The 57,671-nt window shown below is 58.4% G+C and carries 54 protein-coding genes and 2 pseudogenes; 17 read left to right on the top strand and 39 right to left on the bottom strand.

Going from position 1 to position 57,671, the window contains the following annotated elements; genetic code table 11:
- Nucleotides 1-1,401: 1,401 nt before the first annotated feature.
- Nucleotides 1,402-1,794 (top strand): adenosylmethionine decarboxylase, encoded by a 393-nt coding sequence (gene speD, locus SO156_RS25800; RefSeq protein WP_498536701.1) that lies wholly within the window; start codon nt 1,402-1,404, stop codon nt 1,792-1,794.
- A gap of 712 nt (nt 1,795-2,506) precedes the next feature.
- A complete protein-coding gene (locus SO156_RS25795; protein WP_498536700.1) occupies nt 2,507-2,989 on the top strand; it encodes a MarR family winged helix-turn-helix transcriptional regulator in 483 nt (160 codons plus the stop codon).
- Nucleotides 2,990-3,395: 406 nt separating this feature from the next.
- Here the strand turns inward: SO156_RS25795 and SO156_RS25790 are convergent, their stop codons facing one another.
- From SO156_RS25790 to SO156_RS25770, 5 genes are all read right to left on the bottom strand, one after another.
- A complete protein-coding gene (locus tag SO156_RS25790; protein WP_498536699.1) occupies nt 3,396-4,448 on the bottom strand; it encodes an alpha/beta hydrolase family protein in 1,053 nt (350 codons plus the stop codon).
- 469 nt (nt 4,449-4,917) lie between these two features.
- Nucleotides 4,918-5,244 (bottom strand): helix-turn-helix domain-containing protein, encoded by a 327-nt coding sequence (locus tag SO156_RS25785; protein ID WP_498536698.1) that lies wholly within the window; start codon nt 5,242-5,244, stop codon nt 4,918-4,920.
- A 5-nt stretch (nt 5,245-5,249) separates the two neighbouring features.
- Entirely contained in the window at nt 5,250-5,408 is a 159-nt protein-coding gene (locus SO156_RS25780) for a hypothetical protein (protein ID WP_498536697.1), read from the bottom strand.
- A gap of 1,252 nt (nt 5,409-6,660) precedes the next feature.
- Nucleotides 6,661-6,867 (bottom strand): cold-shock protein, encoded by a 207-nt coding sequence (locus SO156_RS25775; protein ID WP_498536696.1) that lies wholly within the window; start codon nt 6,865-6,867, stop codon nt 6,661-6,663.
- A gap of 221 nt (nt 6,868-7,088) precedes the next feature.
- The gene (locus SO156_RS25770) at nt 7,089-7,295 is read right to left on the bottom strand and encodes a hypothetical protein (RefSeq protein ID WP_498536695.1); all 207 of its coding nucleotides are present in this window, start codon (nt 7,293-7,295) and stop codon (nt 7,089-7,091) included.
- Nucleotides 7,296-7,563: 268 nt separating this feature from the next.
- On the opposite strand from SO156_RS25770, the gene SO156_RS25765 reads away from it, so the two are divergent.
- Nucleotides 7,564-8,760 carry a diaminopropionate ammonia-lyase gene (locus SO156_RS25765; protein WP_498536694.1) on the top strand — a complete coding sequence of 399 codons (1,197 nt, stop codon included), beginning with the start codon at nt 7,564-7,566 and terminating at the stop codon, nt 8,758-8,760.
- A 294-nt stretch (nt 8,761-9,054) separates the two neighbouring features.
- Here SO156_RS25765 and SO156_RS25760 read toward each other — a convergent pair whose 3' ends face one another.
- The 17 genes and pseudogenes from SO156_RS25760 to SO156_RS25680 all read right to left on the bottom strand — a co-directional run.
- Entirely contained in the window at nt 9,055-10,296 is a 1,242-nt protein-coding gene (locus SO156_RS25760) for an SfnB family sulfur acquisition oxidoreductase (RefSeq protein ID WP_498536693.1), read from the bottom strand.
- Nucleotides 10,297-10,419: 123 nt separating this feature from the next.
- Nucleotides 10,420-11,616 (bottom strand): acyl-CoA dehydrogenase family protein, encoded by a 1,197-nt coding sequence (locus tag SO156_RS25755; RefSeq protein WP_498536692.1) that lies wholly within the window; start codon nt 11,614-11,616, stop codon nt 10,420-10,422.
- A 28-nt stretch (nt 11,617-11,644) separates the two neighbouring features.
- Entirely contained in the window at nt 11,645-12,433 is a 789-nt protein-coding gene (locus SO156_RS25750) for an ABC transporter ATP-binding protein (protein ID WP_498536724.1), read from the bottom strand.
- Between the two features lie 75 nt (nt 12,434-12,508).
- Nucleotides 12,509-13,840: an ABC transporter substrate-binding protein gene (locus tag SO156_RS25745; protein WP_498536691.1), complete on the bottom strand. Its 1,332-nt coding sequence runs from the start codon at nt 13,838-13,840 to the stop codon at nt 12,509-12,511.
- Between the two features lie 27 nt (nt 13,841-13,867).
- Nucleotides 13,868-14,869 carry a branched-chain amino acid ABC transporter permease gene (locus tag SO156_RS25740; protein WP_498536723.1) on the bottom strand — a complete coding sequence of 334 codons (1,002 nt, stop codon included), beginning with the start codon at nt 14,867-14,869 and terminating at the stop codon, nt 13,868-13,870.
- 45 nt (nt 14,870-14,914) lie between these two features.
- Nucleotides 14,915-15,805 carry a branched-chain amino acid ABC transporter permease gene (locus SO156_RS25735; RefSeq protein WP_498536690.1) on the bottom strand — a complete coding sequence of 297 codons (891 nt, stop codon included), beginning with the start codon at nt 15,803-15,805 and terminating at the stop codon, nt 14,915-14,917.
- Nucleotides 15,805-16,626 (bottom strand): ABC transporter ATP-binding protein, encoded by an 822-nt coding sequence (locus SO156_RS25730; RefSeq protein WP_498536722.1) that lies wholly within the window; start codon nt 16,624-16,626, stop codon nt 15,805-15,807. Before SO156_RS25730 ends, SO156_RS25735 begins: the two co-directional genes overlap by 1 nt.
- A gap of 120 nt (nt 16,627-16,746) precedes the next feature.
- Nucleotides 16,747-17,853: a dimethylsulfone monooxygenase SfnG gene (gene sfnG, locus SO156_RS25725; protein ID WP_498536689.1), complete on the bottom strand. Its 1,107-nt coding sequence runs from the start codon at nt 17,851-17,853 to the stop codon at nt 16,747-16,749.
- 1,367 nt (nt 17,854-19,220) lie between these two features.
- Nucleotides 19,221-19,784, bottom strand: a complete 564-nt coding sequence (locus tag SO156_RS25720) for a hypothetical protein (protein WP_498536688.1) — start codon at nt 19,782-19,784, stop codon at nt 19,221-19,223.
- A gap of 7 nt (nt 19,785-19,791) precedes the next feature.
- Nucleotides 19,792-20,055: a hypothetical protein gene (locus SO156_RS25715; protein ID WP_498536687.1), complete on the bottom strand. Its 264-nt coding sequence runs from the start codon at nt 20,053-20,055 to the stop codon at nt 19,792-19,794.
- 553 nt (nt 20,056-20,608) lie between these two features.
- On the bottom strand, nt 20,609-20,782 hold the full coding sequence (locus SO156_RS25710) for a hypothetical protein (RefSeq protein ID WP_498536686.1): 174 nt from the start codon (nt 20,780-20,782) through the stop codon (nt 20,609-20,611).
- A gap of 315 nt (nt 20,783-21,097) precedes the next feature.
- Nucleotides 21,098-21,658, bottom strand: a complete 561-nt coding sequence (locus tag SO156_RS25705; RefSeq protein WP_498536685.1) for a hypothetical protein — start codon at nt 21,656-21,658, stop codon at nt 21,098-21,100.
- A 99-nt stretch (nt 21,659-21,757) separates the two neighbouring features.
- Nucleotides 21,758-22,018, bottom strand: a complete 261-nt coding sequence (locus SO156_RS25700) for a helix-turn-helix domain-containing protein (RefSeq protein ID WP_498536684.1) — start codon at nt 22,016-22,018, stop codon at nt 21,758-21,760.
- Nucleotides 22,019-22,569: 551 nt separating this feature from the next.
- Complete coding sequence (locus SO156_RS25695) at nt 22,570-22,761, bottom strand: hypothetical protein (RefSeq protein ID WP_498536683.1); 192 nt, start codon at nt 22,759-22,761, stop codon at nt 22,570-22,572.
- Nucleotides 22,762-23,265, bottom strand: coding sequence for a nucleotidyl transferase AbiEii/AbiGii toxin family protein (locus tag SO156_RS25690; RefSeq protein ID WP_498536682.1), 504 nt, complete (start codon nt 23,263-23,265; stop codon nt 22,762-22,764).
- A gap of 94 nt (nt 23,266-23,359) precedes the next feature.
- A complete protein-coding gene (locus SO156_RS25685) occupies nt 23,360-24,004 on the bottom strand; it encodes a type IV toxin-antitoxin system AbiEi family antitoxin domain-containing protein (protein WP_498536681.1) in 645 nt (214 codons plus the stop codon).
- A 706-nt stretch (nt 24,005-24,710) separates the two neighbouring features.
- A pseudogene (locus tag SO156_RS25680) lies at nt 24,711-26,018 on the bottom strand (IS701 family transposase); the annotation flags it as partial.
- A gap of 294 nt (nt 26,019-26,312) precedes the next feature.
- On the opposite strand from SO156_RS25680, the gene SO156_RS25675 reads away from it, so the two are divergent.
- The 4 genes from SO156_RS25675 (at nt 26,313) to SO156_RS25660 (ending at nt 27,724) form a co-directional block, all read left to right on the top strand.
- Nucleotides 26,313-26,660 (top strand): type II toxin-antitoxin system RelE/ParE family toxin, encoded by a 348-nt coding sequence (locus tag SO156_RS25675; protein ID WP_498536680.1) that lies wholly within the window; start codon nt 26,313-26,315, stop codon nt 26,658-26,660.
- A 13-nt stretch (nt 26,661-26,673) separates the two neighbouring features.
- Nucleotides 26,674-26,970: a helix-turn-helix domain-containing protein gene (locus SO156_RS25670; protein WP_498536679.1), complete on the top strand. Its 297-nt coding sequence runs from the start codon at nt 26,674-26,676 to the stop codon at nt 26,968-26,970.
- Nucleotides 26,970-27,482 (top strand): hypothetical protein, encoded by a 513-nt coding sequence (locus tag SO156_RS25665; protein ID WP_498536678.1) that lies wholly within the window; start codon nt 26,970-26,972, stop codon nt 27,480-27,482. Before SO156_RS25670 ends, SO156_RS25665 begins: the two co-directional genes overlap by 1 nt.
- Nucleotides 27,483-27,568: 86 nt before the next feature.
- Nucleotides 27,569-27,724: a hypothetical protein gene (locus SO156_RS25660; protein WP_498536677.1), complete on the top strand. Its 156-nt coding sequence runs from the start codon at nt 27,569-27,571 to the stop codon at nt 27,722-27,724.
- Here the strand turns inward: SO156_RS25660 and SO156_RS25655 are convergent.
- Nucleotides 27,718-28,875: a hypothetical protein gene (locus SO156_RS25655; protein WP_498536676.1), complete on the bottom strand. Its 1,158-nt coding sequence runs from the start codon at nt 28,873-28,875 to the stop codon at nt 27,718-27,720. The genes SO156_RS25660 and SO156_RS25655 overlap by 7 nt on opposite strands.
- 194 nt (nt 28,876-29,069) lie before the next feature.
- Between SO156_RS25655 and SO156_RS25650 the strand changes: the two genes are divergently transcribed.
- Complete coding sequence (locus SO156_RS25650; protein WP_498536675.1) at nt 29,070-29,360, top strand: type II toxin-antitoxin system TacA family antitoxin; 291 nt, start codon at nt 29,070-29,072, stop codon at nt 29,358-29,360.
- Nucleotides 29,357-29,863 carry a GNAT family N-acetyltransferase gene (locus SO156_RS25645; RefSeq protein ID WP_498536674.1) on the top strand — a complete coding sequence of 169 codons (507 nt, stop codon included), beginning with the start codon at nt 29,357-29,359 and terminating at the stop codon, nt 29,861-29,863. The genes SO156_RS25650 and SO156_RS25645 overlap by 4 nt, the downstream gene beginning before the upstream one ends.
- A 122-nt stretch (nt 29,864-29,985) precedes the next feature.
- Here the strand turns inward: SO156_RS25645 and SO156_RS25640 are convergent, their stop codons facing one another.
- Nucleotides 29,986-30,447 carry a hypothetical protein gene (locus SO156_RS25640; protein WP_498536673.1) on the bottom strand — a complete coding sequence of 154 codons (462 nt, stop codon included), beginning with the start codon at nt 30,445-30,447 and terminating at the stop codon, nt 29,986-29,988.
- A gap of 138 nt (nt 30,448-30,585) precedes the next feature.
- Between SO156_RS25640 and SO156_RS25635 the strand changes: the two genes are divergently transcribed.
- Nucleotides 30,586-30,780 carry a hypothetical protein gene (locus tag SO156_RS25635; protein WP_498536672.1) on the top strand — a complete coding sequence of 65 codons (195 nt, stop codon included), beginning with the start codon at nt 30,586-30,588 and terminating at the stop codon, nt 30,778-30,780.
- Here SO156_RS25635 and SO156_RS25630 read toward each other — a convergent pair.
- From SO156_RS25630 to SO156_RS25615, 4 genes and pseudogenes are all read right to left on the bottom strand, one after another.
- Nucleotides 30,744-31,904, bottom strand: a complete 1,161-nt coding sequence (locus SO156_RS25630; protein WP_498536671.1) for a tyrosine-type recombinase/integrase — start codon at nt 31,902-31,904, stop codon at nt 30,744-30,746. The genes SO156_RS25635 and SO156_RS25630 overlap by 37 nt on opposite strands.
- Nucleotides 31,905-31,981: 77 nt before the next feature.
- Nucleotides 31,982-33,076: an alpha/beta hydrolase gene (locus tag SO156_RS25625; protein WP_498536670.1), complete on the bottom strand. Its 1,095-nt coding sequence runs from the start codon at nt 33,074-33,076 to the stop codon at nt 31,982-31,984.
- On the bottom strand, nt 33,049-33,579 hold the full coding sequence (locus tag SO156_RS25620) for a hypothetical protein (RefSeq protein WP_498536721.1): 531 nt from the start codon (nt 33,577-33,579) through the stop codon (nt 33,049-33,051). The genes SO156_RS25625 and SO156_RS25620 overlap by 28 nt, the downstream gene beginning before the upstream one ends.
- A gap of 66 nt (nt 33,580-33,645) precedes the next feature.
- Nucleotides 33,646-34,621: pseudogene (locus tag SO156_RS25615) on the bottom strand (FAD-dependent monooxygenase); the annotation flags it as partial.
- Between the two features lie 98 nt (nt 34,622-34,719).
- Here SO156_RS25615 and SO156_RS25610 point away from each other — a divergent pair.
- On the top strand, nt 34,720-35,628 hold the full coding sequence (locus SO156_RS25610) for a LysR family transcriptional regulator (RefSeq protein ID WP_498536669.1): 909 nt from the start codon (nt 34,720-34,722) through the stop codon (nt 35,626-35,628).
- Here the strand turns inward: SO156_RS25610 and SO156_RS25605 are convergent.
- The 6 genes from SO156_RS25605 to SO156_RS25580 all read right to left on the bottom strand — a co-directional run bounded on the left by SO156_RS25605 (nt 35,602) and on the right by SO156_RS25580 (nt 43,936).
- Nucleotides 35,602-35,931, bottom strand: coding sequence for a hypothetical protein (locus SO156_RS25605; protein ID WP_498536668.1), 330 nt, complete (start codon nt 35,929-35,931; stop codon nt 35,602-35,604). The genes SO156_RS25610 and SO156_RS25605 overlap by 27 nt on opposite strands.
- A gap of 192 nt (nt 35,932-36,123) precedes the next feature.
- Nucleotides 36,124-39,180: an efflux RND transporter permease subunit gene (locus tag SO156_RS25600; protein WP_498536667.1), complete on the bottom strand. Its 3,057-nt coding sequence runs from the start codon at nt 39,178-39,180 to the stop codon at nt 36,124-36,126.
- Nucleotides 39,181-39,209: 29 nt separating this feature from the next.
- Entirely contained in the window at nt 39,210-40,325 is a 1,116-nt protein-coding gene (locus tag SO156_RS25595) for an efflux RND transporter periplasmic adaptor subunit (protein WP_498536666.1), read from the bottom strand.
- Complete coding sequence (locus SO156_RS25590) at nt 40,322-41,800, bottom strand: efflux transporter outer membrane subunit (RefSeq protein ID WP_498536665.1); 1,479 nt, start codon at nt 41,798-41,800, stop codon at nt 40,322-40,324. The genes SO156_RS25595 and SO156_RS25590 overlap by 4 nt, the downstream gene beginning before the upstream one ends.
- Before the next feature lie 486 nt (nt 41,801-42,286).
- The gene (locus SO156_RS25585; protein ID WP_498536664.1) at nt 42,287-42,976 is read right to left on the bottom strand and encodes a TetR/AcrR family transcriptional regulator; all 690 of its coding nucleotides are present in this window, start codon (nt 42,974-42,976) and stop codon (nt 42,287-42,289) included.
- A gap of 282 nt (nt 42,977-43,258) precedes the next feature.
- On the bottom strand, nt 43,259-43,936 hold the full coding sequence (locus tag SO156_RS25580; protein ID WP_498536663.1) for a lytic polysaccharide monooxygenase: 678 nt from the start codon (nt 43,934-43,936) through the stop codon (nt 43,259-43,261).
- 482 nt (nt 43,937-44,418) lie between these two features.
- Here SO156_RS25580 and SO156_RS25575 point away from each other — a divergent pair, with 482 nt between their 5' ends.
- The 4 genes from SO156_RS25575 to SO156_RS25560 all read left to right on the top strand — a co-directional run bounded on the left by SO156_RS25575 (nt 44,419) and on the right by SO156_RS25560 (nt 48,596).
- Nucleotides 44,419-45,456, top strand: coding sequence for a cytochrome-c peroxidase (locus SO156_RS25575; protein ID WP_498536662.1), 1,038 nt, complete (start codon nt 44,419-44,421; stop codon nt 45,454-45,456).
- A 223-nt stretch (nt 45,457-45,679) separates the two neighbouring features.
- Nucleotides 45,680-45,841, top strand: coding sequence for a hypothetical protein (locus SO156_RS25570; protein WP_498536661.1), 162 nt, complete (start codon nt 45,680-45,682; stop codon nt 45,839-45,841).
- 725 nt (nt 45,842-46,566) lie between these two features.
- Nucleotides 46,567-46,947, top strand: a complete 381-nt coding sequence (locus SO156_RS25565; protein ID WP_498536660.1) for a Nif11-like leader peptide family natural product precursor — start codon at nt 46,567-46,569, stop codon at nt 46,945-46,947.
- A gap of 83 nt (nt 46,948-47,030) precedes the next feature.
- Nucleotides 47,031-48,596: a radical SAM family RiPP maturation amino acid epimerase gene (locus SO156_RS25560; RefSeq protein WP_498536659.1), complete on the top strand. Its 1,566-nt coding sequence runs from the start codon at nt 47,031-47,033 to the stop codon at nt 48,594-48,596.
- 523 nt (nt 48,597-49,119) lie between these two features.
- Here the strand turns inward: SO156_RS25560 and SO156_RS25555 are convergent.
- From SO156_RS25555 to SO156_RS25535, 5 genes are all read right to left on the bottom strand, one after another.
- Entirely contained in the window at nt 49,120-49,323 is a 204-nt protein-coding gene (locus tag SO156_RS25555) for a hypothetical protein (protein WP_498536658.1), read from the bottom strand.
- Nucleotides 49,324-49,806: 483 nt separating this feature from the next.
- Nucleotides 49,807-50,742, bottom strand: coding sequence for a S1/P1 nuclease (locus SO156_RS25550; protein ID WP_498536657.1), 936 nt, complete (start codon nt 50,740-50,742; stop codon nt 49,807-49,809).
- Between the two features lie 1,753 nt (nt 50,743-52,495).
- Nucleotides 52,496-53,344, bottom strand: a complete 849-nt coding sequence (gene panC, locus SO156_RS25545) for a pantoate--beta-alanine ligase (protein ID WP_498536656.1) — start codon at nt 53,342-53,344, stop codon at nt 52,496-52,498.
- 14 nt (nt 53,345-53,358) lie between these two features.
- Nucleotides 53,359-54,231, bottom strand: coding sequence for a 3-methyl-2-oxobutanoate hydroxymethyltransferase (gene panB, locus SO156_RS25540; protein WP_498536655.1), 873 nt, complete (start codon nt 54,229-54,231; stop codon nt 53,359-53,361).
- A 324-nt stretch (nt 54,232-54,555) separates the two neighbouring features.
- Nucleotides 54,556-55,065, bottom strand: a complete 510-nt coding sequence (locus SO156_RS25535) for a Mov34/MPN/PAD-1 family protein (protein ID WP_498536654.1) — start codon at nt 55,063-55,065, stop codon at nt 54,556-54,558.
- A 1,047-nt stretch (nt 55,066-56,112) separates the two neighbouring features.
- On the opposite strand from SO156_RS25535, the gene SO156_RS25530 reads away from it, so the two are divergent.
- Nucleotides 56,113-56,820: a hypothetical protein gene (locus tag SO156_RS25530; RefSeq protein WP_498536653.1), complete on the top strand. Its 708-nt coding sequence runs from the start codon at nt 56,113-56,115 to the stop codon at nt 56,818-56,820.
- Between the two features lie 67 nt (nt 56,821-56,887).
- Nucleotides 56,888-57,671 (top strand): hypothetical protein (locus SO156_RS25525; RefSeq protein WP_498536652.1); only part of this gene is annotated, 784 nt, incomplete at its 3' end.

Below are 57,671 nucleotides of genomic sequence, written 5' to 3'. Positions count from 1 at the left end.
GGAGGCAGTTGCGTAGCCGCTGAGGGGCAGTTGTTAGGTGCTCGAGCATTTTGACGCTTTTGGCTTTGTAGGATTCTGCTGTAGGACGGGAGGCTGAAACTTGCTTTGACGCGCTGAAAGGAATTGTCGAGCACTCTCGCGGCGGCCAAGCGGCACTACACACGCTTCAATTCCAGTTCGGAAGCGTATTGGATCGCCCTTTCGGGTACTCTAGAGCTTGCCCTCCGCGACCAGAGTTGACGTTTCAGCAAAGTAACGCGTGCAGAACCAGCCACCGCGAGGTCCTTAATCTGCCGATGTTCGCAGCCGCTTAGCACCACAGCGAAGCCGGAGCGGCGTGTTAAAGGTATTCGCGATAAGCTGGAAGACGCTGATGGCGAGCCTTTCCCGCCGTGCCAGCGTTGCCTGACCGATCGCTCGTGACGATTTCCCGCGAGCCGGACTTCTATCACCCAGCGCTGTTGGTGCGCTGTTCGGGCGGATGGGTCCAGCGTCCAGGCCGGCTCCGCTCGTCGGTAAGAACCAGTGGATTATATCGGTTCGCATCGGCCTCGATAGGTGAGATCGAAATTCTGTCGGAACCAACAAAAGGCTCCTTCTACTCTGCAGCGAGGGAGGCGGCTTCCTCCCGCGCAGCATAGTGTCGGTACGTACAGAGCGATTGTCAGCTTTAGGACAATTGTCCACAACCTGACGCATGCACCCGGTACGACGCAACTCGAGACTCCTCAATTTCCAAGCGGCACGCTGCTTGCTTCATTCACGGCGCCATCACCGATGCAAGCTCGAAAGTGCTCGGTTGTCGATAGAAGCAGCGCCGCGGAGTGTTTGATGCGATCTGGAGTTCGTTCTGGGGGACCGACAACGATTGCGCTGGTCGCAAGCGGCGTAGCCTGTTCGGCGAATCTTGAGCCAGCAGTATGTCTGTCATCGGCTCCGTGGAGCCTGGTCGGAGGATATATTGGCGGACACGTCCGCGGTGATTGCGGCCAAAAATGCTTCACTAATCCCGACATTCCGTCTGTCTATGATGGTGGCATAGATACCCATGTGTTCCTTGCAGACGACAAGGCCGGCTACAACTCCCAGAAAAGCAGTTCGGTGTTTGGCCTCAAACGTGAGGCCGATCTCTTGCGGACCACCAATTCAATCGAGAGCGTGTTCGCCAGGGCACGACTCGACCACGGGATGCCAACCGCCCCAGGGCAATGGTGTTCGAGCTGGTGATCGCAAAATAAAGGTCTGGCGGTGGCTTAAGGCACAAAGAGGTGCCGAAGGTCGCAGTTGTCAGATTCAATGACGGTATTCACCCAATCAAGGTGCCGAGCGGGCCTGATCACCTCGTCACCTAATCCCGAATAGCTCAGCTTAATGGGCCCACAATTCAATGGAGATTTCTGAGTGACTATTGATAGCGAGAAGGAAACCCCGCCGTCTCTGTCCTCCGGTGCGACGCATATGCTGATCGACTTATGGGGAGCGAAGAAACTTGACGATCCAGTCATTGCCGAAGACGCAATCCGAAAAGCCGTCCGGGCGGCGAGTGCGACATTGCTCCATCTTCATGTTCATAAGTTTTGTCCGGGTCACGGCGTCTCCGCAATAGCCTTGTTGGCTGAATCGCACATCACCTTACACACCTGGCCTGAGAGGTCCTACGCGGCCGCCGATGTTTTCGTATGTGGCAACAGCGATCCTGAGAGCGCCGTCCCAATTCTAGTTGAGGCGTTTCAGCCCGAACACTCTGACGTTCGCCGCTTCCGCAGAGGCGAGTCAATCAAGCCAACGCGTTGAAGCAGCTGTCGATCTCCTTGGATTGGCCGCGGAGGCTGCTTCGCTCGCGCACGCGTTGCGCCAGCAGTATTGCGAAAGCCGATTTGGGGCCCCACCCTCCACAATCTTGCGGACGATGGCGGCGATGACAACGACCTGAGCAGCTTGGGTGCTCGATATCCTCACTTGAGCCTTGTCGACGAATGAGGCACCATTCAATCTTTATTATCTTGAAGCCGTAGCATGTCGCAACGATGACGACGGCGGCGCTGTTGCCAATGCGTGTCTGCTCGAAGAATTGAAGAAAGTTCTATCGAATAGAGTTCTTCCATTTTGCTCGTAGTCGCTAGCCAGTGCAGATACAGCCGTTTTGCATACAGCTTGCCGAGTGGCTTCTTACGGCTTTGATAGAGCGCCGGATCGTAACCAACGCTCTATGGGAGCAACAATATTCTATCGCAAGACAATTTCGTGGACGAAGTCAGTTTGACGGATAACCATCTGCAGAAAGGACAAGCGGCGCCTTGGATTGCGAGTAGACGCAAAAATGACATCTGCTTGACGGCGAACGTCAATACACACCAAAATCAATTGCAACTCTCAATTGTTTTTGATCCACTGTGTCGGCTGCGCACTTTTTTCGATCACACAAGAAGGGTACTTACACTTCCGCCGAAGTGAACACCAGCTGTGCGCGTATCGGCGACACCCTAGAACTGCCGGGAACAGCAACATGCAAGTGAAAGAACAACTCGATAGAGCCGTTAGCGATTTCATCTGGAACATCGTTGAGGTCCATTCCCAACTCGAGGAAATACACAAGAGTTGGGCTCAGCTACTAGGCATAACCGAAGCGCAGTGGTTGATCCTCATGGCCATCGACGAACTCGATGAAGGTCGAGGCGTCTCGGGAACAGCGGTTGCGAACAAGCTGCGAATCCACCCCGCATTTGTCACCAATCAAACAAAGAGACTTGAACAATTGGAGTTTCTTGCTCGCGTCACCTCGCCTGATGATGCGAGATACCTGCAGATTTCGCTGACTCAAAAGGCGCAGGCCGAAATCAGAAAGTTATCAATCAAAAGGCAAGCGCTCAACTCCACGATTCTTGATGGGCTCGATGAGGAGTCCCTTCACTACATCAACAAGCGGCTAATCTTGATTGCTAAAAACAGCCGATTGGCATCTCAAAAGCTGAGTATCGGAATATTGTAGATCTAAATGACAAAGTGCTGAGCTAGCATCAGAGCCTGCTCGCTCGGCACCACGACTTGAACCGCGGCACCTTTCTCCGGGCTAACCAAACATAATCCTGCAGCGGTTCGAGATGTTCCGCGAGCATGGGCACGGCAGCGCATGAGATTGGAAGGCTTGAGCTGCCTAGTTGCTCAGATTGTGCTCCACAGAGCAGGCACTCTGGGATTGTGCGGGGGTCATCAGCGCCTATGCATGTCGGGCCCAGCTTGGACGTCCGCCGTACATTCGTTTGTAAGAATGCCATGGCCACGCTTATGGCGCCTCCGGATGTCACCTGAGGTGAGAGAAATTATGTTGAAGACACCGCCTGTGGCATGAACGGAATACAGCAGCGCAAGCGGCGAGGTTTCCGCTGCCGTCCAACTCAACAATGAATAGAGAGCGAACTCAGCACAAGCTTTTGCTCTAGCCATCCGAAGATTCGATCGTCGGAGGTCACGAAATTTTCGACCTCCCCTCCGTCGGTCGTTATCGTCCGTGGTATGGCCAACTGCAGATCAATGGGTGTGGCCGCGCCGTCACGTAGCAGCTTCATCGCTTCCGACGCGCTGACGATGCCCCGCCCGCCTGCTACTACGAGAACAGGACATCTCAGCCGCCGGAGCATCCGCAAGCGACGGGCCGAGATCACTTCCTCGTCCGGCACATCTGTGGTTCCGGCAACCCAGTCGACAGACGCCAGCATCCGAGCCAAATTCCAGAGGCCACCGTCACAGACCGCTGCGGCAACGCGGCTATCGGATGCAGCGAAATCGGATGCCATGGCAGCGGATAACCCGTCTCCATAGATGCCTATGCGAGCAGCATCAATGTCTGACCGGGCTGCTAAATAATCCACACAGCATGACAAGTACATGTCCGACTGACCGCGCCGGGCATTTGAGACGTCCTCGTGAGCGACAACAAGGACGGACATGCCTCGATCCATCACAACGGGCAAGAGTCTTCCGAGCAGCGTCGTTGCCGGCTCCTCTTCCGTGCTGATGCAAATAATTGCTGGGGCGCTAGAACTGCGACCATCTGCGGGCAAGTAGTGGGCGACAATCTCACCTTGATCGCAGCACTCGATTTGCACTCGCTCGATCTTCTGTTCCAAGGCTCCGAATTTTTGAACGACAGCGTTGATTTTGGCCGGAACGCCTGCGCTATCTGAAGCGTCTTCACAAGCCAGACGCCTCGCAACTTCAAAGGCGGTTAGCGCGCATAGCCAATCTTGCGCCGCCTCATCAAGGTATCCCTTTTCCCGATTGGTATCACCAAGGACCCGATGGGCATCTGCGATGTTTATCCATCTAATGACCCATTCAGTTCGGCTAATACTTGTGCAGGCGGCTTCGAGATTGTTGAGGAACGCCGCAGCGCCCCATCGCGTGGATGAAAGATTGCCCCTCACCTGGGGCCACGCAGCGCCGTCCATCCCATTTGTCCCTTGTGCGGATCTGAAGAGATAGCCGGTTCTACAGCCAGCTTAGCTCCACGTGTCGCGGAGACAGTAGCTGACATCGCAGGAGAAACTTCCCAGTATTAAGCCATGCAGCGATGTAATTCTGCCTTTGGCGTGAGGGTACGCAGTTTTTCATCCGCCTGCGTTCCGCTGCACCAGACGATGCGCGACTCAGTAAACTTGGGCGCGAACCGCAAAGCCCTTGGAATAAGAGCTATAAACTGCCAGCAGTGCGCGCCGAAAGGGCGATGCTGGAGATTGCCTTGCTGGAAGAGCCCGATTTTGAGACTCGTGACGGGCCGCCAGAAATCCTGGGACCGGACATAATGTTCTGTGCGATGGATCGGGCGGGCTGATGAGTTGGAGACTACCTGGAGCACCCTATCAGCAGACCGGTGCCGTCCTTCGAAACGTTCGCACGACCATGAACAGCTCCGAGGGCTCAGGAAGTCGGTTCGGAATCAGAGGATGGCACTGCGCCCGTTGTTCTTGAAGATGTGATCGGCACGAAGCCGATCTGAAAGCCGAACGCACGACCGATTTTTTGAAGGGTTTCGGAAGTCGGGTTGGCCACCCCGCGCTCGATTTCGCCGGCCTGACGTGTCGTAAGTTTGAAAAGTTTCGCGAACTCGGGTTGCGAAAGCCCGAGCGCGAGACGCATCTCTGCGACAGCATGCGGAAGCCGTAGCTCGGCTGCCCGCGCCTTCGCCGCAACGGCGGCGCGGCGCTCTCGAATCTCGACTTTGGTCGGTTTGCGCCATCTCGGCATGTCGATCACCTGTTAGGAGGAACGTTCCGCAATTTCGCGACGCCGTCCGCCATTTCCTTGTCCCTGATGATTGCATTCTGCACGACGGCGTCGGGTATCTCGTGCTGGCGCGCGAGGTCAGGCAAAGCGCGCAACAGATTCTCCTTCGCGGCCAAGCGCTCCATCAGACGATCGGCAGGAACTCCGGGAGCAGCGACCGCTTCGCAAGACTTCGCGCCAATCGGGGGTCTTATCCCGGTTCTGTAGTCGCATGCATTCCCAGGTCGTGGACCTAGGAATGGCCGAAGCACGACTGCGTGGATATTCAACCCTTACAGTGGGTTGAAACCCACAAAAACCGGAAACTATCTGGCCATTATGATGGGTTGATTGACGAATCGGAACCGCGCGGACTTGCAGGGTTGGAAAAGGTGTTGTTCGGGCGGCGACCCTAGTTTGCCCCACCGTGGGATCGGGAAGGATCCTGCCCTTCCCGCCTCGGAAAGAATAGCTTGCGGATCGACAGATGATCTCTCGGCATGATGCCGAGCTGGCGACCGTTCCCATGGATCGCCTACCGCATTAGGAGGGACTAGGTCTTCACCTCAGTCAAGGACTGTTTCCTGAAGTTCGGCGACTTTCCATCGGCTTGGCCTCATTGGCTGCGGCTGACGGATCTCAGCTATCCCATATTCGGAAGACGGAGCACTGACTTGGCGGCATTAACGTCGGATGCCTTCTCGCGAAAAGCCCGCTTGCGTTCGACTGTTACCGGGTTCGGTCTGAGGGCACGAACGATATCCGGCGAATGAAGAACGGCCTCACCCGCTCCAGGTCAGCGGCCTTCCAGTTCAGCAGCGAACAGAGCTGCGGTCGACCAGATTGAATTTGACTTCTCGCTCTTACCAGATGAAGCCATATCCGAGCAACTGATAGGCAGCCCGGCGAAACACGTTCCAGTCGAAGCTAACTCTTTCCGTTTGGAAGGTCTCGTCGGTCATGGTGATGGCGGACACCGTAGGTGATGTAGTCCTCTCCGCTTACAGGCACGTATGGGACGAGATCGTCGAGCGTCTCTGGATCGTCGGTCGTCAATTCGACCGACAACAAAAAGCGCGTCGCCGACTGTGTCCCAGTGCCGAGCTTTCATGCCGAAGGCCGATTCGCTTAGTGCGGAGGGGGAGGCGCATATTCGCGCGTCCATCGGAATGAGCAAATGCTGTGGAGCGCGAATCGAGATTCTTGCGCCGCGGTCGCAGAATCTCGTCAATTGGCTCCCGTGCTCAGGGAGCGAGAAATCACACGCGTGGACTTAAGGAAACGGCCCCAGCGGCTCCGGGGGGATATGCTGAGGCCGTACCTTCGCCTCGCGGACAGGTCGGAGGCGGAGCCAGAATGATGAATGGCTAGATTGCTTATTTGTTCGCGGGAATATGGTTATTCAAGTCGGAGATTTTCGGCGGACATCTTGCCAGCGCGTCCGACCCTTATCTCATAGCTGATCTTTGCCCCCTCTGCCAACTCGGTATAACCGGACTTTTCAACGGCGCGAATATGGACGAAGACATCGGGGCCGCCATCATCCGGCTTGATGAAGCCGTACCCCTTGGTCGAGCTGAACCATTTCACAGTACCGATTGCCACCACAATAACTCCAAATTGAACCCATATCGAAATGGGAGCCCGCCCTCCTGGAGCGCGGCATCAGCGCGGATGCCTGTCTCGTGCTTGGGATGTTCTCGCAAATCTCATCCAGGATGGATCGCTCAGCGAGCGCAAGCGACGGTCCGGGCGATGTACGGGCGGTCGGTCCGCTTGGTTGCAGCCGTGAGAAAGATTTGTTTGGCACCTCTGATGAGGTCGATTCAGCTGGTGACGGATTCGGCTGCATCGTGTCGGTGCCGGACTGGGTGGTCCACCGCGCCGGGCCGGGTCTTGGCTCGTGCTAGTTCGCTGGCGAGCTGCATCAGGTTGTACTGCAGCCAAAGCCGTTGCTGCAGGTCGCGCTGACTGCGCCGAAACAACGTCTCGGCATACGTGCCCATACGGAGTCGGTAGAAATGGTTGGCCATGTCCTTCTCCTATGCTGCGCCGAATTGGGCCCAACCGGGGCTTGTCCTTTATCGCCCCCAAACATGTGCGTAGCCCTGCAAAGTAGGGCGTTATTGATATTGATTAACGCAATGATTCGGGCATCGACGCACAAATTCGTCGCACGAACGGTCTTTTTGACGGATTCCACCACTCGATTGTCGGCTTCTGCTGCTAATGCGGCCAATCACTTTGCCATCGCGAATGAAATGCTCCATACAGCGGCCAACGAGGCAAGAAAGCTCACTCATGTTTCTCCTCAACTCGCACCCCGATCACCGCGCTCCGCTTGATGATTCCGACGCCGACACGCTGAGCGTCGAATCCGCGCAAAAGGTCGAGCGTTTTATAAGGGCTCGCGATGGTCACAAGGAAACTCCCCTTATTTCTTTAGCGGGCCTTGCTCGTGAGATCGGAATTGGTTCGATCCATCTAAAGGATGAGGGCTATCGCCTCGGTCTTGGTAGTTTTAAAGCGCTGGGCGGTTCTTATGCTGTGATTCGCCTGGTGCTCGAGGAAGCCACTCGGCGGCTCGGTCGCGATGTTGAGCTGAGCGAATTGCACACATCTGAAGTTCAGTCCGTCGCGCGGGGCATGACGGTCTCTTGCGCCACGGATGGCAATCACGGCAGATCCGTTGCTTTTGGCGCCCAGCTTGTTGGGGCGAAATGCGCCATTTTTGTTCACTCAGGCGTGAGCAACGAACGCATATTCGCCATTGCTCGCTTTGGCGCGCAGATGATCCGCGTCGATGGCAACTATGACGATGCGGTTGCTGAGGCATCCCGAGTTGCGGCGAGAAGCGGTTGGATCACTGTATCTGACACGTCTTGGCCTGGTTATGAGCGGATCCCAGGACTGGTGATGGAAGGATATACCGCCCTACTGAGTGAGGCTCTGCGTCAATTGCGCGAACCCCCGACTCACGTGTTCATTCAGGCTGGCGTGGGTGGCCTCGCCGGCGCGATTTCCGGACATTTCTCAGTCCTGTTCGGCAACGACCGCCCGTTCTTCACTGTTGTCGATCCCTCGCGAGCGGCGTGCCTCCTTGAAAGCGCGCGGGCCGGGCGCCCTATAAAGGTAGATCACCGGCAATCCACCGTGATGGCCATGCTCGAATGCTACGAGCCCTCGCTCGTCGCCTGGCGCATCCTCTCGCGCGCAGCGGACGCTTTTATGACGGTCGACGACGAGGACGCAATCGGCGTGATGAAGCGCCTGGCAAATCCGAGGGATGGCGATCCGGCAGTTGTTGCCGGCGAAAGCGGTGGTGTTGGTCTCGCAGCGTTACTGAAAGCTGCTTCTGACCCGACCTTGCGGGCCAAGCTTGGTCTTGGACCGAATGCACGGGTTTTCCTGGTCAACACCGAGGGTGCGACCGATCCTTCCCTTTATGAAGAGCTGGTCGGCACGACGCCTTCGCACGTGACCGAGAAAAACGGATAAGCCTGCCAAAAGTCCGTCGACAGACGCTGCGAGCTAGCCTTTTGGGATCTGAATGTTTGGGCATTCAAGCTGGCCGATGTTGATTCCGGCGTTGGCCGCCTTCTTCATCTCGAATCGTCCCAAGTTGTCCCTTTGCAGCGTGGACCACCTGCGCAAGCGGCTCGCAAAGACGTTGCCCAAGCCGTCAGGTCCGGTCAACGGATAAACTCCCATCGATCAAACAATACGCCCGCTAGAACGCCTCGACCCAATCTCAAGATCGATTGAATCGATTGTCGTGATCACAACGGAACTTCAATTCCAGGGATGGCGCGGCGGACGTACTCCGTTCAGCACGTAGTTCCCGATATGGAAGTACTTCCAGCGCACCGGGTCGTGCAGCGTGTGGGTGCGCGCATTGCGCCAATGACGATCAAGATTGTACTGTGCAAGCGTCGATCGCGTTCCGCCAAGCTCGTGCAGTTTGTTCGCTGCCAAAATCGCGATCTCCGTCGTCGCTACCTTGGCGATTGCCACAGCGATTGAGGCCTCGTCCACCGTTTTCTCGTTTGGCTCCGCGACGGCAAAATCCAAAGCGTGCCCGGCTCGCTCGAGCAGGGCTTCGGCCGCATGCAGTTTGATGCTGAGATCTCCAATTTGGGCGATAGTGAACTGGTCCTCATAACCATGGTTCTGACCGCTATCGATCCATGGCCGTGCATACTGGCGCACGAAAGCAACCGTGTCGGCAAGAGCGCCCTTGGCGATGCCCGCGTCGATCGCGGCATGGACGAGCTGGGCAAACGGTCCGTTCGCAGTTGGGGCGTTATATACCGCATGCGCTGGCAATACCGCCAATTTGGGTACCCGAAGTTTGCGGATGACGACGCTGCCGCTGGCAGTCGTCCTCTGGCCGAAGCTGGACCAATCATCAATGATGCTCAATCCGTCCGCATCGCGGGGCGCGATCGCGATATGCGCTCTTCCGTTGTCGTCAGTTGCTGCAATGGCGATATAATGAGCAAAAAGCGCCCCGGTCGCATAGAACTTCTGACCATTGATGAGATAGGTATCTCCATCAGGGGTTATCGTGGTCTCGAAAATGCCGGTGTGCTTGCTTTTGGCTTCGGAGACCGCATTGCCAAAGCGATTGCCTTGCAGGACCTTGCCAAACCAAAAGCGCTTCTGCTCGTCCGAGCCGGTCAGTCGCAATAGGTCCAGGACTCTCAGATGACTTTGTGGAATTTGTCCAAGTGAGGGATCGGCGGCCGAGATGATCTTGACCATTTCTGCGACCGTCGCGAAGGAGACGCCGGCTCCGCCATGAGCCTTCGGTACGGTGATGCCCCAAAGACCGCTTGACGAAAAGCGATCGAGCTCGGCTACCGGCAGACGCCGTTCGCGATCACGCGCTGCAGCATCGATCGCAAGTTCGGCGGCCATTTTATGCGCGATGTCGATGGCCTCCGCGTCAGAACTAAGGACCTGCGCCTTTGGTACGACGTTGAACTCCGATCCAGCCTCGGGTCGGTCGGCACGTTCTATTATTGTGGTCATGAAAAACTCCGAAGGCCTGGCGGCCCGCCCCGGCTGGCTGGCACCATGAGGTGCCGTTCGCTACCTTGAGCCAAATCGCCGCATCTTTCGCGGCATAGACTCGTTTCCGATACGGCGCTCGAACTACTCTCCACCTTCGTAGAAGAGCTCAAGCGGCAAGCCCACCAGAGATTTGCCGATCCAGTCCCGAGCGATGATGTTCGACGGGCCCATTGCGATAGCGGCACGCGCGTCGCGGAAGGAACGTTCAATCGGCCCCCGGTGATAGCCGTAACCTCCGGTGACTGTTAGTGCAGCCGCGGCGACCTTGTTAGCGACCTCGGCCGCATGCACCTTGAACTCGGTCAGCGGAATCAGGATTTCGCTCTGCGGCTTGCCGGCGCGCCAGAGTTCGTCCAGCCTTGCTGCAAGCTCGAGGCGCCAGGGCCGCAACGATTCAACGAGCACCTTGGCCGCACCGAGTTCCTGCCGGACCGCCTGATAATCCGCAACTCTCTTGTTTCGATCCTTGTGTACGAAACTTGCAGTGTGCTTGACGGCGGCATTCAACACACCCCGGGCGAGGCCTTCCCAGACGGCCCCGAGCCCGATCAGATAGACGGGCGAGACACCGTTGTAGATGATTTCCTTCCCCTGCCCCTCAGCGCCCAGCCGATCCCGTTGCGGCACTCGCACGCTCGTGTAGTGAATAGGCCCCGAGTGATTGGCGCGCACGCCGAGGGCGTTCCAAGGTTTTGATTCGATTCCGGCAGACTTGCCGTCCACGATGAAGAAAACAATGTCGGTTTGGTCCTTGGCACCGGGCGTGCGTGTCTGCACCACATAGAAGTCGGCCTGACCGGAGCTCGTTGTGAATGATTTCTTGGCATCAAGCAGATAGTTGTCGCCATCGCGTGACGCCTCCGACAGATTGTACCACCAGTGTCCGCCGGTGGCGCGTTCGCTCGTAGAATATGTACCCAGCAGCGCACCGTTCTTCGCCTTGAGCCAGCGCTCCTTCTGGTCGTCGCTACCATATAGATTGATGGTCTGAGCCGCGCCGACATGCATGACGTAAACAAGGCCCGTCGATGCATCAACTTGGCCAATACGATAGGCAGCTTCGGCAAAATCGATATGGGCAAGGCCAAGGCCGCCAAACCGGGTTTCAGTCAGGACGCCGGTCCAGCCGGCTTCCGCCAAGGCCGTCAAATTCTCTCGCGGAAAGCGGCTTTCGAGATCATTGCGATCGGCGTTGACCCTTACGGTCGCATCAATGGCAGCATCCAGCCGGGAATAGAGCTCTTCGTCGAAATTGTGTGCCAGCTTGGCTGCGGCCATGGTTAGTCTCTCCTTGTTTTTCACGAGTTCAAGCAACGGCGTGCGTCAGCACTTTCTGTGTGGAGCAGGTTTGCGGTGAGCCGCCGAGGTAGACCGCTTTGATCTCGTCGCGACTGCGCAAGGCCGCCGATGTACCGGAAAGGACGCTATGGCCGTTCTCAAGGGCGACCGCGTGGTCGGAAAAGCGTAGCGCGACCGTCGAATTTTGTTCAGCTACCAGGATAGAGAGGCCCTGCTCTCGGTTGAGCTGCTTCAGCGCTCGGAAGATACTTTCAACGACAAGCGGGGCAAGCCCCATCGACGGCTCGTCGAGCACCAACAACCGTGGCCGCGACATCAGTGCACGGCCAATCGCAGTCATCTGCTGCTCGCCGCCCGACGTTAGTCCCGAGATGGACCTGCGATGATGCTTAAGTCGCGGGAACAGCTCGTAGATCTCATCCAGGCCAGCGCGGATCACGCGGGACTTGGCGTCTCGGCCAATGGCGCCCGTAATAAGGTTCTCTTCCACTGTCAGCGAGCGGAAGCAATGCCGGCCCTCAAGCACGGGAACGATCCCGGAGCGAACCAATTTGACGGGCGACGCCGACACGATGTCGCGACCGTCAAAATTGATCCGTCCGGCGGTCACCTGGCCGCGCCGCGCCGGCAGGAGCCCTGAGATCGCCTGAAGTGTTGTGGACTTGCCCGCACCGTTGGCGCCCAGCACGGCGACAATCTCGCCCCGCCGGACCGCGAATGATACGTCGTTCACGGCCCGGACGGCATGATTGTAGGTCGCGGCCACCCCCTCGAGCGAAAGCAGAATGTCACTCATGCCCGGATACATCCTTCCTCAGGCGAGATCTTTCGGGAGCTGACGCTTTCCGAAAGATACCGCGCAACTCTTGCATTACTGGCTCACCGGATCATCGCCGGAGATACGGGTCTTGATGCCATGCTCCTTGGCATAGGCCGTCGACGACGTCTCGATGATCGGCCGGAGGAACGCCCAATCAGGCGCGATCCAATCCGAGACGACCTTCCACTTGCTCCCGTCCCATTGCTGAAACGTGACACGGCCGTCGCCCTCGTGATTGTCCCAAGTGACGTTGATCGAGTGGAATAGCCCTTTTGCGCCCAGCGCCTCGACCCGCGCCGGATCGAGCTGGAGGTGCTCAAAGCCCCAGCGAACCTCGTCGCCCGTCAGGGTGCGCTTGCCGAACTTAGCCTGCGCGATCCGGACCGCTTCGACATTGAGGATACCGTTTACAATCCCAAGATTGTGATAGACGCTACCGATCCGCTTCTTGTCGTCGAGATTGCCCTTGTTAGCGCCGTAGACGGTCTTGATCACCTCCTGCAGCACCGGATATTCGGCGCCGGACGCCTGGGTCGTAATCGCGATATAGCCCTTGGCCGCCTCTCCCGCCGGAATGACGTCTTCCTCGGAATTGGACCAGACATTGCCGATGATGTGGTCCGCTGGGAAGCCGACCTTTTGTGCGCTCTTCAAGGCCACTGGATTCATCACGCCCCAGCCGCGCAGGACCACATAGTCCGGCTTTGCCCGGCGGATCGATAGCCACTGCGATTGCTGCTCATTGCCCGGATGCGGGACCTCGATCTGCTCAAGGCCAAAGCCGTATTTGTCCGCGAGCAGCTTATAGATCGGGATCGTCTCCTTGCCGTAGGGCGAGCCATGATAGAGCACGACGATCCTCTTGCCCTTTAGCTTGTCCGGGCCCCCTTCTCTCGAGGCAATGTAGTTTACGATTCCGGAGGTCTCGCTGTAGGGATTGAGCAGCAGCGGAAAGACGTAAGGAAACACCCGGCCATCGGTCGAATCGGTACGACCATGGTTGATGGTGATCAGCGGCACTCTATCCTTTGTGATGCGGTCGATCATGGCATAGGCGATCCCGACCGACAGCGGATTCCAGGCAGCGATGCCGGGACGGTTCTTCAACCGCTCATAGACCTCTACGCCGCGCTCGACCTCGTACTGGGTCTCGCCTTCATCCCAGGTCAATTTTACGCCGTTGACGCCACCATCACGGATGTTGATGAGATTGAGGTAATCGATGAATCCGCCAAAAAAGCCGGTGCCCCCGGCGGCATAAGGACCGACGCGATAGCTTTGCAATGGAAAGAACTGTTCGTCGGCGTGTGCCACCAGCGTACTGGCAAGGCCGGTGGCGAGTAGCGCCCCCAGCGTCATTTTCAAGCGTCTCAGCATGCTCATTGCAAGGTCCTTTGAGTTGTCAAGAGATCAAGTCGGCGCTGCCGTGCGCCGTGCAGACCGAAGGGTAGACCAGGTGCGGTCCCACAAGGCGATCAGACCGCGTGGTTCGGCGATGACAAATACAATGATGAGCGCACCGATCACGATACGTTGGCTCATCTCCAGAACGCCGGAATCAAACACGCTACCAAGCAGGGCTGCGCCGAGGCGTGACAGCAGAAGCGGGAAGACGACGATGAAGGCCGCTCCGATGAAGGAGCCGCGCAGCGAGCCGAGACCACCGATGATGATCATAAACAGGATCTGAAATGAGCGATCGAGATTGAAGCCGGCCGGCTCGACAGTGCGCAAATACGCAAAGGCCCAGAGAACGCCGGCAACGCCGATGAGGAACGACGAGATACCGAAGGCGAGCAACTTGGTTCGAAGCAGCGGCACGCCGATCACTTTAGCCGCGATCTCATGGTCGCGCACTGCGATGAAGTTGCGGCCCGACTGGGATCGTAGCAATCGCAGTGTTAGCAAGGTCGAGATGACCACGATTGTTAGAGAAAAAACATAGCGCTCGGCAGCGTTCGTGAACGAAATGCCCGCAACGCTCAGAACGGGTGCATCGATCACACCGGACGGATTGTCGTTAGAGAACCAGCCGAATTTGGTGAGCGCCCATTGTACGAAGAATTGTGCGGCGAGAGTCGATACCGCAAGATAGAACCCCCGCAACCGTAGGCTGGGCAATCCGAACACGATCCCAACGGCAGCAGCGATGCCGCCTGCCAGCACCAGATCAATCAGCAGCGGCAAGCTCGGGATGCGAAGATGAAGGTTGTAGGCCGCATACGCGCCGACCGCGAGAAAGGCGGCCGAGCCGAGCGAGACCTGTCCAGTGTATCCGGTGAGCACATTGAGCCCCACGGCAGCGAGCGCCAGGGCCAGGAACGGCGTCAGCACCGCATCGAGCAGATAATCCGATCCGGCGAACGGAACAACGCCGTAGGCGAGCGCGACGACAATCCCGGCCCACAGGATCTCGGCCGACGGACGGCCCGATTTGCTGAAGGGAATCGCCACTGCCTATGCCCTCTCCACCAACTTCTGTCCGAACAGGCCAGATGGCCGGATCAAGAGCAGCGCAAGTGCCACGACATAGGCGACCCAAGTCTCGATGCCGCCTCCAATGAAGGGCCCGACATAGACTTCAGCCAATTTCTCGACTGCTCCAATCAGAAGCCCGCCGACGATCGCGCCTAGGATGGAATCGAAACCGCCGAGCACCAGCACCGGCAGCGCCTTCAACACGACGAGCGAAAGCGAGAACTGCACGCCGAGGCGCGCGCCCCACAATAGCCCACCGACCAGGGCGACGATGCCGGCTACTGTCCAAACTGCGGCCCAAACACGCGGCAGCCGCAGGCCGATTGCAAGCGCTGCAAACTGATCGTCGGCGACTGCACGGAACGACAGTCCGGTGCGGGTGTAGCGGAAGAACAGCGCAAACACCAAAACCAGGCTGCCCGCAACCGCGGCCGCGAACAGATCGAACCCGCTGATCAGCACGCCGGCGACTTCGAATGGGGTGTCATTGATCCCGATGTCGAGCCCATGGACTTGCGTGCCCCATAGGAGCTGTGCGGCGCCTTCGATCACATAGGAGAGCCCGAGCGTCGCCATGAACAATGTGATCGGGGGCTGGTTGACCAGCGGCCGCAGCACCATGCGCTCGACGGCGATGCCCAGTGCGATCATGATGGCCAGCGTTGCCACGAGCGCCGCGGGAAACGACGTACCGCGCTCAACCAGACTGACAAAGGTCAGCGCAGCGAAAAGCAGCATCGCGCCTTGGGCGAAGTTAAGTACGCCGGAGGTCTTGTAGATCAGCACAAAACCGATCGCGACCAGGGAGTACATCACCCCTGACAGGAGGCCTCCAATCAGCACCTCAATGAAGAACTGATAGTCGAACATCAAATTGCAAGCTCCGCATGATTTTCGTGGTCGACGCCGAGATAGGCATCGATCACGGCAGGATCAGCTCGGACCTCCTCAGGCGTGCCGTCGGCTATCTTCCGCCCGTGGTCGAGCACGGCCACGCGATCGGACAGCCCCATCACGAGGCCGACGTCATGCTCGATCAGAACAACCGTGGCGGCGAAGTTGTCGCGGGCGTTGCGCACGTGGTGCGACAACTCCTGCTTTTCGGTCAGGGTCATACCGGCGAATGGCTCGTCCAGGAGCAGGAGCCTTGGCCGGCCCACCAGCGCCCGCGCAAGCTCGACGCGCTTCTGCACACCATAAGGCAGCGTTCCGGCAATACTGTCCTGAACGTGGTCAAGGTGCAGAAAGCCGATGATCTCCTTTGCCGCCGAACGGCTCTCCGCCTCGGTGCGCCGCGCCAGCGGCGAGCCGACGATCTGCCGCAGAAAGCCGGGCCGCACCCGGTGCGCGAGTCCCATGAGCACATTGTCGAAGACCGAAAGTGCCTTGAACAGCGCGAGATTTTGAAATGTCCGCGCCACGCCATGGGCGGCGAGCTTCGACGTTGGCACATCACGGAACGAATGCTCGCCGAACCATACTTCGCCTTGACCAGGCCGGTAGAGTCCGCTGACGACATTGAGCAGCGAGCTCTTGCCGGCGCCGTTCGGCCCAATGATCGCCCGGATTTCACCCCGCGCGACCTGTAAATCAACATCGCGCAGTGCCGCAAGACCGCCGAAGCTCAGCGAGATGTTTGTAAGTCCGAGAACCGGACGTGCGAGCGCAACAGGCTCGCCGTGGCTCAGAATCGCGTTGCCGCGCTCTTGCCTCGCGTGAGCGACATGTTCGTCGGAAGAACCGTCCTCCAGACAAAGCGCAGCCCCTCCTGTCGCAATCCCCGCCACTTGCCCCTCCCCCAACGAACTCGATTATTCGGCAGCCTGCGCCTGCACGGGCGCGCTCGCCTCGAGTTTTCGAACGAGCGGGATCACATGCTTGCCGAAATATTCGACCTCTTCTTGGAAATGGAGGAAACCGAGCAAGATAAGATCGGCACCAGCGCCCTTGAGTTCGATAATGCGTTCGGCGACCTGTTGCGGGGTTCCGATCAAATTTGACCGGAAGCCATCATTGTATTGAACGAGGTCCTGGAAGGTGGATTTGGCCCAATTGCCCTCGCGCTCGGGGCTGGCATTGCCGGCATTCTGGACCTCGTGGTGGAAACCACGAACCGCATCTGGGATCGCCTTATCGATGATCTCCTGCAAGACGCCCCTAGCTTCGTCTTCTGTTTGCCGGACGATACCGAAGGCATTGATGCCAATCTTGGTACGCCAGCTCTTGCCGAAAGCCTTTTCCTTGGTCCTGATGTCCTCGACCTGGGCCTTAAGGCCCTCCGGCGTATTGCCATTGGTGAAATACCAGTCGGACACACGGGCAGCCATGTCGCGGGCTGCCCGCGAGGAGCCGCCTTGAAAGATCTCTGGCAGCGGATCGAGCGGCTTTGGCTTGAGCGAATAGTCGTTGAATCGATAGAAGTCGCCCTTGAGGGTGAAATTCTCCTCGGTCCAGATCCCGCGCAGCGCGTTGATGAATTCCTCCGAGCGGCGGTAACGCTCGTCATGGTCCAGCCAAGGCTCGCCGATTGCATGGAATTCGCCGCGGAACCAGCCCGAGACGATGTTGACCGCGACACGTGCATTGGTAAGCTGGTTGATCGTCGCAATCTGCTTTGCGGCTAGCGCCGGATTCCAAGGCCCGGGAAGGAGAGCGGCAATCACCTTGAGTTTTTCAGTCGCGGCAAGGAGCGCGTGAGAGAAGCTGACGGACTCGTGCTGCTTGTCGGCACCATAACCTGCCGTGAATCGGATCTGGCTCAAGGCATAATCGAAACCAGACTTCTCGGCGATCTGGGCAAGTTTGCGATTGTAATCGATATCCCAGCTGGTGCGCTGCTCGATCGAAGAAATCACGAGGCCACCGGATACGTTCGGCACCCAGTAAGCGAATTTGATCGGATTGTTGCTCACAGTCATCCTGTTTGTCCCTCAAGAATTAAGCTTTGCGTGAAGAAGAGCGACGATCTCAGGCAGGCAGCATCGTGCTGTCCCGCCCGTCGAGACGGGCGCGGCACGCGCTGTTCGTAGTCGTCGTTTAAGCTATTGAGTCAGAAGCGCTGCAGTCGTCTCGGACACGATCCGAGCGTGTGGATTTCAGCTGCACCAACGCACGTTCGCACAAAAGCATCGACAAGCCGTGGGCTTGGTCAAATCACTCACCCCGTCGACGTTGTTGTTGCGCATCATGAGCGTCCTTGGCTGGCACCGTTGCATGATCATCGTCTCAAAGAACTTGCGACGGCGCGAGTCGAAGACGAACTATTTTTCCTGCACTTACGGTAATCAATTTTTGTAATTTTTCATCAGACGCGATTTCTATTGCGCGAACGAGGACACCCACTGAATGAATGCGTACAAACTTGTCGCAAAGCTCACGATCGTCAGCCGACGTGTGTCTTATTCGTTGAAAGGCCTTCGGCTGTTTTTCAACAGTCAGGCCCAGTCTTTCTTATCGTCCCATAAGTTCCTCTAAATTCCTCGACATGCCGCTATCGAGGCAACGCACTTACCCGCTACGATGAACCTGCAGTTCGGAGGCAAAGAATTCGGAGGCTTGCGTCGCAAAAAGCCATCACGAAGGCGGGACTTCGGACAATATCCACATGGTCATTCATGAGGTACCGAGCGATGGACCGGATGCCGCTCACAGCGACGTCACGCATCGGATTTGATTCCACTGAGGGCAATCGTTTTTGTCGCTTCAATCGCTAGAATGAGTCCAAGACATCCGCGTCTTTTGCACCTAATACGATGCGTTCCGCTAAATTTTGGCTCATGCGGTCTCAAAAAAAGTTCCCTTTATTTCCCCAGCCTCGGCGCTCTTCTCCACGACCGACGGAAGCACCCTCGACGCTAGCTAAACGCATCGGCACCAGTGGTCGCCCGCATGCCGAGTTGCGACTGCTGCTCCGTGCCCTCGACATCTTGGGCGTCCGCTGGATGCAAGCAGAACAGGGCCATCGGGCAGGCAGTTTGCTCCTCTGACTGTGGCTTGCCCCCGAGGCTTGGAGATTCTCTGGTTAACGCTATTGAGCGCGGGCTTCGAGCCCGGGCTTTGCCACATCAATTCGGGAAGGTGGCTAGGATTTCGGGAGCTTCGGCCGTAACTGCTTGAGCCGCCGAGCGACAGCGATTTCGCTTCTCTCGAGAAGGATGGAAATCCGTTTCGGTACCTCGTTTTTTGAGGCGAGTTCGAGCAGGCGTTTGTCCTCTTCCTTGCTCCATCGCCGAGACCCATTCCTAGGCATGCTTCACTCTGGCTATCTGTTCCACGAGTGGCGGCCTTAGGATGAAACTCTCTGGATCACGACCACGTCGTACATTCTTACACCGAACCTTGTATCCTTGTGGGGCATTACCCTGTATTCGTCATTAGCGTATGCGATCGCAAATAGCGCGACACGTTGAAATCGGCCTGCTGCATCCACGCTCTTGTCGATGGGCATAATGCTGAACGACTCGGTACTGTTGTTTCGAACGTTATGAAGAGGCGACCCTTTTCTCAGCTCACAAAAGAAGTCCATTGACGGCTCGCGTTGCGCTTCGGGATTCAGTTCTAGACAAGGTCCCGACCCGAAGATGTCGCGCAGCTTGGCCTTTTCGGCGAGTTCTGAATCTGTCGCTGGTGTCGAACTGTCACGGTTCCAGATTTCTATCGCTTTATGTGGCGAGCCACACGGTTTGGTCGCGATTATGATTCCGTACGTCTGGCACGCCTCGCAGAGAAGGCACCAGGTGCCGGTGTTGTCCTGGACGAGAAATGGACGGCCACAACAAACCGGGCAATCGAGCACGTCTGGGTCGAGAATCTCGACCTTGATCGACCTCGCGCCGATACCATCAACCATCGTTCGTTTACCTTCGCTGTGGCGGCCCCATCGGATCAGCAGCGACGCCAGTAGAACCGCCGTCTAAGCACCCCAATCCGCGCCGTGAAGAAGTCATCTTGCGATGAGCCCGTTTGATGAAAACGCGCTCGACGCAAAAGCCGGCACCGAATGATGCGACAAGCGCAAGCGTGCAGGCGAGATAGGTATTTACAAACTCCCAAGTGATTTGTGCGGCGACGACTGCCACGAACGCTCCTACCATGGCGGCATTGCGAACACTCTTCATCATTCTGGTTCCCGGCTAAGCGGTGCAAGTCTATATCATACAACCATGGCGATAATGAGCATAGTTGAACGCCACGCGCCGTCTTTCTGCTCGATAGGCCTTGGGCTCAGTTTCGCGCGATCATTTGGCATGCTCAGACTTCGTTCTCGACTGCTGCGCGCTATTTTGTCACGTAGTGCTGCCGACGCGGAGCGCGCCGGTTTTCCACGATTACCCGTTCCCTAGGCCGCTCGCCGCGCCGCCGATCGCAGGGAAACGGGTCCGTAATTTCGGGATCGGCAGCGAGTCCCTCGCGTGGTCTCCGCCTTCATGCGAGCGCGTTTCGGGCTCGCCCTGTGCACGCGTTAAGAGATCACCGTGCCTGGCCACGACCGCCGGACGCTGACAACAGCTCATCGCTGACCCGCCGAGCCGGCTCAACGGAGCCCCTTTCACCCGTTATTACTTCGATATGACAACAGCTTGTATCGACGGTCAGGCGCCGATCAAAAGATCGAGTACAGGTTGAAAATCGGAACTATTATTCAGTTATTTCAGTTGAGCGAATGGAAGCTTGCTATGACGCCTGCACAAACGAAAGGTCGAAAGGATTGGCCAGGCGGCTCGACGAGACGCCGAGGCCGTAGCGCGGCAGCTTGGCAAATTTGCTCGCAAGCAATCCGCTGATCTGAAGGCCGACGGCGTGATGCTCAAAGTGCTGCGCCAGCTTACTGAGCTGACCTTGAAGCATTCTGGAGTTGCCATATTTGCGATCGACAGAGAGCTCTCGCCAGCGGACGCGGGTAAGATTTTGGGCATTTCGTCCCCGTGGTGGTCCGTAAGATGCAGGCCGGAGAGCTTCCCTTCCGCTACGAGGGTAAGCATCGCCGATGCAAGCTCGAAGACGTGCTCAACATAAAAGCGTCCAAAGAAATGGGCCATTCGGTGCGACAATCGATTCCTGACTGAGAGGTGGACGAATTGGTTCTAAGCACGACCAATGCGCCTTACAAGAAAGTCATATCGGCGACTCGACTCGCAAAGCACCTTGCGTCAAGGCTCCCGGTCATGGCATGTCCATGTAGCGACGTTCTTTACGGACGTTCGACCCGAGCTTATTTTGAAATTTGCCGCGATACACGGAGTTTCCCAGTCGGACCTTGTGAAGACCTATCGAGCAGTGAAGGCTGCGACTGGCGAGGCAAACCCACGTCTCGAGGCGATTCTTAAGCAACTGGCGCCAGCTGCTTAGTCGGACCATCGCCTCAGCAAGGACATCGGTGCATTTATCGACGATCCGCAATGACGCCGCCTCTCGCGTTGCGGCTTCGATAAAGTCCGGCGCCCCGTCGAACAAACCAACCAGAAACTCGTCGGGCGACAACACTCGAATGCCGAGTCGCGCGAGCTCGCTTGCATCGAAGTCATCGAGGTTATTTGTGATCAGCACGCATGGCGCTACCGCGACGGCGGCACTAGCCACATGCCAGTCTTTAGGATCCGTATTTGCGATAGCTTGGTTGGCGTCGAAATCGCGAATGATCGCATCCTGGAAGTGCTTGCGAATGAGCGGCAGAGTTCGCTGAAAACACGATCCCTCGTCCGATCCTCGAGATTGCGGAGCCACTCGTCTTCGATGAGACCCGTCCAACGGGCCTCGAATGCGTCATTTAACGCAAGCTGAAGCAGGAGATTGCGAAGTGCGTTCGAGTATAGGACATTGGCATCAAGGAGTGCGGTTACCCGGCTCGACATAGTTTGCCTCGAGCTCCTCGGTATCGGCCGCTATTTCCGCCGCAGCCTTCTGGCGCTGCTCCTCATACTGCTTGAGGCGCGCGACATCTGCGACCCGGATTCGTCGATGGGTGCCTACCTGCCGGAACGGCAGTTTCCCCGCGTCCATGCGCTTGTACACGATAGGACGAGAGATACCCAGCATCTCGGCTGCCGTATCGGGGGAGACCTCATACTCCGCTTTGAGGACCAAGGTTTCGCCCGGCTGCGAGATGGCCTCGAGAAAATCGTGTAGTGCCCGCAGGAGCGCAAGACGATTTGGCTGCGTCAGGCTACGGCAGTGTTTACGCGCACCTGATGGAAATGCAGCGGCGGCGCAATGAGTTCGTGCACGGTAATGCCGAGGCTATAGATGACGGTCTTGTGTTTGCGACTGTCGAAAGGTTGCACGAGGTACAGGAGGCTTAGGTAGCACTCTACAACAAGCGCTGCACAGGCAATGCGAAGGCACCCCCTGTGTGGAAAGAAAGCTCGCCGCCCTAGGCGTAGAAGTCTTCAAGAGGTGGCTGCGTTCCCGTGTCGTTCAGCCATTTCACGCTCGTTGATTTAGAAGTGACTATAGCAGCCATCCGTCTGCCAGACCGGTGGCCTGACGGGTCGGTTCTGCCAATCAACCGCCACCTCGCCATTCGGCCGTCGCGTGGTGGCAAGCGCCCAGCTAAGTCTTCGTTGCCCCGTCTTTCAGGGTGCGAGCTTCCTTTGCGCGCGGCATCAGGAACTCCGCGAGCGTCTTTGTCACATCCATCAGCGGCCCGGGTCGACCGCGACCTGCTTAGTGAACGCCGCCCACTGATCCTTCTTGCCGCCGTCCTCGGTGAAGGCCGCGGTGAACGCGTCCGGCAGTGCGGTCGGAATCTCGGTCTTGCGGCGTGCGAACGTCGCCTTGATGGCACGGGCCAGGGTGTCGCCCTCAAACTTGTAGGACCGGATCAACACTTAGATGTCGTAGAAGTCTTTCAGGCGTGTGTTGGCAAGGCCGAGCGCGACCATCGCCTGGAATTTTTCGGCGACGACGGTCTCGCGCGGATAGAAGCGCAGCTTGGGCGCTGGAAAATCCAACAGCACCGGGAGGTCGGTTTCCTGCACGCCTGGCTCAATGGCGTCGCCGAATGCGATATCGATCACGACGCGAACGCGGGCGTTGTCGACCGTGGCATTGCCCTTAATCCGGACGCCGCCGCATTCGTTTTCGTCGCGGATGCGGTCGACAGTGAAGCTTGCCGGATCGAAGGCGACGCCGTCGTCGGCGTCGACGGCGGCGATCTCCTTGAATATCGCCAGGAGCGCGTCGGGGTTCGGATTGCCCGAGCCGAGAAGGTCGAGGTCGCGCGTCGGCCGGAACTGGTTATCGACCCAGGTCGCGAGCAGCATCGCGCCCTTGAGAACGAAGCGGTTGCGATAGTCTGTCGATCCGAGGCGGTAAAGGAGCCGCTCCAGCAACTAGCGGGTGAGGAGAAGCTCAAAGGGCTGATTGCGCTCCTTGGAGAGCGTGAGCAATCGCGCGCGGACAGAGGCGGCAACATTCTTGGGTGGGCTAGCCATTGGCGGTCATAGCGTCCATATAAGGTTGCATGGCCTTCCAAACCCCGGCTTTGCGCGCGAAATCCGCAATCTCCGAAGGGGTGGCCTTGCGCGTTCGCAGGGCCTCCCGCAGGCCTTCCAGCGCGAGATTGAGGCCGGTGCTGTGACGATAGCGGGTCCCGGCGCTTCGCCGGTAGCGAAAAAGGTCAACGACGGTCTTGGCGGGGCTGAAGATCTTGACCTGGCACCCCTCGACAGTATGGGTCTCCACGCCCTCCTGAAGCCGCTCCTGGCTGAAGCGAACGAACTGCATGGGCAGATTGGTCGAGAGGGGCTGCCGGTCTTTGGGACCGATGGCGAGCCAGACCATCGAGGGAATAGTGTCTGTCAGGTCGTGGAAAGCGAGCGCCGAGATCAGCGCGACGACCCCTTTGGGCACGCGCTTGGCAGCTTCGGCAAGGGAATGGTGCGTGTCGATAGGCGTGTCGGGCAGTTGGTAGAGGCCGCGCCCGAGTTGGAAAACGAGACCCTTTTTCTTCATGCGGGCGATGGTCGCCGCCGTGACGCCTGCCTTGGCAAACTCAGACGGGCGCGCGATGCCGCGCTCCTTGAGGAGTTCGATGGCACGGTCCTGTTGTGTCGAAATCGACTTGGCCATGGCTTTTGATTTTATTTGTCGGATATAACGGCTTTATATCCTACATTTCGTATCATACCTACTAACAAAAGGTAAACCCAGCCAACAAACCGATCGATAGGTATGCATTCCTACGGAATCGAGCCCCACTCACTTCCAATTCCACCCGAAGCGCTCCACGCGGCGCAAGAACGGACTGGCTGGCCAGCGGTTCGATGCCGATCTCCCGCGGAGGCTAGTTGCGCGCCTGCGTCGCAGGTGCGTTCGTCGCAAATGTCGGTACTATGGGATCGAGTTCTTCCTGCTCCAACATCCTAGCGGCTTCGCTCCGGAGCCAGCGCAAGTTGGCCGATTTCGCCAGAGCGTACTGAGAGCCTCTCAAGCCCATTCTTCGACTGCAGCGGTGATCCAAACGCCAGGGCCAGTTCCGCATTCATCTGATGCAATCGAATACGCGTTTCAAACGCGTCCTCGAGGTACGCGGCGATCCTCAAACCAACCAGCATCAATATCCCCCCAATGATAGACCGGCGTATCAGGCGCCAAGCGCAGAGCCTGGCGCGCGAAATGCACCATTCATGGTCGCCGGTCGGCGGCGAGCGCCTTTTTCAACAGCCTGCTTGCGGAATGGACGAACTTGATTGCACAAAAAGGACATCTCGACAGCGTTCGGACGAGCCCTTGTTCGAGTCGCCGTCGCATCGTCGTGATCGAATCTGGAATGTGACGTTGGGTCCGTAGCGGCAGAACCGCGGGGTCTGTAATCTGCGGGAACGCGAGCGAGCGGGATCGGCCGGGCGCGCCGAGCGCCTGAGGGGGGAATCGTCTCCCGCTCGGAGATCAGGAATCCAAAGGCTGCAATGCACATCGTTGCGTGATGATGAAAGCCGCGCCAGCCGCGTCCCTCGAAGTGGCCAAGCCCGACCTCCTGCTTGAGTTCCTGATAGTCGCGTTCGATGCGCCAGCGCAATTTAGCCGTCTCAACGAGAGTCCGGAATGCCACAGCCTCCGGCAATGTCGAGAGCCAGTATTTGGTAGGCTGGTCCTCGCCTTTCGGCCATTCGATCAGCAACCATTCCTCCAATCGCTGGGTGGTTTGCCAATAATCACGGTGCGCGGCACGGACCCGCACGCGGGCAAAGCGCGAGCTCAGCTTTTCGTTCGTTCCTTGCCGCCACGTGATGGTGCGCCAAGCTTTGGCCGGCAGGCCGATCGCGAGCGTTTTGACGGCGGCCGGCCGATGCTGACGGTTGCGGCGCATCAGTTTCGGGGGACGGCCGCGGCCCGACCATGGCTTCGGCGGCAAGGGACCGGTGCCGGGCGCCCATACCGTTGTGCTCGACAGAAGACCCGCCACATAGGTCAATCCCAGCGCCGTGATCTCCGTGCGCAGATCGCTGTTGTTGCCATAGCCCGCGTCCATCAGCACGACACCGCGCGGAAGGCCGGTCGCACAGGCCCACTGCAACTGCTCCAGCGCGATCTCCGGCTTGGTCCGGAAGCCGACTTCGGCAGGAATGCCCACCTTGCGCCGCCGATCGCAATCCTCAGTCCATTCCTTCGGAAGATATAGGCGATAGGCGACAGGCAGGCTGGCGTGGTGGTTGGCAATCGACAGTGACACCGCCACCTGGCAACTATCCTGCTTGCCGAGCTGCCCGCAATATTGCCGTGCAACTCCAACCGAATGTCGCCCCTGCTTGGGAAAGCCGGTGTCATCGATGATCCAAGCTTCGATCGGGCCCTGGCGTTCAATCGCCGGCAGGACCATCTCGCGTACCTTGCCCAGCACCTTCTCATCCGACCAGGTGCCGCTGCCGACGAAATGCAGCAGCGATTGATGCTGGGCGGCCGTCCGTTCCGGAGCCGTCACCGCCGCCATCGGCTCCACGCTCTTGCGACCGCCACAGGCCATGAGGCCGACGCAATAGTCGCGCAGCGGTGCCTTCCGATCAGCATGACCGATGACGCTGGCAAGCCCTTCCAAATACGCCGCAAATCGCATCTCACTGGTCTTGGTGCCACGCCCGCTCATGTAGCCTCCTCGGCTGATGGTCCATGCTTCAACCATCGCTGATTCCGGCCGGACAAAGCCTGCGGTTTTGTGACTCAGTCAGACTAGAGACACATCCGCTCGCGTCTGACCTGGTTGGCATTCAACTGATCTTTCAACCGGCGATCTGTCTCGCTCATCAACGCACCCTTGGTCTAAGGAACTTTGCAATAGATTAGGCTAAGGCCAGAACTAAGGCATTGTTCTATCTGACAAAATTGATTCCCCTTGAACTGACCGGTCATTATATGGTACATGTACCATATATGGGGCGAAATGAAAGAAGCCGCAAGAAAAGTCCCCGTGGTCTTTTACCGCACGCGCGCCGGTGTCGAGGTCGTGCGCGACTGGCTGCGGGATTTAGACACGGACGACCGCAATATCATCGGCCAAGATTTGATGCGCGTGCAGTTTCGATGGCCTGTCGGAATGCCGCTGTGTCGCCCCTTGGGTGACGGATTGTGGGAAGTCCGGAGCAATCTGTCGAGCAACCGCATCGCGAGGGTGTTCTTTTGCTTCGTCGAAGGACGGCCGGTGGCGCTGCACGGCTTCGTCAAGAAGACGCAAAAAACGCCGGATACGGAATTGGAATTAGCGCGCAAGCGAATGCGTGAATTTAAATGAGCGGGAGAGAGCCATGAGAAAGAAAGAACCACGGACGACGAAGGATCTGTCGACGCTCGACGACTTTCTCGAGGAGAAAGGCGTCCGCGACTCGTTCCAAGCTGTCGCGATCAAAGAAGTCCTCGCCTGGCAGATCAAACAGGCGATGGAGACAAAGCATTTGTCGCAAGCGAAACTCGCCAAGCTCATGGGGACAAGCCGCAGCCAGATCGGCCGTCTGCTCGACCCTGAAGATGGCAACGTGACGCTGTCAACGCTGCAACGCGCTGCGGAAATGCTCGGCCGCAAGGTACGGCTGGAATTAGTGTGATGTCTCAGCGTGAGTCCAAATTGAACGCTGGACTACCGGACGATCTGACGCATCTAACTCAGAACCTGCCGCAATCGAATACCAGCATATCCGGCGCTTCATTAGCCTGCCAATCGGCCGTATTGCGGTTGCTACAGTCCCACGCCATAGCTCGCGCTCGGATTGTTACCTTCGAGCGTATCCATTGCTTGCTCTTGACGTATGAAGTTGGAGACCCGATCGCGATAAAATCTGGCTTCTCGTCAGGTTATGGCGGCATAGGACCTGCTTGCCTCTCTGCCGTGCTCGTGCTCCTGGCCTCGCACGGTATCGAAATCGACGAGTGGATAACCGATGAAAGTTTCATCGAGCGTCTCGACAATTGTTCGCTCACGGAGGCCGACGTCCAATATGCAATAGCTGCACTGCCCGTGCGACCAAGCCGCTGGCCGGAATACATCCGCGAAGAGGAGCGGAGACGAGAAAAGAATGGTGATCTATGGGCTGAGTTTCCGCCCTTCGTCGAAGTTTGACGAACATAGATGTCAATGCCGCCTTGCTCCTGCCCCTCTGTTCCGTAGAGTCGGAATTCGACATCGCCATCTGATTTTGCCAGCCGATGGCACAATCGCTCGAAATTCTGCCAGCTAATTTCGCCGAAGGGCAGTTCTTGAGCAAGCGTATCAACTGGTGGCGTGATCTCGGCGGCGTCTGGTGGCTCAAGCACCCAGGACGGATTTTCACTCGTGTCGATTTGCTGGGCACCGTTCATTGAGAAACCTGACGCAAGGGACCAGCCATCAGTTCATCCCAGGACGGCCGCCTTACTTCCTCCTTGGGTACGCAGATTGACAATTGATGCTGCCATCGGCCGAGGCCTTTGACTTCGAGATCCACGCGAATGGGCAGCCAGTTGTTGGTGGGCGCGTCGGCAAGCAGCTCGATCCCGAACACCCGCTCGACACAGGAGAGAGGCGTGTACTGCCGGCTGTCGAGTGGATCGATATAGGGGATCGCGGCCTGTCGGATAACCTCTAGTTTCAGGAACTGCTCAAACCAAGGCGAGCCGGCGAACAGACGGAAGTACTCGGCAATGCGCGTGCCGAAGTCCTTGTGAAAGGGACTTTCGCCTTTTTGACTCGAAAGGCACATTTTGATTTTTTGCGGCAGCGCGTCCACGCCGGATACCTCGGCAATGGTGCCGCGCTCCGTCACAAAGAGATCGTGCTTTTCTGACAACGCAAAGTCGGTCGGGAGGTCCGCCGCGCAGATGCGCTCGGCGTCAGGCGCCACGGGAAACGTTAGCTCGTAACCGCCACTTTGCCGTTTCTTTACGGTTGGGGCTCCATTCATGACGCGCCCATCGCCGAGACCACTCACCAGAACATATCGATCCATCGGCGGCGTGCTGTCATATCGTGCTATGAAGGTGAGCAGGGCGTGAAGATCGCCATCGACGAAATCCTGTAGATGAAAGCTGCACTCCGACTGGTCGGCACCGATTAGTTCGCCGCAGAAAACAATGTCAGGGCCGATTGCAATCAGTTCGTTGACAGGTTGACCTCTCCGAACGCCCTCACGATGCTGCCTCTTGCAGTTGTCTTCGTGCTCACGCTTCATTGCGCGAAGCTCGTCAGCCGAATAGGTAATCTTGTCGTTATCGATCAGATCGGCATGGTGACTGCACAGCCAAATGCCATTGGAAAAAATTCTGCGCTCCTCCGGGGTCATAGACGCCAGATAGCGCGGGCCGCCCGGCGCGGCGGCGTGGATATGAGCAGCCTTTCCGGTCACGCTTACGGCATCGGGAGCTTCTTCGCTCGGCCCGGACGTCGGCCTTTGACAATCTCGAAATGAGCAGGCGTAGCCGGCGCGAATTGCGAGGGCCTGTTTGGTCTTGGACGAAAATTCGTCGCGATTGCTCATCCGGGAAGGCCTCCCATATAGTTCGGAATGAGCATAGAACGATTACCGAACATTCTCAACGGCTACAGTTCAACTCATCCCCAAATATTCGATATATGCTCGTTATTTCAGTTACTTAACTAAAGTTCCAATGCGCTTAATTTGTCGTGACATTGTCTGGCAGGACATGGTATGATGTTGCTAAGGAGTGAAAGATGGTTCAGCGCGCAACCCGAACGGAAAAGCTCGATTTGCGGCTCAGTCGAGCGGCAAAGCAGACCTTGCAGGCGGCGGCTACAGCCGAACGCAGGTCGGTCAGCGAATTCGTGCTCGATTCCGCACTGAGCGTTGCCGAGGAGCGGCTTGCTGATCGGCGTGTCTTCACGCTTGGCGCCAAGAGCTGGGATGCGTTTATTGCTGCGCTCGATGCGCCTCCCCGCCGGCATGCGCGCCTCGAACGTCTCTTTCGCGAACCGTCTGTCTTCGATGTCAAAAGTGAAACGTGACCGGTTCGCTCCGTATCGAAAAGCTGGATCGCAATCACGCGGTTGAACCCTTCACCTGTGGCCAGCCTGAACTCGATCGCTTTCTGATCAGGCACGCCCTTCAAGCCCAACAGTCAAACTCATCGCAGACCTATGTTGCCGTAGCAGACCAAGAGGTCATTGGCTTCTACACCATTGTAGCCGGGGAAGTTCATCACGCGAACGCACCAGACCGGGTCGTGAAGGGGATGCCACGCCATCCGATCCCGCTTCTGGTCCTGGCGCGCCTCGCCGTTCATACTTCAATGCAAGGGCGCCGCATCGGATCTGGACTGCTGCTCGATGCGCTGGGGCGAACGCTGCAGGTGGCCGATGTTGTCGGCATACGCGCGCTTGCCGTTCATGCGAAGGACGACGAGGCCGCCGCGTTCTATCGGCATTTCGGATTCGTGGCGTCGCCAACTGATCCGCGTCACCTCTTCATGATTATCAAGGATATTCGTCTGGCAGCGGGACAACCGTAACGAGGACTGCCCCATCTGCGCTGAAGCGAGGTGCGGACATGCCATGCTCGGATGCTGGCAAACGGAGCTGCGCTCGTGGCCTGCTGTCAACCCACCTTAAATCGATCAGATGCTAGGAGCGATCATCTCGCGGTATTGATCGATCTAAAACACGCCGGACGAACGGCGGTAAGAATCCGTTCGTTTCCCTCACGCATCTCTCGCAGTTCCGGCAACTCCTTGGTCGAACCATAGAAGTAACGAAACGCCTGGTCCCGGGTCAGCTCATCAACAAAAACGATAAGCTGTCGTGTCCGCTTCGGCTTACGGAACTTCAGTCCTAGTGTCTCGCATTTTGCGAGAAGATCGACGAATCCGTGGCGGAAGGACTTTTTGAGTTCGGGTTCGCTGATGCTCTGGGTACGCAGATAGGCTTTCAGGGCCAGTTCTATCGAATGAGTGTGGAGGTAGTACGAAACGTGACTTAATCGAAATCGGACCTCGTTTTTCTCGCGAGCCGTCCCGCACAACAATGCACCCTTGTAGAAGTCTTCGGCGAGATTATAGAATCCAAGTGGAGCGTGGCGGTCAATTGTTTCATTCACCCTCTGTCTCCGTCCAAGCCTATGCAATAAGTAGGAAAGTCTTGCACTATCTGCGACTTCCCAGACATTGCAAAGATTTCTGGCGTCATCCTCTCCTAAGCTTGGCGCATGCCAAGCGACGCTACATCTCAAATTCCCATGACTGAACGCATCGAGCGCGCGCTGGTTCTGCTTGCCTACTTCATTGAGGAGGACGGTGACTTCTGGCTCCCCATGTACGAGAAGTTCGAAGCTGAGCTTCAGGAACTCAAGGACAGGGAAGATACCAGGGCGCGTGCCCGCCGCCGGCTGATGGCTTATAGCGCTGCCGGTGCTTTGAAGGCGATCCGCTGAAGATACTTGAGCTTCAATTCGAGCGACGGGCCTTTGCCATATTTCGGCTTGTAGGTCTTGTGGCCCATGAGGCTGTCGATGAGGCTGTCCGGCGCTTCGGTCGCAATCAACCGATCCTTGAAGCTATGCCGAAGCGAATAAACAGTGTGATCTTTGGTCGGTCTTAGCTCATTCGCCAGAAGATACTTATTCAACGTCGCGGAAAGGTTGGAAGACTTGTCGCGATAACGCGGAAAACCCTGCGGCCGCTTTTTCATGGCGGCAAGTGCGGCGTCGACCAACGGTATCTCTCGCTGCGAGTCGGCTGTCTTCAGGCGACGCCCTTCCGGTAGAATTTTCACGTGAGGTATTGGCCCCTTCAGAACGATCGCGTCTTCCTGCAAGTTCACGACATCTGAAGGCCGCAGACCCGTGTCGGCCACCACGTACAAAACCAGTCGAGCATCCTCGTTCAAGCCATCCAGGGCACTCTTCGCGAGCAAGCGCTTTTGGACGAATTCCGTTTCATAGGGCACCCTCGGCCGCTCAACCTCAACCTTAAGCCGAAGCCCCTTGAAAATGTCAGGCAGATTGAGCCGCCGCCGAACGCTGATTTCCTTCAACATGCGACTTAGCTGGCCAATATCCTTGTTGGCCGTCTTAGGCTCAGCCTCTTCCGCGATGATGCGGCTACGCCACCATTCGCAGTAGTTGATGCCGTCCTCTTCGGTGATTTCAGTGACGGGTTTGTCCCTGGCGATTTTCAAAAACCGCTCAACGGCCCGCGAACGACCATTGCGCCAGATGCGGAGCTGATCGGGTGAAAGATCCCTCACCTCGTCCTTGGTCATGGCTTCGTATTCGGTAAAGAGTTCGGACAGCATGAAGGCCGGCTTCTTTTCAGCCCCGAACAAAGCTGCGCGGGCGGCGCTGTCGTCAACTACCCCCTTCGCGACGAGGGCCTCCAGGCGCTGTAAACGAGCTTTGGAATCGAACCCTCTTGGAACACTGCTGCTCTCTGCCAAGGCCTGAGACGAATTGCCGCCCTGCCCTGACTGGATCCGGGTACGTGACAAACGCCTCGCCTTCAAAGCCGGCAAGATAGCCGGCGTCGATATGCCGAGCTGAACCAGAGCTTTCGTCACATCACTGGCCGAGCCGTTCGTGGACCCGACGCTCGACTGGCTTGGCCCGGCGTGCATCCCGATCCAGGAGGCTGCGGCTACGATCTGAGCACCCCGCTAAACCAGTCCGATACCAACGCGTTTCGCTCGTCCCAATGGTTGTAGATCGTGTGCTCGCCGTCTGGCCAGGACTTGAGGCACGATCGCGGATCGATGTTGCCTTCGAGAAACGCACTCTGAGATCCCGGCTTAACCAGGGCATCGGCGCCGCCCTCAAGCACCAGCGTCGCACAGGGGATCGGAACACGGCGGCCATCGAAGATAAGCGCGGAAACGCTCTCGCCCAGCAAATCCGGATCGTGGCAGCCGAACATCGCGGCAAGTTGCTCTTGCGCCGTCCGGAACGGCGGCACCTCCGTGCGAGGGGGAGCACCATTGATGCAGCAGGCGCGCACACGGGTGTCGCGGATAGCGGTTAATGCCGCGAGGAGCCCGCCATAGCTGTTGCCCCACAGCCCGATCCTCTGACCAGGCGCGCACATCAGGGCAAGATCGACGAAGCGGCTCAAGCCGCTTGCGACGTCGTCATCGGCGAGGATGCCTCCCTCCAGCCTGCTCTCGCCCTGCCCTGGACCATCGACCAGGAAAGCGTCGATTCCTTGCAGACAGAGCGCTTCGGCCATCGATCGGTAGGCCGTGGACCAGCCGCTCATACCCCCGAACACAATCACGCTTGCAGGGGTTCGCTCCTCAACCGCTTGAAAATGCCATCCAAACAGCGTCCCGTGCCGGTATGACACCTCCACCTTCGTCGCCGGATATTTTGACAGCGCAGCAAAGCGCGCGAAGCACTCGGTCATCCGGCGATAGAGCTCCCGCTTTCGCTCTCCATCCGCATTAAAGGCCATTTGAGCGAAGATCAGGCTCGCAGCAGCGGCGTGCCAGCTTTCGCGGGCAAGCGCTACATCACCGGCTGCCTCAGCAAGTCGTTGCTCCTCGTGGGCCATCTCTTCCAGTACGAGGTCCCAGGGCCTCCCCTCGCGCACCCGCTGATGTGCGAGCTGTGCTTTCTCGCGCGCCATGCCATAGTCGACCATTCGCGAGAGTGGAATCGCCCGGCACAGGGCCTCGATTTCTTTGGCCTGTTCTTCGGATATGGCCATGTTCACGCCGCCAATGCCGTCGTGCGCCACGACAGTTTCTGTTGAAGATTTTCCACAAGGTCGGCGACGTCCTTCAGCCCGGCGGCGAAGCCAAACAGATTGGTGTCCGGACGGATCACCATCGCGGCGGCGTTCTTTTCGGCGAGGTAAGACGAATAGGTTCCATCGATATCGAGCAAGCGTTCGACGCCGGCGCCGGCATCGTCGGCGAGCGTCAATGCGCGGCAGCCGAGGCTCCTAAGAAAGCCCGTGCGCGATGGGCCAAGAATAGCCGCTGGATTGCGTTCAGCAATCAGCGCGAAACTGTAACCGACGTGGTCGTCGAGCCTTGCAACTCGATCGCCGATCCTGACCCGCCCCTGCGGCGGTACCGAGCCCACCGCCTTTCCCCAGGCGCCGCGACGGTCATCCTGAATGATGCCGGCGGAAAGGGAAGGAAATGGCGGCGGCGGCGGGACCAGGTTGAACCGGAAAGCCAGGTCACGGACAAACGCGACCGTGCGGCTATGTGTATTGGCGATTTTCCCCAACATCACCGCCGTGCGCATGATGTGGGCGACATGCGGACGGCGCTCGGGCTCGTAGCTCTCAAGGATTTCCTGTGACGCAACGTTACGGAGCACAAGATCGAGCTTCCAGGCGAAATTCGCGGCGTCCCTGATACCGGAGCAAGCGCCCTGCCCGAGATAGGGCGGCATGGTATGCGCGGCGTCACCTCCCAAAAATATCGGCCCGCTGCGCCAGCTTCGCGCCATCCGGCATTCGAAGGTGTAGACGATCTGCCTGATGATCCGAAGGTCGTCCGGGCCGACATCGTGATACTTTTTCAAGATTCTCCACGCGCTCTCCGCCCGTTCCATCTCGTCAGTGCCCTCGTCCGGCAGCAGCGCAAATTCGAACCGCTGACGGTTTGTGCCGATCGGCAGGAACATGTGGCCTCTTGCCGGGTCGCAATACTGCTTGGTTTCCTCGAAGCCTGCGGGAAGCGGCCGCTTGCGCTCCCCGTCGATGTTGAGCCAGCGCTCGTTGAAGCCGGAGTCGTCACGCTCAATCCCGAGCGCGGACCTGACGAAGCTCTTGGCGCCATCGGCCGCAAAGACGTAACGCGCGTGCACGGTTGCCGCGACGTCGCCTGCTTTTAGCGAGAGTTCGACCTCCGGCTGATATTTTCAAGCCGGTGAGCTCCGCCCCCTGGCGAACCTTGACGTTCGGCAAGCTGCGCACCTTGCAGTCGATCGCCGCCTCGATATCGGGCTGATGAATCGAGATATGCGCAGGAAATCCCATCGGCAGGCTGGGGATGTCGGCGACATCGACCAGCCGCTTTCCTTTCGCATTATAGAAAATGTAGGATTCGATCGGCGATGAATCCCTAAGCGCCTCCTCGATGTCGCATGCGAAGCTGAGCAGTCTCGCGGTCTCTCCATCGATATGCGTCAATCGCGGAAGACCATAAAGAGACGGCCACCGCTCGACGACCAGGACGCGGTGGCCGAGCTGCCCCAGGAGCGATGCCGCGGTCGGGCCCGTCGGTCCATAGCCGATAACGGCCACATCGAAGTCGGTCTGAGCCATGAAAGACCTCCCATTTTTTTTTGCAGCTTGTGATACTGCGAGGCATGGGTACAATCGATTGTTTTTATGAGCCATATCTACAGCGTGGATGCCTCATCATGCGCTTCAAAGGTCTCGACCTGAACCTCCTTGTCGCGCTCAACGCGCTGATGACAGAGCGTAGCCTGACTGCGGCGGCGCGCAGCATTCATTTGAGCCAGCCGGCGATGAGCGCGGCGGTCGCCAGATTGCGTGCCTATTTCCGCGATGATCTCTTCACGATGCGCGGCCGCGAACTGGTTCCGACGCCGCTTGCCGAAGCGCTGGCTGCGCCGACCCGCGAAGCGTTGCTGCACATCCAGCTTTCCGTGACCGAGGGTGATACGTTCGACCCGGCCAAATCGAACCGCCGCTTCCGGATCATTCTGTCTGATTTCATGACATTGGTGTTCTTTCGGACGGTGATCGCGCGTGTTGCGCGCGAGGCCCCCGGCATCACGTTCGAGCTGATTCCGTTTGACGACCAACCGGACGAACCACTTCAGCGTGGCGAGGTCGATTTCCTGATCTTTCCAGAAATGTACATGTCAGACGCACACCCCAAGGCAAAGCTGTTTGACGAGACGCTGGTGTGCGTGGGCTGTCACACCAACAAGCAGCTTTCACGCAAGCTCACCTTCGAGAGATACATGTCGATGGGACACGTTGCGGCGCAGTTCGGACGAACGCTCAAGCCCTCGATCGAGTCGTGGCTCTTGCTCGAGCATTATCACAAGCGGCGGATCGAGGTTTCAGTGCCGAACTTCAGCATGATCCCTCCGCTGCTGCTGGGCACTGAGCGGATCGCGACCATGCATTCACGGCTGGCGCGACATTTCGGGGCGACGATGCGGTTGCGGATCGTTGATCTTCCACTGCCGCTTCCGGCCTTCACTGAGGCCGTGCAATGGCCGGCTCTTCACAACAATGATCAGGCAAGCATCTGGATGCGAGAGATCATGTTACAGGAAGCGTCCCGCATGGCGTGAGGTCTCAACAAGTAGGTCACCTAAAAATTCCCGATCGGGAATAAACATCTCATTTTCTTGAAAAGATCCCGATCGGGAAGATTCACGAGAATGCTGAGAACGCCTCTTTCGTTGGTCGCTGCCGCCGGTCATTCTGGAGTCGCCACCGGGCGTCAGCGCGATCGTCAGCAGCACCGGCAACAGCAGCAGTCGTCGCCGTTCGGTGCCGCGATCATCGCCCTCGATCTCTCCATTCGTGGCCAGGTCCGCCCAGTTGCTGCGCCTCGAATAGCCGTGATCGTGGAGCTGCCAGACATCAACCACGGCATCTGCCAGCGGCGGACACCAAGCCGGTTACGGGCACCGGGTCCCCTTCCATGTCGACGCCAAATCTCAAGTAAGCCCGGCAGCACAACGCGTTAGCCTGCAGGCATCTCGATGAACCGACCCAAACTGCCAGGCTGGACCCGTATTCGTCCTCAGCAGCTCGCTGGCGCACAAACGGACCAGAATGCTTCATTTCGAAGCCTCTGCTGTGCCCTCCCGCCCGCGAAGGGCGATGAGCGAGTAGGCGACCGGCACCACAAAGAGAGTGAAGAGCGTTCCGATCGATAGGCCCGTGGCGATCACAAGGCCCATATTGTAGCGGGAAACCGCGCCGGCGCCGCTTGCCGTGACCAGCGGCAGCACGCCCAGCACCATGGCCGCTGTCGTCATAAGAATGGGCCGCAGCCTGATCGTCGCCGCCTCGATGATGGCCTCCGTGCGGCTCCTCCCCTCGGCGCGCAACTCGTTCGCCACTTCCACCATCAAGATCCCGTGCTTGCTGACCAGACCCATCAGGGTGACGAGCCCGACTTGAGTGTAGATGTTGATACTCGCGCCGCCGATGCCGACGCTGATGAAGACGAGTGCGCCGGCGAGCGACATCGGTACCGATATCAGGATGATGACGGGATCCAGGAAACTGTTGAACAGCGCGGACAGCGAAAGATAGATGATGATCAGCGCGAACAGGAACATGGTGACGAAGCCGCCCGATTCCTGCTCGAGCTGGCGGGAGGCGCCTGCAAAGTCGGTCGAGTAGCCAGCCGGAAGGGATTTGGCGAGAGTCTTCAAAGTCGCGAGCGCATCCCCCATCGAAACCCCCGGCATCGCCACGCCGGAAATGGTCGCGGCGTTGATCTGCTGGAAATGGTTGAGCGCCTGCGGAGCGGCTTTATTCTCGAGGTGGGCGACCGTCGCCAGCGGCACCATTGTGTTGTTGCTGGTGCGGATCTGGTAGCTCAGTAGTTGCTCGGCGGTGAGGCGGTCGTTCTGCCGGACTTGCGCGATTACTTTGTAGGAGCGGCCATCCAGGCTAAAATACTCGACGTAATTGCCGCCCAGCATGGTCGCCAGCGCGCCACCAAGGTCGCTCATCTTCAGCCCGAGATTGCCGGCCTTGTCGCGGTCGAACACGACCGTGCTCTTCGGCTTGTCGATCTTGAGGTCGTCGTCGAGGAAGATGAACTGCCCGGTCTTGACCGCCTCCGCCATGAAGTTCCGAGCAACCTCGTCGAGCTCGCTGAACGAGCCCGTCGTGCCAATGACGAACTGGATCGGCAGGCCGTTGCTGCCCGGCAGTGACGGCGGCTGGAACGCCACCGAACGCGTGCCCGCGATGCCGTTCAGCAGATCCTGGAATTCGAACTGAAGTGTACCGGTGGACACAGTACGCTTGTCCCACGGCTTGAGCACCCAGCCGGCGATAGCCTGCGCGGGCGTGTCGATCTGGAAGACAACCCCCGTTTCAGGACGCTTTGCGACGAGGTCGTAGAGCTGTTGCTCGTAGAACTGGCGCTGCTCATGAGTGGCCGAGGGCGCCGAATTGGTCATTGTAAGGATCACACCTTGATCCTCCTCCGGCGCCAGTTCGTTCTTCGAATTCGCATAGAGCCAAGGAATGCTGGCGAGCAGCAGTAGCGCGAACACCACCACAACGGCCCTGGTGGAAAAAATGGATTCGAGGCGGCGGCGATAGGCGGCAGTCAGCCACTCGAGCGCGTGATCGATCCTGCGTACCAGGCGCGCCTCCCAATTCGTAGCATCCCGCTCGGTCCGGCGCAGCAGCCAGGCACAGTTCATGGGTGACAGGGTTAGCGCGATGACTGCCGACACAGTGACCGCTCCGGCCAACGTGAAGGCGAATTCCGTGAACATAGCGCCCGCAAGACCGCCCTGGAAGCCGACCGGAACGTACACCGCGATCAGGACGACGGTCATTGCGATGATGGGACTGCCGAGCGCGCGGGCCGATTGGATCGCCGCCTCGACGGGCGGCGTTCCCTGATCGATCAGGCGATGGACGCTCTCGACGACAATAATGGCATCATCGACGACGAGCCCGATCGCGAGTACCAGGGCCAGCAGCGTCAGGAGATTGATTGAGAATCCCATCAGCAGCATGAGTGTGAAGGTGCCGATCAGCGACAGAGGGATCGCGATCACCGGGATTAGCACCGACCGCCACGAGCCGAGGAAAAGGAAGACGACAAGGGTCACGATGACAACCGCCTCGACCAGGGAACGGACGACCTCATCGATCGAATTGTTCACGAACTCCGTCGAATCATAGAGAATCTCGCTGGTGATGCCGTTCGGCAGGTTCACGCTGATGTCGGGAAGGACCCTCTTCACGCCCTTAATGACCTCGAGCAGGTTCGCGGTCGGCGCCACCTGGATGCCGAGGTAGACGGCCGTCTTGCCGTTGAATTTGGCCGAGCTGTCATAGTCGTCGTTGCCGAGCGTCACGTTCGCCACGTCCTTTAGTCGGACAATCGCGCCGTTCACATGCTTGATGACAAGGTTGCGGTACTGCTCGAGCGAATGAAGGTTGGTCGTGGCCGAGAGATCTACCTGAACGAGCCGTCCCCGCGTCGAACCGAGGCCGGCGATATAATCATTGCCCGACATCGCGGTGGAGACGTCGCTCGCCGTCAGGCCATAGGCGCCAAGCTTATCGGCGTCGAGCCAGGCACGCAGGGCAAACTTTTTGCCGCCGATCAACTCGGCCGTCTGAACGCCCGGCACGGCCTGCAGCTTGGGCTGCACGACGCGGGTCAGGTAGTCGGTGATCTGGTTGGGAGCGAGCACCTCGCTCGCAAACCCGATGTACATCGCATCGATGGTCTGGCCGACCTTCAGCGTTAGCGTGGGCTGCTGGGTGCCAGCCGGAAGCTGGTTGAGGACGGAATTGACCTTGGCATTGATCTCCGTCATTGCCTTGCCGGAGTCGTAGTTCAACCGCAGGTTCACCGTGATGGTGCTGGTGCCGGTTGTGCTGCTGGAATTCATGTAGTCGATGCCGTTGGCCTGGGCGATCGCGTTCTCCAGCGGCGTGGTAATGAAGCCGGTGATGATGTCCGAATCCGCGCCGGCATAGGCTGTTGTCACGGTAACGATCGCGTTCTGGGTACGCGGATACTGCAGGATCGACAACGAGGTCATCGACCGCAGTCCGAGGAACAGGATTAGCGCGCTGACCACAAGGGCCAGCACCGGGCGACGGATGAAAATGTCCGTGAAGCGCATCGTATCGGCTCTTACTGCTCGTGCCGCGTTCACTGGTCGACGATTGTCGGCGCCGCCTCGGTCGGCGGAATGTGGGAATTGTCGATCCTCACCGGGCTGCCATTGCGAAGCTTGATCTGGCCCGCGATCACGACGGTCTCGCCGGGCTTGATGCCGTCAGTCACGGCGATGCGGTCGCCCTTCGCCGGCTTGGTCTTGACGAACATCTGTCGCGCGGCGCCCTGCCCGTCGCGCACATTGTCCACGAGATAGACCAGGTCGCCATAGGCGTTGTTGACGATCGACGTGAGCGGAACGGTGACGATCTCCTCTGGCTTGCCGACCTCGATCTCTACCTTGGCGAACATGCCGGGGAGCAGCCGCGCCGGGTTATTCCCGATGGTCGCGCGGACCTGAATGTTGCGGCTGGCGCTATCGACCTTGGCGTTGATCGCCGAGATCTGGCCCCAGAAGCGTTCGCCGGGGAAGGCATCCACGGTCACGGTGACATCCTGGCCGATGACGATCGAGGCCAGCGCCTGCTGCGGCAGAAAGAAATCGACGTAGATCGGATCGAGGCTCTGCAAGGTGACGATGGTCGTCCCGGCGCTCAAAAACTGGCCGATATCGACGGCTCGAATCCCGAGCCGCCCGGCAAATGGCGCCTTGAGCGTCTTCTGCTCGACGATGGCCTTCTGCTGGTCGACCAGAGCTCTGGCGTTCTTCAGATTGGCCTTGTCACTGTCGAGCGTGGCCTGACTGACGGCGTTGAACTTGATCTGCTCCTCGTCGCGCTTGACCACAATCGCGTAGTTCTCGGCGGTCGCCTGCAGCGATTGCAATTTGGCGACGTCGTCGGTCGCGACGAGCTGCAGCAGCGGCTGGCCTTCCGCCACCTCGTTTCCGGAACTGAACTGGATACTTTGCACGATTCCGGAAGCCTGCAGCGCGAGATCGGCACCGTTAACGGCGCGGAGCGTGCCGACAGAGGAAAGGGTGGATCGCCATGGCTTGGTCGTAGCAACCACCGTGGAGACGGTCTGCAGCGGGTTCGTCATGGCCCCAATCGCCTTCCGGATCATCATGTCCTTGAAGATCTGGAATCCGTAGAGGCCGCCGAACAGGACGGCCATCACGGCCAGCATGATCATCATGCGTTTGGTCATCGCACTGCTTCCTGGGTTGAGCGGGTGGGACCGGCGAAATAACCGGGATTAGCGCGAGGCAAGGCATAGGCGGCCTGGTCGGCCCTGTTCCACCAACCGCCGCCAAGCGACTGGAACAGGGCCGCGGTATCGGCGAAGCGCGCCGCTTGCGCCTTGATGCGCGATATCCGCGCGTTGAGATTGGATTGCTGGGCCGTGATGATGTTGGCGTAGGGGACTGCGCCGGTCTTGAATTGCTCGATCGACATCGCAAGGCTGTCGGATGCCGCCCTCTCGGCTTCCGCCTGCGCCTTTAGCGTCGCGGCGTCATACTGGATCGCGCGCAGCGAATCCGCAACGTTCTGGAACGCGGTGATCACAGTGCTCTTATAGGCGGCCATATCCTGTTCGAAGACCGCCACGTTGGCTTCCTTGGTGTGATAGAGGGCGCCACCGTCGATCACCTTCTGCGTGATGGTGGAGGTCGCATCCCAGACGATCGTCCCGGGCGAAAACAGCTTGCCCGTTCCGCTTGCACCGTAGCTGCCGGACAGCGTGATCTGCGGCAAGAGGTTCGCGACACCGACACCGACGGTCGCGGTCGCCTGATGCAGCGTCGCCTCGGCCTGACGGATGTCCGGACGCTGGCGGACGAGCTCCGAAGGCAAGGATATTGGAAGCCGTCCAGGCAAACGCAGTTCGGCAAGCATGACATGCTCGCCGCGATCTTCGCTCGGCAGCCGCCCAAGATAGGCCATCAACTGATTGCGCTGCTGCGCGAGCTGCTTCTGAAGCGGGGGCAGCGTCGCCTTGGCCTGCGCAAGCGTCGATTCCTGGGACAGCACATCGGACTTGGAGACCGCGCCGATCTCGAACTGATGCTGGATGCGCGCCAGCTGATCCGTCTCTGCCTTGACGATCTCTTCAGTCGCTGAGATCTGGTCCCGCAGCGAGGCGTCGGTGATCGCTGCCGTGATCACGTTTGAGGTTAGCGCCAGGTAGGTCGCCTCCAGCTTGAACGCCTGGTAGTCGGCCTGCGCCTCGAGCGCCTCGACCTGCCGGCGTGTGCCGCCCCAGATATCGAGCGCATAGGAGACGCCGACCGACGTGTTGAAGAGCTTGTAGAGCGGCCCCTGCTCGCGTGCTGCCGACCCCGTCCCAGTTACTTGCGGAAACAAGGCCCCCTGTTCGGCAAGCACTGTCTCCCGGGCGGCGCGGAGGGCAAATTGGGCAGACTGAATGTCGGGATGGTTCCGAACAGCCTCTTCAACGAATGCCGAGAGCTTGCGCGAACGAAAGAGTGTCCACCAGAGGCCTGAGATGTCGTCGCCCGGCGAGAAGGACTGCGAATTGCCGCCGAGCGTTTGGGTGCTGTCCGTCGCGGCCAGTTGAAGCTCCCGTGTGTAGCGGTCGACAGCCGGGGCCTCGGGCGCAACGAAGTTCGGTCCGACCGCGCAAGAGGCGAGCAATAAGGCAGGTGCGACGACGCGCGCCAAATGGCGCAAGCATCCTAGCCGCAATGTGACGGGATGCGGTGCAATCACGCTCCTTTCGCCGCGCCGTGCTGCCACCAAAGGTACGTGATTAGCGAAAAACGACATTCTCTCCTGACACCAACAATAGAACCGTACGGTTCGGTACCGATATTGCGCCAACCTGTCAACTAACCGTACCGCGAGGTACTATTCTTTGATCGCCGCATCATTCCTCCCACAAGTCCAAATCCGGCTTTGCTCGGAGTGTCACATCCGGCGCCCTGACTGCCGGGCGGCGTCAGCCCCCGCAAACCACAAAGATTGGGAATCAAAAGCAAGACTGGCGCCAAGCCGCCGATTCGCGAACGCTAGCGTTCGAGCCCCGCCGTTTGGTGCGTGCGTGCGGGCGTATGGCCTCGCGAGAGCCAAGGGTGAGACAGAATAGAAGTGGACGGTGAAAGACCGAACCCGGGGCGAATTCCCGCAAAAGCCGGACGGCGTGGATTGCTATTGACCGGGCTCACTGGCGCGGCAGGCCGCGAGGAAGAACGAAACCCTCTCCGCCACATGGCCACGAATCTGCGCCCTAAGCCGTTTGGGATCTTCGCCGAACACCGCCCGCATCACGAGCGGTGCGACGACGAGATCCAGGAAGAACTGGGCCGTCTTGGTCAGGCGTTCCGGAGCGAAGGCGGCGTACGCCTTGCCATGCTTCGAGCCAGTCACGTCCTCCAAGACGCCAGCCGTGTGATGAATGCCGCGTTCGCGCATCATTCGCTCTACCTTGGCTAGATCAGGGAAACGGCGCGCTTCGGTCGCCGCAAGACGAAGGAAATCGACAATATCTGCGGCCAGGACATGCTTGAGTATCTCGCTCCCGAGAACCATCAATCGCTCCTCGGGCGTGTCGCCCGATGGCACCGCGCTTTCGTATCCTTCCCGCACCTTCTGCGCGTTGCGCATCGCGATTGCAGCGAACAGCGCCTCTTTTGTTGAAAAGCGTGCATAGATCGTTCCCTTGCTGGCACGGGCAAGGCGCGCAATCTCCCCGACGCTGACCCCGGCCAGTCCACGTGCCAGGAACAGCTCACGCGCGGCATTGAGGATGCGCTCGTCCACCTCGGCAGCCAACTCCTTCGGAGGGCGACCAACGCGGACCGCCTTCTGCGGAGTCTTGCCCTTCTGTCCCATCTGCATTCATTCGCCTCAGCAGTTCGAAAAAGGGCCTCCTGGAAAATATTACGTTGCCCATAATGCGATTTAGCGTGCGCCATGACGGAAGTAAATAGAACTAGTCGGTACACATATTTTTGACGCCCCTCCCGCATCTCCCCTCGACAGTCGAAAGCAATCTGCTTATCCAGCGATTCCCTTGCTGGAAAAGGCTGTCTGTGGTGGATCGGTGCAAATCGGCCAAGTGCGGCATTTCGGCGGCAACACCGCCTCGCCGTCAATCGGAGCGACCGGCGCTCGACGCGCCTAGTGTTCCTCAAACGTCGCATCAACGATTTGATAGAACGCCATTGGACTGTTGGCGATTTCCCAGACCGCCAAAATAACATGATAGCCAGTGCGCTTTGGCAGGTCGCACGTATGCACAGTGGGCTCCTTGGGCATCAGGTTGGCATTCGGATCCCAAAACGGTTGGCCGTGATTCTGGATTGTGCAGAACGGCTTCACTTCGAACTGGCTACGGGCGAGTGGAGAGGACGAATCCCAGCCCGCCCGTGTGACGAAGTAATTCCAACGCCGCGTCAGGTGAGCCGCGCTGTATTCCCACTTGAACTTCTGTTTTGCGCCGGGGCGTAACCGAACTTTTTCCCAGCGCGTCGGGGTCTGCTCATCGAGCAACGGCACATCGCCGCGTACGCTGCTGCCTGCGATAACGCCGTCCCTTGGCGGCGCCGCGTTCTGCACATCAGTCGGCGCGATCGGGTCTAGCAGTCCTCCCTCCAAGGCGGGGAAGAACTTGCCGTTCTCCATCACGTTTGCCCTCCACAAATTAATTGGACAGTCCTTATTTCTGTGCTCGGCACAGAGCACGACGCGCGAGGCTGGCTCGGTGAGGCGACCTTGCGCGTGCACGCTCGCAACGGCGAACAGCGACACCGCGGCGCACAAGAGCGCTCTGGACCAGTGTCGAAATATATACCTCATGGTTATCCTCGAGAATTGTCGGATTGGTCGTCGAAGGAAGGCCGTGAAACCTGGGTTGCTATCCGCCGTCAGGCAACCTGCCGCGCAGCTGTTTACGGATTAGCGCCTCGCCGAGGCGGCGCTCGTAGCTCCTGCCGCTTCTTCGGCACCTACCTCATGATCGCGGCGGCGTCTGGTGGGCCGCGCCTAGCTCTCCTGGCATCCAAAGTGGCCCGCGATGTCGAGGTATTATGCAATTGGCGTGCCGTTAGAGAAGTGCTTTGCGCCTTCGAAAAAAGGGACAAAGCGATACGCTTCGTACGAGGCCGAGCGCCCTGTGTCGGGCTGCTGCCAACATGTCGCGAAGCCGACGTCGAGCAGGAAAACACGTATCCATCGCTCGCGAGGCTTGGCTCAGTTTCTGCATGATAACCGGCGATCTTATTGGATGCCCTTCCGAAGACGTGTTGCTTGGTAGCGGCCTCGAAGAAGCCGGAAGTCTCATGCGCAAGGTGACTATTGCTATCGTTCTAGCGCTCGCCTCATCTCATGCTGTTGCGAACGACGATTTAATGACGGCGGCCAGACAGATTTTCAAGCCGATCCCCTCGGCCATCCCCGTGGTTAAGGACAATCCTGTCACGGTCGCGAAAGCAGCGCTCGGCAAGATGCTATTTTTCGACCCTCGCCTCTCGGCCAGCGGGATCATTAGCTGCAATACCTGCCACAATCTTGGCACCGGTGGGGTCGATGCCGGCCCAACCTCGGTCGGTCACGCCTGGCAAAAGGGAGCGCGTCGGGCGCCAACCGTGTACAATGCCGTGTTTAATGTCGCTCAATTCTGGGACGGACGCGCGCCGGATCTCAAGGCACAAGCCAAAGGGCCCGTTCAGGCAAGCGTCGAAATGAATGCGACGGCGGATCACGTGTTGAAGACGTTGAACTCGATGAAGGACTATGTCGATCTGTTCAGACTGGCGTTCCCGGAAGATACACCGTCGGTCACTTTCGATAATTTCGCCAAAGCGCTTGAGGCCTTTGAAGCGACCCTCACGACACCGGCGGCTCCGTTCGATCGGTACTTAAACGGCGATGCCAAGGCCCTGGATGATCAGCAAAAGAACGGATTGAAGCTGTTCATGGACAAAGGATGCGCCTCCTGTCATAACGGAATCAATATTGGGGGACAGGATTTTTTCCCATTTGGTGTAATCGAAAAGCCCGATAACAAACTGCTTCCCGCCGTCGACAAGGGACGGTTCGCAGTCACTAAGGCGCCCAGTGACGAATACGTATTTCGTGTCGCCCCCTTGCGCAACGTTGCCTTGCGGGCGCCCTACTTCCATTCGGGTCAGGTTTGGACTCTCAAGGAAGCCGTAGAAGTTATGAGTGAAGTCCAGCTCGGCGCCAAGCTCAGCGAGAAGGAGCAGAACGATATTGTCGCGTTTCTTACCTCACTGAGCGGGCGTCTACCCAAGACCGAGTATCCGATATTGCCAACGCGCACAAAGGAGACGCCACCACCCTCTTTAAGCAAATAGTGTCGTTCTTCTACGTACACTATGATCAGGTCGACCCTCTCTACGGTTTGCTTGCGGTGCGGCTGCCGGCTTTAGCAGCGACCATGAGCCCCGAACGCCGCCCAACCTGTCGAAGTGGTTTCTCAGCATCGCGACGGTCCCTACCGCGGCCGGCGGACGCGCTGCATCAAAGGTGAGGAAAAAGAGGCATCGCCGATGGATCGCGAGCTGTAACGGAGATCAGATGACGACGGTCATTAAAAATCTGCTGGCCCGAAAGCAGAAGCTCATTGAGCAACTTGATTCCACCCAAGACGATGAGCAGCGCGAGAACATCGAGCGTCAGCTCGAGCAAATAGGTACTGCGCTTGATCTTCTCGATCGGCCTCAGCAAACGAGCGAGTGAGAACGCGAGACAAGAATACCGCCGCGATCTTGGATGTGTTCTTCTGGTTTTTTAGTAACGCCGGCCCTGGATCCCGTCCGCCGTGCCTTTAGCGCTTCGTAATCAATTTCTCGGTATTACCCAGCGGCGGCCGCCCGGTACTTTTCGCCCCTGAGTCTGCAGTGAGGCGCTGCAGCGGGGTCCTGAGCCTCACTAACGGGGATGATCCGGATTCCGGGCTGCATCAGGGTGGGGTCGCAACAGGCCATACCGACATGCGCCGCGATATGCAAAGCCTGATGCACGGTTCAGAAGAGCTCGAAGCGTGATCCTCTCGCTAGCGGTTTCACATCCTCCCGGACCGCTGCGGCGATCTGGCCAAGAGCCTTTGGCCAGACAGGATCGGGCTGTCGCTTTACGTCACGCCTTGACCATGCGGCCCCAGGCGCCGGCCGACGCGATATCGATCCCAGCGGCGCGGATCGCCCTATGTCCGGAAGGAAACGACTGGCGGGATCCGCTGCTGCGCTGGCGACGACGGAGTGTTTGCCGAGTGAAGAAGTTTTAGAGGAGCCCCATTGTCGGGTTCGAGACCAAATGTCGGCAAGTTGACGATACATACGGCCAAACGATCCGCGCAGAGTATTCCGGGTCGGCACGCCGCTTGCTTTGTTCACGACGTCATCGCTTGTAAGGGCAGCAGGGATGGGTAGGCAACATTAGGAAAAAGCGCGCGGAGATTAGCTGTGTCGCAAACTGACGTAGTGAGATTCGTCGACGATCTAGGGCAAAACGGTCGTCTGCTTGAAAACCTCAAACCGTGCGCCACGGGACTTGCACCGATTGTGGCGATGGGAAACCGCCTCGGCTACAACTTCACGCTTGAAGAGGTTAAAAGTTGCATCCCATTGCCTAACCGAGGGGAGTTCACAACTCAGAAGGTCGACGCGATTGCAGTCCGAAAGCAAGGTTCCAGCGTTGCGACGTCGACGAGCCTTGTCCAGACCACTGCGTTGGCTAGCTCAACCACGGACGTACCGATGAACACCGTGCAAGTCCCGCAAATGGCCCCGAGCTTCGCCGCGGTCGTTCTCGTCGTTGTCGTTGTTATTGTGGTCGTAGAGTGACGTAAGTTTTAGCTCTCGCCGCGTTGGCTCGGTTGAAGCCAAGTGCGCAGAGAGATGAAAGCAAACTTCGTCAGGGGGAGATCATGCCATCGGTCCTCCAAAATGCAGCGGCGGCTTACCAGCACCGTCAGGGCGAACACTGCCGACAGTTTTTCGACCGCCGCACCCCCGAGCAATGGCGCACGTTGTCACACATCAAGCGCTTCATGGAGCGGCTTGCCGGCGATATGGAGTTCCGCAGGGCGCTTTCGGAGAGCGTCGATGCGCCTCGAGCGGTAACAGAACGCTACGGCATCGAAGTTGACCCGATGGAAATACTGCCGCTCTGGCGCGCTGACCACCTGAAATACCGCTTCAAGACGGATTCTGCCCCGTGGCCGCTGGCTATGATGTGGGACGAGTATACCCGCGAGATGTTGCACCATCGGGACTTCCTGCGCAACAGAGGCGAGATGTCGACAATCAACCCGCGCTTTCATGCCTGGCGCGAACGCCAACTCCAGCGCTGCGACGACGAATTGGGCAGATCGGCGCCGTCGTTTACGCACCCCATTATCGCTTTCGAGTTGAGCGAAGGCTGCAGCGTCGGCTGCTGGTTCTGTGGCCTCTCGGCCGATCGCTTCAAAGGCTATTACGATTACACCAAAGAACATGCAGAGCTCTGGCGTCGCGTGGTTGGCGTTACGAGCGAGATGTTTGGTTCGGCGGCCCGTACTGGCTTCTGCTACTGGGCCACAGATCCCATGGACAACCCACACTACGACCGCTTTCTGTTCGACTACTATCAGATCACGGGCGCATTACCACAAACAACGACGGCCGCGCCGCTCAAGGATGAGGCACTCACGAGACGCGTGCTCGAGCTTTTCAACCGGCACGGCACTACGACGAATCGTTTTTCCGTGTTGAGCACGAGACATCTCAATCAGATTCACACGGCGTTTTCGTCTGAGGAGCTGATGGGGGTCGAACTCATCCTGCAAGGCAAGGAGGCGCCGATCGCAAAGGCTCGCGCCGGGCGGGCGCGCGAGCGAAAGGAGAAGCTCAGGGTTGGCAACAAAGATGATGCAATCGCCTTGCTGGAACGCGACCAGACGACGATCGCCTGTGTTTCCGGCTTCCTGGTAAATATGCTCCAGGGACGCTTACAACTGGTCACGCCGATACCGGGTAGCGAACGCTGGCCTCTCGGGTACCGCATCGTGGGTGAACGCTTCTTCAGGACGCCTGACGAGTTCCGCGAGGGACTGCAGAGGATGATTGACCAGCATATGCTCGAGAGCCCAGCCCCCGATCTGCCGATCCGCTTCCGTAGCGACCTGCAATACAAAGCAGGAGACCGCTCCTTCCATCTACGCTCACGCAACATGGAACACCACGTGCTCGACGATGTCGCTCCAACTTCCGTTGGTCATCAAATCGCCTACGGCAATTGCACAGCCTCGGAGCTGGTGATGCGGGTCACGACCGACGGAACGAGCGTCCTTGCAGTCGCCGACCTGCTTGATCAGTTATACGCAGCCGGGGTGATCGAAGAGGACCTTGATGACCGCTTGGCGTGGCAGACCAGCGACGACGTAACGAGCCGCATCGAAGGGACCAAACACGCGGCCTCTCGCACGGGCGTGGATCATTTCGCTTCCTATTGAGTACCGCAGATCGCCCTGAACGAGCTGCACCATCTTGCCATCTCGCAACGCCGAGCGGGGTGACAAATCAGCGCAAGTCGGTCAAGCGAGCGATGTCCAACGATCGAGGGGTGATGATCGTGGCCTGGCATTTGTCCATAAGCAAGCGAACTGACTACCCGCCGGGCCTGATGCTGGTAGTTGTATCCAACCCGTTGGCGAACGCTCAGCTACAAGCCTGTTTCGAAAGCTTCTCGGCTGGAGATGTACAGACGGGTCTTGGGCAATTCGAAGAAACGTCGCGGATCGTTGCCGAGAATCCCCGCTCGGGGGCCTTCGCGCGCGAGCCGGCGTCACATGAACCATTGGCTCGCAGATGATTCGGTTGCTGTGCAATGGTTACCGACACCAGTCGTGAGCCGCCGTAGCTCGCGCCACCGGATCACCATGCTCGCGCTCTTCGTTTCCGGATTAGCCCGCAAGGCGTGAAAGAAAGGGCGACAAAGCCAACACCAGATTTCTCCACTGAGCGGCCGTCTGCGCGTCACTCTGGCGTGATCGTCGCAAGTCCAGCTTCGATGACTGCGATTTCTTGGCTTACTTGCGCGACGACTTGCCTTGGATCGATGCCGGTGACGCCCTTCAGTTGCCTCAGCAGCCCCTGCCGATGCGCAAGCAGGCTCTCCAGCGCGCCACGGTCATTTAGCCTGACATAGCCGTTGACGATCAATTCAACTGAATGCGACATTTATCTCTCAAATAAACGAATACCCTGAATTTACTAATATATCGGATCCCGCAGCACCACGCAGCACCGCATTGCGTAAACCTTGATTAGTAAGACTAACGAGCAAAGCTCCTTGTCGCCGCACATGAACCGCGCATTTTGGCGCGGTCGCGGACGTGCCGTTGTCTCGCGTAACCGGCGCCTTCGCGGCAAGGGGCCGCCGCCTCCAGAAGCGGCGGCCCCGCTCAACGCGAGCTACCAATGCCAGAGCGGCTGCCAAATAATAGGAAGCGCGCCGATTTTTCGTTCGCACCTCCTATTTTCCGAAGGCGCTGGCATGCATCTCAATGGAAGCACACAGTGCGACTTGGTATGCTCGTTCTCACGCGAAGTGATGTGACAAGCTGCCGCGGACTCTAGCCGTAATGCTCGCCTATCGAAGGTTGACTTCTGGGATGCTTGGCCGTCGCGCGCAACAACTAAGATGAGCACCCAGACGGACGCTCATTTGAATGCGTCGTTGAGGATAGCCGCAATCCTGGCGCCGGCGAGCGCAATTCGCTGGTTCGCGATCCTGTGGGCCCTCGACTGATAAGCCTGCGTGAGCTTGTACGGGCCATCGCCGCCGCGGACCGGCGGCGCGTACACCGACTGCTTGGCGATCTCGAAGCTCTCCTGGATCCAATCGTTTTCATCCGTCGAACCGCCATCGACGGTACGAAGATCCGCCGCGGCGTCGATCGCATCCTGTGGTGGCGCGCTGGTCGGTCCCAAGAGCCCGTCCCAGAACGCGTGGAGCTCTCTGGCGCTTCCACACTTCGTGCACTTGATCTTTACGTCGTTGCCGCCAGCGTCGCCATCTTGCTCGGCGTGCGTAAAGCGGGAGGTCGCGTGCAACGGTTGATGCAGGTCACCGACGAGATGCAGCAGCCAGGAAAGATCGTATGAGCGCACGTCATCCGATGCCGTCTTATCCGCAAGCGTGCTCTTGAAGACAGCAACCTGAGTTTGTGCGTTGGGCGATTGCGGCTGCTGCAAGGGGGTACCATCCGTCGAAAACGGCTCGTCAATGAAGTGCCAGTACTTGTGTCGGAAGTGATCTGCATAGCCGATGTTCTGCGAAGCTTCGGGCGTCTGCGGCGCAACATCGCCGTTTCTGTCGCCGTCGTTGTGGTAGTCGCTGAGCGATTTGATCTGGTCCGGCCACGTCGCCGCCTTGACGAACGCGATTTGATCACGCTGGCTCGCCGGCACGCCCTGGACCCAGCCATCGTATTGAGGATTGAGTTTGAGCAGGCGCGTGGCTTCCTGCTTGGCGGCGGGCGTCAGCTGACTCCAGGCCAGCGCAGCTGCCTCCATATGTCCGAAATTATTCCAGGCGTTGGCGGGCGCCCCCAAGAGCACTGCACAGCCTAAGGCGATCCAGAAACGTGTCTTCATGGAAATCCTCATTGAATTGGAAATGCAAAAGAACCCGCTAACGTTGCGGATATGGCTTCATACACGTCGTTTATGTTGTCGAAAAGAAGGAAAAACGACGCTTGCCACGTAAGAGGCGCTTGGGCGGCAACGCGGGTTCAAACCAAGTGAGGATCGCAATGCAGTGGACGTCTTGCCGGAGCGACGCCTGGTCGCCGTCCTCGTCATCACGCAAGCTCCCCATCAGCTCAATCCGCATACGCCATCGCAAGTCCCGCGCGGTCCACACCACTCCGAGGTTAAGCCAATGGAGATCTTTCAGACTTGGAGGGCTCGCCGGGACGCGCCACCGTATTGATCCATGACATTGTGGTGAGGCCGACCTTAAGCCAGCATGAAGCTGCACTCAGCAAGGTCTCAAATCCAGCAGAAACGAGAGCTTGCGTATCGTGCCTAAAGAAGTCCCGTGCTGTCAGGTAAGGGAAGGCGATGGCCGTCAGGTGACGACGTCGATAGCAGTCGTACTCGCAATATCCTCCTCCCGTTATCACGTCTCGCACATAACCTGGACCTAAGGACCGAGCGCATCCGCTGCAGGTTCTGTTGCCGTGCGGGGTCCTGTGATTCACGAGGATGAATTTCATAGCGTGGCCCGTTGGGGTTTTCATCCAGCCTGGGACTTGTCAGCGATGCTGTATTCGAAGTTCCGCCGATCTCGGGGCAACCGCAGATCACAGGCCGAGTCGTGGACCGACCTCGATGGGGCTAGGCCGCTCGGAGCCAGGAAAGCCATCTATGATCGCCCTCCCGTCGCACCCTGAAACGGTCGACGCACTTCTTGGAACAAAGTGCTGTTCGCCAGCAGTAATAGCGGATCAGACCGAACCTTCCACCGCAGATCGCACAGCACCTTGCTGTACCATGCTCCGAATTTTGGGAGCTGTTTTGCATTCTTGCCTCCTGTCGGCGTTACGTGGATAGCCCTCGCGCCCGGCATTTCCTTCGGCGCAGCACTACACGCGCAAACCACGCGCGATTTCGACCGGCGCCGACCTTCCAGCGTGTACGGGACACCGTGCGCCATCGCTTGATTGCGCACCGATTTGACGAAGTAACCGCTCTTTTGGAGGGCTTCGCCGATGTTGCTAACTATAAGCGTCGTTCGATCTTGATTAGTGCAATCAGTAGCGGACTTGAGCCTAAATCCTGCACCCCATCGGCAATTTTCGAGGAATTTTAGCGAGATCGATCGATAACTTGCATCTGGGCCACGCTGAAAAAGAGTTTGGCGCCGCCTTCGCACTCTCAAAGCGCAGCAATCCGACGCCCGGTGGTCTCGAACTGTTCAAATCAGCATGGACACCCGGACCGGCCGATGTGTTGCCTCTGTGGCTGGCTTAGCCTGAGGCCCTCAGCGTTCCTTAAGGCGGACGACACGGCAGATCAAACTTGGTCTTATCTGCGTTTCGCTAAAATAGGGTACAGAAACAGCGAGGTTGCGGGCCAATCACCGCAAAACTACTACACGACAAGACTGAGCGAATCGGAAGACGTGACGCGGAGGATATTCACCCTTCATATCTTGTTGCAGCCGTTGGCCCGCGCCATCGGGCGAGAAAGAGAAAGTATGCCGCCCCCCTCGCCTGTTTCGCTATGTGCTTGACATCGTGAGGCTCGCACTCATGCTCAGCAGTGAGCATCGCGCGCCGCGATCGCGCCTTACCGCCCAGACTCGCGGGACTGCGATATCGTCGCTAAAGCCCGATCGCTCGTACTACGTGCTCACGTCCGCCATGAGGATTACGTTATCGATTAGCCGCGTCGAGCCGACGTAGGCCGCAGCGCACAGAGCCGCAGGATTAGTCAAGGGACTGGAGGCCGGCTCAAGCGTGTCGGCATCGACCAGCTCAAGGTACTGCAGCCGGTCGACCTCATCCAAATGCCGCCTGGCGATCATGATAAGCTTCTCGCATTCGCGCTCGCCTGCGCGGAATTCGGCCTCCGCCGCGAACAGTCCGCGACTGATCGCAAGAGCCCGCCGGCGCTCGTCTTTATTGAGATAGCGATTGCGGCTGCTCATAGCGAGTCTGTCCGGCTCGCGAACGGTTGGCACTATGACGATCTCGACGGGAAGATTGAGATCAACTGCCATGCGACGGACGACCGCGCATTGCTGGAAGTCCTTCTGCCCGAAAAATGCGATATCCGGCCGCACCATGTTGAACAACTTGCAGACGACGGTCGCGACACCGCGAAAGTGCCCAGGCCTGAAAAATCCGCACAACGGTTTTGCCAGTTCGCCAGGTTCGATAAAGGTCTCAAACTGAGCTGGATAGACGTCCCCTGCTTCGGGAGCAAAAAGAATGGTCACGCCGGCATCACGGCACAGCCTCTCATCCCGCAGAAAGGCACGCGGATAGGTGCCGAGATCTTCGTTCGGCCCGAACTGAGTGGGATTGACGAAGATACTGACGACCGTGACGTCGCATTGCGCACGACTGGCCTCGACCAATGCCAAATGGCCGTCGTGCAGGTAACCCATTGTCGGCACGAAGCCGACGCGTTTGTCACGTGCTTTTGCGAGGGCGGAACGAAGCCCAGCGACCGTCGTAATTGTGTGCATGTTTGAGCTTTACATCAGGTTGGATTGGAGGGCGCCCAGTTTGAGATCGCCTCGCTCATGCCTTCGGGAAGACGATAGGATTCTTGTGGCGACGGGAAAGCGCCGTTGCGAACGTCTGCAGCCCAGTGTGACAGCGGCTCCTGCAACAGCCGAAAACCCTCGACATAGGTGCGAACAAATTTTGGCCGACGGCCTTCGATTAAGCCCAGCACGTCATGAAACACAAGTACTTGGCCCGAACAACTAGGGCCAGCCCCGATTCCAATCGTCGGTATTGTCAAAATCTCGGTCGCTCGGGCAGCGAGCTCTGCCGGGATCCCCTCCAGAACGATAGCGAAACATCCAGCCTCCTGCAGACGGTAGGCGTCGTCGAGCAGAACTAAGGCATCATCGGCCTTCCGGCCCTGCACCTTGAAACCACCCATAACATTGACACTCTGCGGCGTCAGGCCGAGATGGCCCATCACTGGAATCTCACAATCCACCAAAGCACGTACGATTTCGGCACGCTTGGCCCCACCCTCGAGCTTCACTGCATCGGCCCCACGCTGCAGGAAACCTCCGGCGTTGCGGATGGTCTCCTCGGGACTGAGGTGAAAGCTAAGAAAGGGCATGTCGGCTATAAGCAACGCATGAGGCTTTGTCCGCGCCACAGCCTCTAGATGATGATTCATCATCGCCATGCTGACCGGCAACGTGTTTTCGAATCCGAGGCAGACGTTGCCAACGCTATCCCCGACAAGGATGATGTCGACGACGGGGTCAGCGATGCGTGCCGTCACCGCATCGTAAGCCGTGGTCATTACAACACGCCGCCCCTCTCCCTTCCACCGCTGCAGCGCTGGAATGGTGACGCGCTCGACAGGCGCCTCTGAAATGTGGCTCATGTTAAGTCCGATCCGTCACTGACACGCATCCCAGAGTCGTGTATTCCTATGGAAGACGTGAGAAAATTGTCAATGGCGAGCAGGAAAAAAGGAAACTTACATCTCAAAAATCAAGTATCGACACATAAAAATATCCAATGATTGCACCAACAACCAGAGCTGCGTGGTCATTTGAACCCGAGAACGCGCAAGATGCGAAAATGAGTTGACCCTTTGCAGTTCGCACCGCGCGCAATCACGGCGAGAGCGCAACTCGGCGGAGACATATAGAGTTTCTCAAGATAGGCACTGCTGCTTGGATACGGGCGCCGAACGCAGGGTAAATCACAGAGCGAGCGAATTGGAGCTACTGGCCGCCCAGGTCGCAGGCGGATCAAATATCCTAAGTTCCTGCTGGGCTGCTAGCAATCGGCGCCGAAGGAAGGATCTTACGATTTGTCCCTTCCAGCACTGCGGCGACCACTCCGCTCCGCTGCCGGCCACGATCAGCATAAGCGGGGCGCTCACTCGTCGGGCTATTCGGAAGAGCGTGGCCGAATCGAGATGGCTCATTTCTGCAATCCCGTCCGGATGCGAATGCCAATCGCCGAGGTAGTCGAGGTCGCCGCCGCTGGCTTCGAAGGCGCGTTTGATCTCGGCCACCTGCCACTGGTGATCCGGCAGAAAGCAATAGCGTCCGTGAAGGGCGCGCGGGCCAGCGCCGCGCAATTCAACGATGATGCGGCCCTCTCCCGAGCGCCAGCCAAGCAAGATCCCTCCATTCTCCAGTGGAGACAGATCTTGCGCGCCCTCGCACATCGACTGCATCACGCGCGAGGAAAGCCAGACGGTCACCACTTGGCTCCGCAGCATCTGGGGTGAGGGGGGCAGGGATATCCCTCCCAGCGGGGCAAGGTCCTCGATCCGTCGCCGTTCTTCAACGTCAGCACGACCACCGTCCAGCAGCCGGGGTCGTAGTTTCCCTTGGAAAGCACCCCGACCGCAGTACGCACGATTTCCAGCGAGATCTCCTGCAGGTCGAAGCCGGCCCCCATGAAGGTCGGAGCACTGCAGCCGACCGGAATCACGACGCCGGCATCGTCGACGCGTGGCTCGGGTATGTGCTTGTCCTTCCAGTGTTCCCTCAGGCAGACGAAGCAGCCTTCCGCATCCGGCAGGTAGCCTACGGGACGATGTCCAGGTGGCGAACTGGGCGCGGCGGCCCCTTGCCCGGTGTCTCGCTCGGAGGGCCGGGAGGCACGTCGGGGTGCGCTGGATGTGGCGGGTGTTCAGGGCGATTGGGCGGTTTAGCCATACTTAATCCTTCTCTGTTTACTTCACGCCGGGCGCCGTGGCGCCGAGCAGAGACCTATATTGCCGCGGTTGGGGCTTGCTTCCAAGAAACGTGCTCCGTTGCTGCACTCGAGGAGCAAGATCTGCGTGACGACGTCTATTGGAATCGTCGTTACGCGATACAGCTTGCTTGAGACATCGCGAATTCCATGTCGCTCCAGTGGCCGCGCCTTGATGGTTGGAAAAGCTGTAGCTCTGGAGCGCTACCTACGTTCCCCCCGACATTTCTCGGCTGAGTTTCTGGTGCACGTAGCCTGATGGAGCGGAGGCTGGCCCATTCACCCCTTGTGGGAAGCTGAGGTTCTGTGTAACGGATTGATTCCGCAAGGGAAACGTCCGGTAGTGTCCGTATAGTGTCCCTTTAGCGCTTTGCGTCAATCACCTCATTCAATTAGACCTTCGCGATTGCGCCGTGTCCGGAAAAATTCGGACTGGGCCTCCCGGCCAGCTCTATCGTCCACAACTCGTGCTTGCGTGATTTCGTGGCAAACTGTCGTAGGTGATTCGCCCGTTTGAAGGCACGACAACAGGACAAGGCAGGAGCAAAGGATGGAGAACGCGGGGGCAGGTCGACGACGCGGGCCTTCGAGGGAAGCGCTGCACCGGATCATGCGTGCTCCCGGAACTCCGGCGCGTTGCACTAGGTGCCGCAACATTTTCCTGTCGCGCGAGTTCGTATTTTCCGGTGTCACGAACGCAACACTGGTGGGGAATAAGACTTCCTGCCAAAGGCCGGGCTGTCCTGGTCCGGCCGAAATCCTCGACGGCACGTTCGATTTCGTCGAAAACGCGATTCATGTCCTGAAGGTGCCGCCCGAAAACGTCGCCATACTTAAGGTTCTCCAAGCAGCCCTGCACGATGCGCAAGCGGGCAAGCCGGATGACGTGGTAATCTCCATAATAGAGTCCGCTTCACCGGGCGCAGCGCAGGCACTCACCGAGAAAGCTTATGGCGCAGGGACCGGATTGGTGATGCTGTTGTTGGCCTTGCTCGCCAATTGCTCGACGACCGGAACGGTGAATTGGAATCAGATCGTCGACCAAATCCACACCTACACAACCGGAGCCGAACCCTATCCAGGTCTGAATACGACGGATGGGACGTCTTCGGAGTCGAAGGTAACAAGGCAGCAGCTCCGTTATCGAGAGCGTCAGGAACAAAAGCAATTGCAAAAGGCTGAGCGGGACGCGGGTCGGTCTGTAAAGCCACCACTTCCGAAGCGGAAGAAAGAGCCCAGCGCGCATGGTAAGAGCTGATCGCCGATTGTGCCCTCAATTGGTGGCTACGCCGTAATTTCGCGACAGAGCGTCGCGGGTTGTTCGATTGCTCGATGACTTCACCCTGATTTGCCTTGGCACCATGACACTTATTGCGTCATTCGAGTATCTGCACACTCCAATTTTGGTTGGCGATTTACTGCTAAGTTCACGATTGCGGGGCGCCGAAGAGAGAGCAACTCCGCTCGTTCATACGCCCAATGCTATAATCGGGGCTGACGGCGCTGGTTCGGTTGTAGGGCTGTGTCAAAAGCTTGCGCTATTGCACGAGCACATTTGCCTCGCATGGGCGGGCGATCTCCTTCACGCGCGGAGCTTCGCCGAATTCATCCGGCGTTTTGCGTCTGGGAAGACATCGATCGGTTATGATGAATTGCGCCAAGCGGTGGAGAGTTATTCGCAGGAGGACATTGAGGGCCACATAGAGTTCATCCTCTACAGCTGGCACGGAACGGGCTGGGGGTATTTTTCGAACCTCAGCTCGTTCGATTTGGGGCTTCCGTTGTTCAGCAACATACGGGTCGCGGGAACGGGTACAAGGGAGTTCATAGCCCAGATCGAAAAAGTAGCTAATACAGCTGTTATCGGGGGTGACACTGCATATAACGAACTTGCAACACGCACTTTGGGCTTTGCAGGTTTACTCTCGTCTCAGCAGTTTTTCGCACACGCCGGCCTCAGGGAATGGTGGGGCGGAGGGTTTGAAGTTGTTGTTTTTCGAGGCGATCGCCTAGCGAAGCTCGGCCCAATCTGCTGGCTCTATTGGGAGTGTAACGAGATGGCTTCGGGCAGCTTCATTTTAGTTTTGAAACCATCATTCATGTATCAGT

The sequence above is a fragment of the Bradyrhizobium sp. UFLA05-125 genome, from assembly GCF_059803515.1.
This window is presented reverse-complemented; position numbering and strand designations above follow the sequence as displayed.

Coding starts and splice junctions, on each gene's coding strand:
- SO156_RS25795 (WP_498536700.1), top strand. CDS start 2,507: ATGCAAGTGAAAGAACAACTCGATAGAGCCGTTAGCGATTTCATCTGG.
- SO156_RS25790 (WP_498536699.1), bottom strand. CDS start 4,448: ATGGACGGCGCTGCGTGGCCCCAGGTGAGGGGCAATCTTTCATCCACG.
- SO156_RS25785 (WP_498536698.1), bottom strand. CDS start 5,244: ATGCCGAGATGGCGCAAACCGACCAAAGTCGAGATTCGAGAGCGCCGC.
- SO156_RS25780 (WP_498536697.1), bottom strand. CDS start 5,408: ATGGAGCGCTTGGCCGCGAAGGAGAATCTGTTGCGCGCTTTGCCTGAC.
- SO156_RS25770 (WP_498536695.1), bottom strand. CDS start 7,295: ATGGCCAACCATTTCTACCGACTCCGTATGGGCACGTATGCCGAGACG.
- SO156_RS25765 (WP_498536694.1), top strand. CDS start 7,564: ATGTTTCTCCTCAACTCGCACCCCGATCACCGCGCTCCGCTTGATGAT.
- SO156_RS25760 (WP_498536693.1), bottom strand. CDS start 10,296: ATGACCACAATAATAGAACGTGCCGACCGACCCGAGGCTGGATCGGAG.
- SO156_RS25755 (WP_498536692.1), bottom strand. CDS start 11,616: ATGGCCGCAGCCAAGCTGGCACACAATTTCGACGAAGAGCTCTATTCC.
- SO156_RS25750 (WP_498536724.1), bottom strand. CDS start 12,433: ATGAGTGACATTCTGCTTTCGCTCGAGGGGGTGGCCGCGACCTACAAT.
- SO156_RS25745 (WP_498536691.1), bottom strand. CDS start 13,840: ATGAGCATGCTGAGACGCTTGAAAATGACGCTGGGGGCGCTACTCGCC.
- SO156_RS25735 (WP_498536690.1), bottom strand. CDS start 15,805: ATGTTCGACTATCAGTTCTTCATTGAGGTGCTGATTGGAGGCCTCCTG.
- sfnG (WP_498536689.1), bottom strand. CDS start 17,853: ATGACTGTGAGCAACAATCCGATCAAATTCGCTTACTGGGTGCCGAAC.
- SO156_RS25720 (WP_498536688.1), bottom strand. CDS start 19,784: ATGGTTGATGGTATCGGCGCGAGGTCGATCAAGGTCGAGATTCTCGAC.
- SO156_RS25715 (WP_498536687.1), bottom strand. CDS start 20,055: ATGATGAAGAGTGTTCGCAATGCCGCCATGGTAGGAGCGTTCGTGGCA.
- SO156_RS25710 (WP_498536686.1), bottom strand. CDS start 20,782: ATGCTTCAAGGTCAGCTCAGTAAGCTGGCGCAGCACTTTGAGCATCAC.
- SO156_RS25685 (WP_498536681.1), bottom strand. CDS start 24,004: ATGGCCAAGTCGATTTCGACACAACAGGACCGTGCCATCGAACTCCTC.
- SO156_RS25675 (WP_498536680.1), top strand. CDS start 26,313: ATGAAAGAAGCCGCAAGAAAAGTCCCCGTGGTCTTTTACCGCACGCGC.
- SO156_RS25670 (WP_498536679.1), top strand. CDS start 26,674: ATGAGAAAGAAAGAACCACGGACGACGAAGGATCTGTCGACGCTCGAC.
- SO156_RS25665 (WP_498536678.1), top strand. CDS start 26,970: ATGTCTCAGCGTGAGTCCAAATTGAACGCTGGACTACCGGACGATCTG.
- SO156_RS25660 (WP_498536677.1), top strand. CDS start 27,569: ATGGCACAATCGCTCGAAATTCTGCCAGCTAATTTCGCCGAAGGGCAG.
- SO156_RS25655 (WP_498536676.1), bottom strand. CDS start 28,875: ATGAGCAATCGCGACGAATTTTCGTCCAAGACCAAACAGGCCCTCGCA.
- SO156_RS25650 (WP_498536675.1), top strand. CDS start 29,070: ATGGTTCAGCGCGCAACCCGAACGGAAAAGCTCGATTTGCGGCTCAGT.
- SO156_RS25635 (WP_498536672.1), top strand. CDS start 30,586: ATGACTGAACGCATCGAGCGCGCGCTGGTTCTGCTTGCCTACTTCATT.
- SO156_RS25620 (WP_498536721.1), bottom strand. CDS start 33,579: ATGTTGGGGAAAATCGCCAATACACATAGCCGCACGGTCGCGTTTGTC.
- SO156_RS25610 (WP_498536669.1), top strand. CDS start 34,720: ATGCGCTTCAAAGGTCTCGACCTGAACCTCCTTGTCGCGCTCAACGCG.
- SO156_RS25600 (WP_498536667.1), bottom strand. CDS start 39,180: ATGCGCTTCACGGACATTTTCATCCGTCGCCCGGTGCTGGCCCTTGTG.
- SO156_RS25595 (WP_498536666.1), bottom strand. CDS start 40,325: ATGACCAAACGCATGATGATCATGCTGGCCGTGATGGCCGTCCTGTTC.
- SO156_RS25585 (WP_498536664.1), bottom strand. CDS start 42,976: ATGCAGATGGGACAGAAGGGCAAGACTCCGCAGAAGGCGGTCCGCGTT.
- SO156_RS25580 (WP_498536663.1), bottom strand. CDS start 43,936: ATGAGGTATATATTTCGACACTGGTCCAGAGCGCTCTTGTGCGCCGCG.
- SO156_RS25575 (WP_498536662.1), top strand. CDS start 44,419: ATGCGCAAGGTGACTATTGCTATCGTTCTAGCGCTCGCCTCATCTCAT.
- SO156_RS25570 (WP_498536661.1), top strand. CDS start 45,680: ATGACGACGGTCATTAAAAATCTGCTGGCCCGAAAGCAGAAGCTCATT.
- SO156_RS25560 (WP_498536659.1), top strand. CDS start 47,031: ATGCCATCGGTCCTCCAAAATGCAGCGGCGGCTTACCAGCACCGTCAG.
- SO156_RS25555 (WP_498536658.1), bottom strand. CDS start 49,323: ATGTCGCATTCAGTTGAATTGATCGTCAACGGCTATGTCAGGCTAAAT.
- SO156_RS25550 (WP_498536657.1), bottom strand. CDS start 50,742: ATGAAGACACGTTTCTGGATCGCCTTAGGCTGTGCAGTGCTCTTGGGG.
- panC (WP_498536656.1), bottom strand. CDS start 53,344: ATGCACACAATTACGACGGTCGCTGGGCTTCGTTCCGCCCTCGCAAAA.
- panB (WP_498536655.1), bottom strand. CDS start 54,231: ATGAGCCACATTTCAGAGGCGCCTGTCGAGCGCGTCACCATTCCAGCG.
- SO156_RS25530 (WP_498536653.1), top strand. CDS start 56,113: ATGGAGAACGCGGGGGCAGGTCGACGACGCGGGCCTTCGAGGGAAGCG.